Genomic DNA, 57349 nt, shown 5'->3' on the forward strand with positions numbered 1-57349 from the left:
GATCGCCGAGGCGTATCATCTTCTGCGCGAGATCGGCGGCTGCTCCTACGAGCGTCTGGCGGACATCTTCGCGGAGTGGAACGGCGGCGAGTTGGCCTCCTACCTGATGGAGATCACCACCGACATCCTGCGGACGAAGGACGGCGAGACCGGTGCTCCGATCCTTGAGGTCATCCGCGACGCCGCCGGCCAGAAGGGCACCGGCCATTGGGCGGCGACCACCGCGCTGGAGCTGGGCATGCCCGCCCCGACCATCGCCGAGGCGGTGCACGCCCGCTGCCTGTCCGCCCTGAAGGACGAGCGTGTGCGCGCCGCCGAGGCGCTGGCCATCCCGCACGTTCCCTCCACGGAGGATCTGGTCGCATCGGTCGGCGACGCGCTGCTCAGCGGGAGGATCGCCGTCTACGCCCAGGGCTTCGCGGTGATCGCGGCGGGCAGCCGGCAATTCGGCTGGGACGTCGATCTGGCGGCGGTGGCGCGCATCTGGCGCGGCGGCTGCATCATCCGCGCCCGCCTGCTCGACCGCATCCTGACCGCGCTGAACCGCGCTCCGGAACTGCCGAACCTGATGCTGGACCCCGACATCGCCGGCCTGATGACCCGCGGCGACGCCGGCTTCCGCCGCGTGGTGGCCGCCGCGACGCTGGCCGCGGTGCCGGTTCCGGCGATGGCCTCGGCGCTGTCCTACTGGGACGGCTACCGCAGCGGCCGGCTGTGGGCCAACATGATCCAGGCCCAGCGCGACTATTTCGGCGCCCACGGCTACGAGCGCACCGACCGTCCGGGCATGGTGCACACGGAGTGGAAGGTGGGGTGACACCCCGCACGGGCCCCCACCCTAACCCTCCCCCGCTGAGCGGGGGAGGGAATTAAGCTCCCTCCCCTGCGATAGCGGGGGAGGGCTGGGGTGGGGGCCCGACTCGCCCACTCACCCCTTCGGAAACACCGGCGCCCGCTTCTCGAAGAAGGCGGTCACGCCCTCCCCGGCCTCGTCGTTGAACAGCGATTCCACGAAGGCGTCGCGCTCGCGGTCGAGTTGGTCGGCCAGCCCGCCATAGGCGACTTCCAGCAGCCCCTTGGCGCGGCCCAGCGCGGCGGTCGGGCCGGCGGCCAGCCGCTCCGCCCAGGCGGTCGCCTCGGCCAGCGCACCGCCCGGGGCGGTCAGCCGGTTGATCATGCCAAGCTGCGCCAGACGCGGCGCCCCGACGCGCCCGCCCTCGAACAGGATCTCCGCGGCGAGCTGCGGCGGCAGCGCGCGGGCCAGCGACGCCGTGCCGCCGCCGTCGGAGGTCAGCGCGACCTTGATGTAGGACAGGGTGAACACCGCGTCCTCCGCCGCGACGATCAGGTCGCAGGCCAGCGCCAGCGGAAAGCCCGCCCCGCCCGCCGGTCCCTCGACCGCGGCGATCACCGGCTTGGGGCAGGCGCGCAGGCTGCGGATCATGGCGTGGAAGCTCTCCACCCCCACCCGCACCGACTCGCGGTCGCCGTTGCGCGCCTCCTTCAGCCATTTCAGATTGCCGCCGGAGCAGAAGGCCCCCTCGGCGCCGGTCAGCACCACCGCTCCGACGCTCGTGTCCACCGCCGCCGCGTCGAAGGCGGCGCGGGCCGCCTCCATCAGCGCCGGGCCGATGGAGTTGCGGGTGGCCGGGTCGTTGATGGTCAGGCGCAGGACACGGCCGTCCTGCGCGATGTCCAAACCAGTCTTCTTATCGTTCGTGTCGGTCATCGGGGCGTTCCCTCCGGATTTTCGCTTCCCGGAGCATACTTGAACATTCCCTCGGCGGACGCCAGCAGCGCGCCATCCTCCTTGCGCCGCACCTCGCCCCGGCAACCGACGATCTTGCGTCCGCCGCCCAGCAGCGTGCCGCGCGCCACCACCGTGCCCTCTGCCACCGCGCCCAGGAAGCTGGAGGACAGCGACAACGTGACCACCCGGCGCGAATGGCCGGGCACCGTGCAATGGGTCGCCGCGAACCCCATGACGGTGTCGAGCAGGGTCATCAGCGCGCCGCCGTGCAGGACGCCGCCCCGGTTGCGGTGCTGCGGAGCGATGGTCAGCTCCACCTCCGCCACGCCTTCCCCCCAGCGCACCAGCGTGTAGCCGAGCAGGGTCTGGAAGCCGGAGGCCGGTTCCCCCTTCATCAAGTCGTCCATAAAAGCGCTCTCCAACCCGTCTTCTTGGTTCTGGAGCGCCAGTGTCGCACAGAATCGCCGCACAGATGGGCGTGTCAGTGCCGCCGCGCCGCCTTCAAAAAGCGCTCGCGGTCGCTGGAGCCGACGCGCATGTCGAAGACGTCGCCCTCCCGCTCCATGGTCAGCGGCACGTCGACCCCGGCCGGGCCGAGATTCCACAGGGCGCGGTAGAAGTCGGCCAGCGAGCCCACCGGCTGCCCGGCCACCGCGCGCACCACGTCGCCGGCCCGCAGTTCCGCCCGCTGCGCCGGCCCGTCGCCGGCCAGACCGACCAGCACCACCCGCTCCCGCTCGTCCTGCGTGGCGTAGAGGCCGAGCCAGGGGCGCGGCGGGTCGCTGACCTTCCCGCGGGTCATCAGGTCGTCCAGGATCGGTTTCAGCAGGTCGATCGGCACGTTCATGTTCAGCGGCAGGACACGCTCCTCCGGCGCCCGGTACTGGAGCTGGAGCGAGCCGATGCCCAGCAACTCGCCCCCCGCCCCCAGCATCGCCGTGCCGCCCCAGTTGGGATGGGCCGGCAGGGTGAACAGGGCGTCGTCGATCATGTACTCCCAGTAGCCGGCGAACTCCTGGCGGGCGACCACCCGCGCGGTGATGGACCGCTCGCGCCCGCCGGCCCCGGCCACCACCACCGGGTCGCCCAACTGCACATGGCGCGACGAGCCGAGCATCAGCGCCGGCACGCCCAGCGGCGACAGCGCCTGCACCAGCCCGAATCCGCTGGTGTGGTCGTAGGCGACGACATGGGCCTGCACCGCCCGCCCGTCGTTGGTGGTCAGCCAGACTTCCTCGGCCTCCGCGATCAGATAGCCGATGGTCAGGACCAGCCCGTCCTCGCGGATGACGGCGCCCTGCCCGGCGCGCTCCGTGCCCAGAACGCCGGCGGTGTAGGCGTCTTCAGGAACGCTGGCCCGCAGCCCGACCACGGCGGACAGCGCCCGGTCCAGATCATAGGCCAGATCATCCGGGTCGGGCTGGTACTGCGGCGGAATCCGCCAGTCGTCGGACGGGTTCATCGGCGGCTCCTTTGCGCAGGGGACGGTGTGATCCTCTCCCCTTTCGGCGTGATTCTCTATGACGTTATTTGGGCTCCGTGGCCTTATTTGGGAAGTCGAACGCGCCTGCTAAGCCCGGCGTTCCTACCCCCCTCCTCCGCGCGTGAAACCAGCGAGCCGCAGCGATGTTGTTCGGGATCGCTTCACCATGGCGACCAACCGAGGGAGGACATGATGGGCCTGTTCGATTTCTTCCGCCGCGATCACGGCGAAAAGGTCGGTGCCGCGGACAACCCGACCGCCGACGAACTGAAATCCCACCTGACGCAGGTCGGCCTGCCGACCAACGGGCTGGACATCCAGGTCGCCGACGACACGGTGACCGTGCGCGGCAGCGCCGCCTCCCAGGAGGAGAAGGAGAAGATCGCGGTGGCGCTCGGCAACGTGAAGGGCGTGTCGCGGGTGGACGACCAGACCGCCGTCATCGCCAAGGACCAGAGCGCCGGCGGCCCGGACCAGCCGACCGTGCCGCCGACCGAGCAGCCGGCCAGCCAGACGCAGTTCCACACGGTGGAGAAGGGCGACACCCTGTCCGCCATCGCCAAGAAGGTCTATGGCGACCCCAACCGCTACAACGCCATCTTCGAGGCGAACAAGCCGATGCTGAAGGACCCGAACAAGATCTATCCCGGTCAGGTTCTGCGCATCCCGCCGCAGTAAGGGTACGCCATTCCGCGGCGGGAGGCTCCCGCCGCGGAATCGGTCCGCAAAGGTGCAGATCGCGCCGGACTCTCCCGTCATTCCGACCGATCTCGAATTGCTCCGCCCAAGCCGCTCCGGCAGGCTCCCCGCCACGAACCGGCAAGGAGGAGCAGGCCATGAAGATCATCGGATACCCGGACGACCTCATTCCGCGCGTCGCGTCGGCCAGCCTGGGGACGTACCGGACCCGGCAGGAATGCGCGGATCTGCTGGCTGGGATGGCCGACGCGGAGAAGGCGTTCGGCTCGATCACGTGGCACAAGGTGATGCTGCTCGCCCTCACCAAGCCGGAGCCGTTGGACGAGGACACCATCCACGTCTACGAGAGCGAGGTGGACAACGCCATCGCCCGCGTGTTCCGCAAGATGAAGATGCTCAACACGCTGGCCGCCGCAGCCTCCAAGGATCTCGGTGCCCTGGCGAAGGCGAATCCGAAGGACGCGGTGGCGAAGAAGGCTCTTGCCGCCACCAAGGCGGTGCCGGGCGTCACAGCCAAGCTGGTGAAGGTCCTTGAGGACGCCATCGACAAGGACCGCAAGGACATCAAGGCCCGCTTGGCGAAGGACGAGGCGACCCATGAAAAGCAGCGCAAGGCGGCTGCAAAGGCGGCGCAGCAAACCAATGGCGGCCAATTCGTGAACCCCTTCGAAGGCAAGGACATCGACGACATCCTGAAAAGCAGCAAGCTGACGCTTCTGCTGCACGCCTATGCCAAGACGGAGAAAACCGACGAGAACGTCGAGTTCCTGTCGATCACGCGCAAGGGCGTCGACCAGCGGGCCGCGCTGAAGCTCTACAACCTGTTCATCGACCCGAACGGCGCGAAAAGCCTGAACATCACGGGCCAGCAGCGCACCGATTTCTCCAATGGGATCGGCAACGGTGCCTATGTGGGCGTCCTGAAGGACATCCAGACCCATATTCGGATCGTCGTCAGTGGGAACACTCTGACGCGCGCGCAGGCACTCGATGAGCCCGCTCTGCGCAAGCTCGGCTACAAGTGAGGCCAACCGGCGCTGCCCCTTGGGTGACCTTCCTTCAAAGGGCCTCTTTCAGGCGGCGCCGGGCCGCCAGCGGGTCAGCCGCGCCGCCAGCCGGTCGAAGCCGGCGTCCAGCACCACCGCCAGGGCGGCCACGATCACCGCGCCCTGGATGACGTAGGCGGGGTTGGAGCCGTTCAGCCCGACGATGATCGGCAGGCCCAGCGTCTTCGCCCCGACCGTGGAGGCGATGGCCGCCGTGCCGAGATTGACGACCGCCGCCGTCCGCACCCCGGCCAGGATCACCGGGGCGGCCAGCGGCAGCTCCACCCGCCACAGCATGGCACCCGGCCCCATGCCCATGCCGCGCGCCGCCTCGCGCACCGGTTCCGGCACCGATTCCAGGCCGGCCACGGTGTTCTCCACGATGGGCAGCAGCCCATAGAGCGTCAGCGCGATCAGCGCCGGGGCCGGACCGAAGCCGAGGACAGGGACGGAGACGGCCAGCACCGCCACCGGCGGGAAGGTCTGGCCCATCGCCGCCACCGCGTCGAGGATGCCGCGGAACTCCCGGCCGAAGGGCCGGGTCACCGCGATGCCCGCCGCCCCGCCCAGCAGAACCGCGAGCAGGCTCGCCCCGCCGGCCAGGGCGAGATGGTCCAGCGTCAGGGCCAGGAAACCGTCCGCCTCGTACAAGGGCCGGTCGAGCGCCGGGAAGGCCGCGGCGAACAGCGGCTTCAGCGCCGGCATCCCCAAAACCAGCGCCGCCAGGACAAGCAGCCCGAGCGCCAGCCGGTCGGTCAGCAGACTCCGCAGGCGGCTCACGGCCGGTCCGGCCCGCGCAGCAGGTCGGCGAGATGGAGCGTGCCCGCCAAGCGTCCCTGCCCGTCCGCCACGGGAAGCCGGTCGGTGCCGCGCGCCACCATCGCGGCCAGCGCCTGACGCAGCGACGCCCCCGCCGCCAGGGGATCGCCCGGCGCCGTTTCGCCGGGGCGCAGCCGCTCCGCCACCGTCTCCACGGCCAGCCGCTTCAGCCCCCAATCCTCGCGCCCCACCAGATCGCGCACCCGGTCGTCGGCGGGATCGGTCAGGATGTCGAGCGGCGTGCCGGTCTGCACCAGCCGCCCGCGGTCCAGCACGGCGATCCGGCTGGCCAGCGCCAGCGCCTCGTCCATGTCGTGGGTGACGAAGACGATGGTGGTCCCGGTCGCCTTGTGGATCGTCGCCATCTCCGCCTGCAAGGCGCCGCGGGTGATCGGGTCGAGCGCGCTGAACGGCTCGTCCATCAGCAGGATGTGCGGCTCCGCCGCCAGCGCGCGGGCGACGCCGACGCGCTGCTGCTGACCGCCGGACAGCTCGTGCGGATAGGCGCCGCGGTAGCGCTCAGGGTCGAGATTCAGCAGGGTCAGCAGTTCCGTCACCCGGTCGCGCACCCGCGCCCTGGGCCAGCCGAGCAGGTCCGGCACGGCGGCGATGTTGCGCTCCACCGTCCAGTGCGGAAACAGCCCGATGTTCTGGATCACGTAACCCATGCGGCGGCGCAGCGTTTCCGGCTTCAGGCGGGCGATGTCCTCGCCCTCCACCCGGATGGTCCCGGCGTCGGGGGCGATCAGCCGGTTCATCATCCGCAGCACCGTGGATTTGCCGGAGCCGGACGGGCCGATCAGCACGCGGAACTCCCCGGCCGCCACGGTCAGGGACAGGTCGTCCACAGCGGTCCAGGCGCCGAACCGCTTGGTCACTCCTTCAAAGGCGATCACGCCGCCGTCCTCCCGAGTCTCGACAGCGCCAGCGCCGAGGCCAGCTTCAGCGCCGCATCGGCGGCGACGGCCAGCAGGATCACCGGCACCGCCCCCAGCAGCACGAGGTCCAGCGCGTTGGCGAACAGCCCCTGGAACATGATCGCCCCCAGCCCTCCGGCGCCGATCAGCGCCGCCACCGCGGCCAGCCCGACCGCCTGGACCAGGGTAATGCGCAGCCCGGCCAGGAACACCGGCAGGGCCAGCGGCGCCTCGACCCGCCAGAAGATCTGGCGCGGCGTCATGCCGATGCCGCGCGCCGCCTCCCGCACCGGCTCCGGCACGCCGGCCAGCCCGGCGGCGGTGTTGCGCGCGATGGGCAGCAGCGAATAGAGCGTCAGGGCGATCACCGCCGGCACCGGCCCCACCCCGCCGATCCCCAGCCCCGGAAAAGCGGCGGCCAGCGCCGACAGCGGGGCCAGCAGCAGCCCGAACAGAGCAATGGACGGAATCGTCTGCACCACGTTCAGCACCGGAAAGACCAGCCGCCCCACGGCGGGGGAGCGCTGCGCGGCGATGCCCAGCGGCACGCCGATCAGCAGGGTCGGCACCAGGGCCGCCGCGACCAGCGCGGCGTGGCGCAGCACGGCCCCGGCGAAGACGTCCCGCTGGTTGGCGTATTCCTTCATGATCGAGAGCTGGTCGAGATGCCCGGCGGCGAACTGCCCGCCGATCAGCGCCGCCACCAACACCCCCACGGCGACCCGTCCGGCGACACCCAGCCCCAGCCGCCTCACCCCGTCGAGCACGGCGAGAAGCGCCGCCGCCTCCATCACCCAGAAGCCCGCCCCGAGGGAGGTCCGCGCCGCCGGACTGGCCGTCGCGGCGAGCAAGGCGGCGTGCTGCCCGGCCAGCCAGACCAGCCCCGCCGCCGTCAGCACGCCCGCTCCGACATAGAGGGCATTCACCGCCCGGCCCTGCCGCAGGAACGGCACGGCCAGCAGCAGGGCGACCGGCAGCAGTGCCGCCCCGCTCCACCCGGCGCCCGCCACCGCGCTCAGCGCGATGGCCTTTCCCGACAGCAGCCGGTTGGGCGCGAAGCCAAGGAACGGCAGAGCCAGAGCCGCCGCCACGGTCATGGCGGCAAGCAGCAGGGCGACACGGTTGTGGATCGGACGGACGCCGGTCATCCCGTCAGTTCAGAAATCCCTTGGATTTCAGGTAGGTCGTGGCGACCGTCCGCGGGTCCTGTCCCTCCACGGAAATCTTGGCGTTCAGCCCGCGCAGGGTTTCGGTGTCCAAGGACTTGAAGACCGGGTCCAGCAGGTCGCGGATCTTGGGATGGGCGTCCAGCACGCCGTCGCGGATGGTCGGGGCCGGGGCGTAGACCATCTGCGCGCTCTTGGTGTCCTTCATCACCACGAGGTCCAGCGCAGCGATGGCGCCGTCCGTGCCGTAGACCATGGCGGTGTTCACGCCGGACGTGCCCTCCGCCGCCGCGCGGATGGTCGCCGCCGTGTCGCCGCCGGCCAGCACCAGGATCTGGTCGGGCTTCAGCGTGAAGCCGTAGGATTTCTGGAAGGAGGGCAGCGCCGCCGGGCTTTCCACGAACTCCGCCGAGGCGGCGAGCTTCGCCGTGCCGCCTGCACCGACCCAGCGGGAGAAATCCTCCATGGTGGCGAGGTTGTTGGGCGCCGCCACGTCGCGGCGCAGCGCGATGGCCCAGGTGTTGTTCGCCGGGGCCGGGGTCAGCCAGACGATGTTGTGTTTGTCCCGGTCGAGCTGCTTCACCGTCTCATAGCCGGCGGCGGCGTTCTTCCAGGCCGGATCGCTGTCGATGTTGAAGAAGAAAGCGCCGTTGCCGGTGTATTCCGGATAGACGTCGATCTCGCCAGCCAGCAGGGCGCCGCGCACGATCCGGGTGGGGCCGAGCTGGATCTTGTTCTCCACCGGAATCCCGTTGGCCTCCAGCACCTGCAGGATCATGGTGCCGAGCAGGCCGCTTTCGGCGTCCAGCTTCGATCCGACACGGACCTTGTCCGCCGCCGCGGCGCTTCCGGCCGTCAGCAGCGCTCCCAGCGCCAGGGCGGCCACCGCCCGAACCACACGCCGCATCGCCCGCATCCTCCCAACCATCGTCCAATCTGTCCGTCCGCCAGCATGGGGAAGCCGGGCCGCCGCGGCAACCCACCCTTTCCGCCTGTGCGGCCCTCCATTTTGGAGAAGGGGGTCACGCCGTGACGTGGTCCTCCGCATCGCGCGCCGTCCGCACCCCGGGGCCCTCCACCCAGCCTCCCAACTCGCGCTCGACGAGGTCGGACAGGAAGATGACATGGTCGGGATGGTCGTTCAGGCAAGGAATGTAGGTGAAGCGCTCCCCGCCCGCCGCCATGAAGGCGTCCTTCACCTGGAACTGGATCTCTTCCAGCGTCTCCACGCAGTCGGCGGAGAAGCCTGGTGCGATCACCGCGATCTTGGTCTTGCCGGCGCGGGCCAGCTCCTCGACCGTCTTGTCGGTGTAGGGCTTCAGCCACTCCGCCTTGCCGAAGCGCGACTGGAAGCTGTACTGCACGCGCCCCGGCTCCCAGCCCAGCCGCTCGGCCAGCAGGCGCGCGGTCTTCACGCAGAAGCAGTGGTAGGGATCGCCGCGGTCGAGATAGACCTTGGGCAGGCCGTGGAAGCTCGCCAGCAGGACGTCCGGCGTGTGGTCCAGCGCCGCGATGTGCCGCACCACTGAGCGGGCCAGCGCCTCGATGTAGCCCGGCTCGTCGTGGTAGGCGGGAACGGTGCGCACCGCCGGCTGCCAGCGCATGGTCATCAGCTGGCGGAAGGCTTGGTCGTTGGCCGTGGCCGTCGTCGTCGCCGAATATTGCGGGTAGAGCGGGAACAGCAGGATGCGGTCGCAGCCCTGCTCCTTCAGCCGCTGGATCGCCGGGCCGACCGCCGGCTGGCCGTAGCGCATGGCCCAGTCGACCACCACCGCTTCGCCGTGCCGCGCCGCCAGCGCCGCCGCGACGCCCTCCGCCTGGGCACGGGTGACGGTCTTCAGCGGGCTTTCGTTGCGCTCCTCGTTCCAGATGCTTTTGTAGGCATGACCGCTCTTGCCCGGACGCACGGTCAGGATGATGCCGTTCAGCACAGGCCACCACACCGCCTTCGGCACCTCGATCACGCGGGGGTCCGACAGGAATTCCTTCAGATAGCGACGCATCGACCAGTAGTCGGTCGCCTCCGGCGTTCCGAGATTCATCAGAAGCACACCGACGCGGCGCGCGGGAACCGGCGGATGGTCGGCGGGCTTGGAAATGGGCTGCATGATGTCGGTCACCTCGGATGTCGCGGCGGGCAGCATAATAGCGAGCCGAACCCATCGGAAGCAGCCCTTTGTCCCTATGCGGTCGATAGGGCCGGGCTATCCTCCGGCCGTTCGGACAGGCTCTTACGTCCGGTCCGCCGGCCGATCCGCGAAAACGGATTTCAAATCGACCGCGCCGTCCGACCGCACGTCGAGGTCGAGCTGCCGCTCCACCTCGTCGAGATGCTCCATCATCAGTCGCATCGCCGCACCGGGCGGGCCGGACTCCAGCGCCTCGACGAAGCGCCGGTGCTCGGTGGCGGAACAGGAGTGCGAGGACCGCCGCTCGAACGCCGCGATGGCGAGGCTGGAGCGGTCGATCAGGTCCGCCAGGATGCCGGCCAGCGTGGCGTTCCCGGCGAAGTCGGCCAGCAGTTGGTGGAACTGACCCGACAGGCGGATCAGCGCCATGCGGTCGCCGGCCCGGTCGGCCTCCTCCTCCCGCGCCAGATGGGCGCGCAGCTTCGCCGACGTCTCGTCCGGCAGCGGACGGGAGTTGCGCTCCAGCGCCTCGACCACGGCACGCTCGATCACGCGGCGGGCCTCGAACACCTCGCGCGCCTCCCGCGCGGTGGGCTTGGCGACGAAGGCGCCGCGGTTGGGGATCAGCGTCACCACGCGCCGTTGCGCCAGCAGCAGCAGCACCTTGCGCACCCGCTCGCGGCTGACGCCGAACACCTCGGCCAAACTCTCCTCCGCCAGCTTGGTGCCGGGCGGCAGCCGGCGGTCGGCGATGGCCTCGCCGATGCTGCGGACGATGCGGGCCTCCGCCCCCTCCCCCCGCCCGCGGACGGCGCGGCGGGGGGCGCTCAGGACAGTTTTCATGATGGCACGCGCGCTGTTCAATGTGTTGCCGCGGATTGTGCACAAAATGGACCAGCTGACAAACGCGGCTCCCGCGCTCTGCCTATGCATCGGGCACAGCCCACCTATGCACAATTTCGCGCCACAGCGCTGAAATCCTGACCAATCGCTGATTTTTGCCGCCGGAAAGCCGCGGAAATCCGCCATTCACACGCTGGCATGGAACTTGCGGACATATTGGACAGCCGCAGCGGGACCTGCGGATTGTGCACAAAATCGGAGAGGGCCATGACCGACAGAACGACCGCAGCCGGTTCGCCCGCCACCGGATCAACCGTCGAGTTGGTGAAGCTGCGCAAGTTCTACGGCTCCACCGTCGCGGTGGACGGCATCGACCTGCGCATCGCCGCCGGCGCCTATTGCTGCCTGCTCGGCCCCAGCGGCTGCGGCAAGACCTCCACGCTGCGCATGATCGCCGGGCATGAGGACATCTCCGACGGCGACCTGCTGATCGGCGACACGGTGGTCAACGGAGAGCCGCCGGCCCGCCGCGGCACCGCCATGATGTTCCAGAGCTACGCCCTGTTCCCGCACCTGGACTGCACCGACAACGTCGCCTTCAGCCTGAAGATGAAGGGTGTCGCGAAGGAGGAACGGCGCCGCCGCGCGCGGGAGATGCTGGACCTCGTCCACATGTCCCAGTACGCGGACCGGCTGCCCGCCCAGCTCTCCGGCGGCCAGCAGCAGCGCGTGGCGCTCGCCCGCGCGCTGATCACCCGGCCGGGCGTACTCCTGCTCGACGAGCCGCTGTCGGCGCTCGACCCCTTCCTGCGCATCCGCATGCGCGAGGAGCTGAAGCGTCTGCACACCGAGCTTGGCATCACCTTCGTCCACGTCACCCATAGCCAAACCGAGGCGATGGCGCTGGCCGACCTCGTGGTGGTGATGAACCAGGGGCGGATCGAGCAGGCCGGCCCGCCGCGCGAGGTCTTCAACCAGCCGCGCACCGCCTTCGTCGCTCGCTTCATCGGCGGCCACAACGTGGTGGAGGACGCCGCCGGCCGCCGGGCCGTGCGCGCCGACCGAATCCTGCTGGGCCAGCCCGAGCATTCCGACCACCAGTTGGAAGGCACCGTCCGCGCGCTGGAGTATCACGGCGCGTCGGTCCACCTGACGCTCGACGTGCCGGGTGCCGAGGACTTCGCCGTGGTGCTGGACGAATCCCGTTTCTACGACGCCCCGCTTGCCATCGGCGACCGCGTGACCGCGGGCTGGAAGGCGCGCGACGTCCACCCCCTGGTTGCCTGACTTTCCGATCCAACCCCCAAGAACCGACCGACCATACTGGAGGCACAGAGCATGACCGAGACGCGCACCGGCTCGCCCCTTTCCGCCGGGACCACCACGGGCGTCAGCCGCCGCACGCTGCTGAAGGGCACCGCCGCCGCCGCGGGTGTCGCCATCGGGTCGGGGGCGATCACCGGCTTCCCCACCATCTGGGCGCAGAACATCAAGAACGTCACGCTGCGCCAGTTCGGCACCGGCGTGTCGAACCTGAACGCCGTCGCCGACAAGGTGAAGGAGGACCTGGGCTTCACGCTGCAGATGACCGCGCTCGACAGTGACGCGGTGGCCCAGCGCGCGGTGACCCAGCCGAAGTCCTACGACATCGCCGACATCGAATACTGGATCTGCAAGAAGGTCTTCCCGGCCGGCGTGATGCAGCCGATGGACGTCTCCAAGATCAAGAACTTCGACAAGATCGTCCCGATCTTCGTCAACGGCAAGCTGACCCCGGAGAGCGCCGTCGCCCAGGGCACCGCGCCGCACACCGTCGGCTTCGTCGAAGGCAAGGACAGCATCAAGTTCGCCAAATCGGCCACCCAGTGGATGACGCTGATCCCGACCATCTACAACGCCGACACGCTGGGCATCCGCCCCGATCTGGTCGGCCGCCCGATCAGCAGCTGGAAGGACTTGCTGGACCCGGCCTTCAAGGGCAAGGCGTCGATCCTGAACATCCCCTCCATCGGCATCATGGACGCCGCCATGGTCTGCGAGGCCATGGGCGAGGTGAAGTACGGCGACAAGGGCAACATGACCAAGGAGGAGATCGACAAGACCCTCAAGATCATGACCGACGCCAAGAAGGCCGGGCAGTTCCGCGCCTTCTGGAAGACCTTCGACGAGAGCGTCAACCTGATGTCCTCGGGCGAGGTCATCATCCAGTCGATGTGGTCGCCGGCCGTGGCCGCCGTGCGCGCCAAGGGCATCCAGTGCGTCTACCAGCCGCTGAAGGAAGGCTACCGCGCCTGGGGCGGCGGCCTCGGCATTGCCAAGCATCTGAGCGGGCTGGAGCTTGAGGCGGCCTACGAGTACATCAACTGGTACCTGTCGGGCTGGATCGGCGCCTATCTGAACCGCCAGGGCTATTACTCCGCCGTGCTCGACACCGCGAAGGAGCACATGTCGCCGGACGAGTGGGCCTTCTGGATGGAGGGCCAGCCGGCCAAGACCGACATCCTCAGCCCCGAAGGCAAGGTGATGGAGAAGGCCGGCGCGGTGCGCGACGGCGGGTCGTTCCAGGACCGCATGGGCCGCGTCGCCTGCTGGAACGCGGTGATGGACGAGGACCGCTACATGGTCCGCAAGTGGAACGAGTTCGTCGCGGCGTAAGGCGCGTCAGCGTTTGCCCCCACCCTTCCCATGCTCCGCATCAAGACTCTCCCACACCAACACTCCCCCACGGCACCGGACCCCTCCGCCATGACCGTCTCCGCCGCCCCATCCGAAGCGTCCAGCGCGTCCGCGGCACCGCGGAGCAGCGGGGTGCGCCGTTCCGTGCTGCGTCGGGTCGCCCCCTACCTCCAGGCCGGGCCGCTGGCGCTGACGCTGCTGGTCTTCCTGCTGATCCCCATCCTGACCATCGTCGCGGTCAGCTTCTGGGACTATGACAGCATCCGCATCTACCCGGATTTCGTGCTGACCAATTACGAGGAGCTGCTGACCTCGCCGGTAACCTGGAAGACCTACCTGAACACCGTGAAGTTCGCGGCGCTGACCTGGGTCATCACGCTGCTGATCGGCTTCACGGTGGCCTATTTCCTGGCCTTCCACGTCCAGTCCACGACGTGGCAGATGGTGCTGTTCCTAGTCTGCACGATCCCCTTCTGGACCTCCAACATCATCCGCATGATCTCGTGGATTCCCTTCCTCGGGCGCAACGGGCTGCTGAATTCCGGGCTGATCTCCGCCGGGCTGATCGACCAGCCGCTGGAGTTCCTGCTGTTCTCGGACTTCGCGGTGGTGCTGGCCTTCGTGCACCTCTACGCGCTGTTCATGGTGGTGCCGATCTTCAATTCGATGATGCGCATCGACCGCGCCCTGGTCGAGGCGGCGCGCGACGGCGGCGCCAGCGCGGCGCAGGTGGTGTGGAACGTCATCCTGCCGCTGGCCAAGCCGGGCATCGCCATCGGCTCCATCTTCGTGGTCACGCTGGTGATGGGCGACTTCATCACCGTGCGCCTGATGAGCGGCGGGCAGAGCGCCTCCATCGGGCTGATGATCGCCAACGAGATTTCGCTGCTCCAGTACCCCGCCGCCGCCGCGAACGCGGTCGTGCTGCTGGCCGTCGTCCTCATCATGGTCGTGGCGATGCTGCGCATCGTCGACATCCGCAAGGAGCTGTAAGCGATGACCGGCACCGGCACCCGGCGCAGCCTGTCCTTCTACCTGCTCGCCGCCTTCTTCGGGCTGTTCGTCCTGTTCCTCTACGGGCCGATCGCCACCATCACCATCCTGTCCTTCCAGGGGCCGGAGGGCGGGTTGACCTTCCCGATGAACGGCGTCTCCATCCACTGGTTCAAGAACCTGTTCGAGCAGCAGGCGGTCGGCGATTTCGGCGGCTCCTTCCGCCGCTCCATCGCGCTGGGGCTGACGGTGATGGTGCTGACGGTGCTGTTCTCGCTGCTCGCCGGCTTCGCCTTCCGCCGCCGTTTCCTGGGCAGCGGGGCGCTGTTCTATCTGGCGGTGGCGAGCCTGATCGTGCCGTCGATCCTGGTCAGCCTGGGCATCGGCCTGCTCTTCAACATCCTGGGGATCGAGCCGACCTGGTACGGCTCGGCGCTCGGCGCGCATCTGACCTGGACGCTGCCCTTCGGCCTGCTGATCGTCTTCGCCATCTTCAACCGCTTCAACCCGGCCTACGAGGAGGCGGCGCGCGACCTCGGCGCCACGCCCTGGCAGACGGTGCGGCATGTGGTGCTGCCCATCCTGCTGCCCAGCCTGATCGGCGTCGGGCTGTTCGGCTTCACCCTGTCCTACGACGAGTTCGCGCGCACGCTGATGACCGCGGGGTCCTTCAACACCCTGCCGCTGGAGATCTACGGCATGACCACCAACGTCACGACGCCGGTGCTCTACGCGCTGGGCACGCTGACGACGCTGTTCTCCTTCACGGTGATCGGCCTGTTCCTCGCCGGGGTGATGATCCTGCGCCGCCGCCGGCTGCGGCGGACCGGCGCCGCTTGAGACACAAAGAGCCAACCATGCGCATCCTGGTCGTCAACCCGAACACCACCGCCTCGATGACCGAGAAGGCCGGAGACGCCGCCCGCGCCGTCGCGGCGCCGGGGACGCACATCGTCGCCGCCAACCCGGCCATGGGGCCCGCCAGCATCGAGGGTTATTACGACGAAGCGCTGGCCGTTCCCGGCCTGCTGGAGGTGATCGCCGCCCACGGGCGCGCCGCACCGGGCATCGACGGCGTGGTGATCGCCTGCTTCGACGACGTCGGGCTGGACGCCGCGCGCTGCCTGTCCACCGTCCCGGTAATTGGCATCTGCGAGGCGGCGATGAAGACCGCCACCCTGCTCGGCGGGCGGTTCAGCGTGGTCACCACCATGCCGCGCTCCGTCCCGGCGCTGGAGCATCTGGCGGAACGCTACGGTGTGGCCGGGCGCTGCCGGGTGCGCGCCGCCGGCGTGCCGGTGCTGGCGCTGGAGGACCCGACGTCGGGCGCCGTGGAGCGGGTGCGCGACACCATCCGCCACGCCATCGCGGAGGACGGGGCGGAGAGCGTCGTTCTGGGCTGCGCCGGCATGGCCGATCTGGCGCGCGCCCTGACCGCGGAGATGGGCGTGCCGGTGGTGGACGGCGTGACGGCGGCGGTGAAGCTGGTGGAGGGGCTGGCCGTGCTGGGCTTGCGCACCGGCAAGACTGGCGGTTACGCTTTCCCCCTGCCCAAACCCTACACCGGGGACATGGCGCGCTTCGCCCCCGCCCCGCAGCCCTGAACCGGAGGAACGCCATGGACGGCTACCGCTTGCGCGTGATGAGCCGGGCCGAGCTGGATCTGGCCGTCGACTGGGCGCGGGCGGAGGGCTGGAACCCCGGCCTGCACGACGCCGGGGCCTTCCACGCCGTGGACCCCGAAGGCTTTCTGATCGGGGAACTGGACGGCGAGCCGGCGGCCTGCCTCTCCGTCGTCCGCTATCCCGACAACTTCGGCTTCCTCGGCTTCTACATTGTGCGGCCCGAAATGCGCGGGCGCGGCCTCGGCTGGGACCTCTGGCAAGCCGGGCTGAGGCATCTGGAGGGCTGCACCGTCGGGCTGGACGGGGTGGTGGCGCAGCAGGACAATTACCGCAAGTCCGGCTTCGCGCTGGCCTACCGCAACATCCGCTACGGCGGCGCGCCGCCCGCCGGAACCTCCTCCGCCGCGGCGCTGGTGGACGCCCGGACGGTGCCCTTCGACCGGCTGCTGGCGTGGGACCGCGCGCTGTTCCCGGCGCCGCGCGCCGGCTTCCTGTCCAACTGGATCACGCTGCCCGGCGCCTCCGCGCTGGCCGCCGTGGTCGACGGGGCGTTGCGCGGCTTCGGGGTGATCCGTCCCTGCCACAGCGGCAGCAAGATCGGCCCGCTCTACGCCGCCGACCGCGGCACGGCGCGCGATCTGGCGCTGGCGCTCGCCGCCACGGCGGGGGACGGCCCGATTTTCCTCGACGTTCCAGAGGTCAACCGCGACGCCGTGCTGCTGGCGGAGGAGCTGGGCCTGACCCCGCAGTTCGAAACCGCCCGCATGTATCTGGGCCCCGCCCCAACCATCGACACGGCGCGCCTGTTTGGCGTGACGACCTTCGAACTGGGCTGAAGACGGGCAAGCGTTACCGTAACAGTCCGTTACCAAACAGGGGGCCGCCGGACACACGCCGGCAACAAGGCGCGCGCAGCATCGGGGCATCGGGATCACGATCCCGGCCTGACGAGAAGAGGGACACCCCCATGTCGCGCACCCTGATCGCCGCCATGACCACCGCCTTGACCGCCGCCACCCTGCTGGTCGGCCTGGGCACCCAGGACGCCTCCGCCGCCGGCTGGGGACCGGATCATCGCGAACCGCCGCGGATGGAGCGGGACCACCGCGGCCCCAATGCGCACCGCCCGGAAGCCCATCGCCCGCCTCCGCCGGTCCACCGCACGGCACGATACTGGAAACCCGGCGACCGCCTGCCCACCGCCTACGCGTCGCGGCGCTACGTCATCGCCACGCCCGCCGCTTATCACCTGCACCGGCCGCCGCGCGGCCATCACTGGGTCCGCGCCGGGTCGGACGCCGTTCTGGTGGCGTCCCGCTCGGGAGTCATGGTCCGGATCGTCCCCGGCCTGTTCCGCTGAGACCATCGCCTTCCCTCATGGACGTGACATGGCCGGGCGGTCTACTCTCCCCGGAGTTGCACCGCCCTCCCCCGCGATGCCCGCTCCTCACGATGGACGCTTCATGACGGACAGCCGCCGCACCCGGTCCTCGCTCACCGATGCCCTGACCCTGCACAACGATGGCCGTGGCGACGAGGCGGAGCGGGCGTACCGCCAGATCCTGAAGCGCGAGCCGCGGAACCCCGACGCTTGGCACCTGCTGGGCGTGCTGCAGTCCGAGCGGGGCGATCACGACGCCGGAATCGCCAGCATCCGCACCGCCCTGTCCATCCGGGACGCGCTGGAGTACCACCTGAATCTCGGCTCCGCCCTGCTCGATGCGGGCCGCGTGGACGAGGCCCTGGACGCCCTGATGGCGGCGCTGCGCCTCGGCCCGGACCGGGCGGACATCCATTTCCGGCTGGGCAACCTGTTTCGCGTTCAGCGCCGCCCCAACGAAAGCGTCGCCGCCTACCGTCAGGCCATCGCGCTCCAGCCTGGCTTCGTGGAGGCGTTGAACAACCTCGGCTCCCTGTTCCTGGAGGTCGGGCAGACCGACGCCGCCATCGCCGCCTTCACCGACGCCATCCAGGCGGCGCCCGCCAACGCCGAGTCCCATGGCAACCTCGGTTACGCGCTGGACCTGCAGGACCGGCTGGGCGAGGCGGCGGCGGCCCACCGCGTCGCCCTGACCTTCCGGCCCGAATTCGCCCTGGGCTGGTCCAACCTCGGCAACGTCCTGAAAGGACAGGGGCATCTGGACCAGGCCATGGCCGCCTACCGCTCGGCGCTGACGCACCGCCCGGGTTTCCCGATGGCGCACAGCAACATCCTGATGGCCCAGCATTACCTGCCGGAGTGCGGAAACGCCGACTTCCTCGCCGCCGCCCGCGACTGGGCCGGACGAAACGACGGCGGGCTCCCGGTGGCCGCTCCGGTGGTGCGGGACGACGGTCACCGCCCGCTGCGCATCGGCTACGTCTCCAGCGATTTCAACAGCCATCCGGTCGGCTATTTCCTGGAAAGCGTGTTGAGGGCGCACGACCGCAAGGCGGTCACCGCCTTCGGCTATGCCAACAACGGCCGGACCGACGACGTGACGGAGAGCCTTCGCGCCGCCGCCGACGGATGGCGTCCGATCGTCGGCATGGACGACGCAGCGGTGGCCGAGCTGATCCGCCGGGACGGCATCGACATCCTCGTCGATCTCTCCGGCCATACGGGAAACAACCGTCTGCCCCTGTTCGCCCGGCGGCCCGCGCCCGTCCAGGCGAGCTGGCTCGGTTACTTCGGGACGACCGGCCTGCCGGCCATGGACTGGATCATCGCCGACCGCCATGTCCTGCCGCCGGGCGAGGAGCGCTTCTTCACCGAGAAGGTCTGGCGCCTGCCCGACAGCTATCTGTGCTTCACCCCGCCGGCGGAGGAAGTGCCGGTCGGGCCGCTTCCCATGCTCGGCGGCGGGCCGGTCACGCTCGGCGCCTTCCACAACCGGGCCAAGATCACCCGGCCGACCGTCGCGCTGTGGGCGCAGGTCCTGACCGCGCTGCCGCAGGCCCGCCTGCTCCTGAAATCGCGGGAGTTCGGCGATTACGGCGTGCGGCAGGCGTTGCGCGACCAGTTCGCCGCCCACGGCATCGCGCCGAACCGCCTGCGCATGGAAGGGAGAACGCCCCGGGCGGACTATCTCAACAGCCACAACCGCATCGACCTCGCGCTGTCTCCCACCCCTTTCGGCGGCGGCACGACGACGGCCGAGAGCCTGTGGATGGGCGTGCCGGTGGTGACCCTGCGCGGCGACCGCTGGGCAGGGCGGATCGGGGTCAGCTTCCTAGAAACGCTGGGCCTCGCCGACCGGTTGGTGGCGGACAGCCCGGAGGATTACATCGCCAAGACCGCCGCGCTGGTCGGCGACCTTGGGGGGCTGGCCGCCCTGCGCGCCGGGCTGCGGGAGCGCGTGCGCCAATCATCTTTGTGCGACGCGCCGGCCTTCGCCCGGTCGCTGGAGGAAGCCTATTGGTCGATGTGGCGCGAACCGTAAGGGGGCCGCGGGCGAGCCAAAGGAAGTCCTTCCGATACGCCCTGGCACAACGGCGCCGAACATGCGTTGAAAGGACCGACGACGCAGCGGAAGCGAGGCCGAGACGCCGATGATGAAGGATCCCAAACAGATCGCGCGGGTTGCCCTGCAATCGGCGCGCGTCAATGTCGAGGTCTACGAGGCCTGCGGCCTGATCGACACGCCGTCGGCCCACGGCCTGCGCTACAAGATCGCCGTGCAGGCCAGCGACGTGAACGGCGACGAGTGCCGCTTTCCCTCCTGCGCCTGTCCCTGGCCGGACTGCTCCCGTCAGGCGGAGGCGGGAGCGGAAGGCGATCAGCCCAGCGGACCGACCGTCTCCACGTAACGCTCCATGGCGGCGACGCCCTCTTCGGTCAGTTCGATGAAGACGCGGCGTCCGTCCTTGTCGTCGGCGATGCGCCGGACCAGCCCGCGGTCGTGCAGGTCGGTGATGCGGCGCAGCGCCGTGGTCTGGGCGACGCCCGACGCGATGCACAGCGACGACACGGAGATCCGCCGCCCCTGGAGATGATTGATCATCAGGTCGAGCAGCATGTCCCAGCAGGGGTCCTCGAACAGGCCCTTGGGAAAGAACTTCTCACGCGCGGCGCGCTTGCGCCGGATCGCCGTCAGGATTCCCAGGCTGTCCGACGCACCGCCCTCGGCCACCGCCTCGCAAGCGGACTGAGGCGCAGTGGCGATGGCCGCCGGGGAGGCCACGGGCACCGCCGCCATACCCCCGGTTGCCATGCGATTGGCTGCGACGAAAGGCATCACGCGGGCCGCCTCGGCCACGCCGCGCAAGGCGCGCACCGTCTCGACGAGCGCCAGACCGTGGAGATAGGCCTGCTCCAGCGCGTCGCCGTGGCCGTCCTTCAACGCCGGCGAACCATTCGGGGCCGGTGACGCGATCCCCTGCCCGCCGTTGAGGACACGGGCCAGCGCGCGTTCGACCTGGGCCTCGTCCTCCGGATCGGTCACCACGTCGGCGGCCTCCAGGCGCAGGGCGCGCACCACGTCGTCCGCCTCCGGATTGCGGGCGAAGAGGATGCAGGCGAGGCCGCGGTGGGTGCGGTGCAGCCGCTCCATCAGCGCCAGACCGTCGAACCAGGGCGAACCGCCATCCACGAACACGACGCCGACGCTGCGGTCCGCGTCGAGCAGGCCCAGCGCCGAGATCACGTCGCGCGTGTCCTGCACCCGGTGGCCGAGCCGCAGGGCGCAATCGCGAATGCCGACGATGGCCGCGCTGTCGTTGCCGATGATCAGAATGGAAGGCGCCGCCGCTGCGTACGCCACCGCCGTTTGGCTGGCCGCCGTTTGACCGGCCGCCATGTGACCAGTCAGCGTGAGACGCTCCGCCGAACGCGGAGCCAGGGACCGTTGCATGCCGCTCTCACCCGCATCAGATCGCGCGCCGGTTGACCGGCGGCTGTGTCAGGCCCGGCGCGGCAACCCGTTGCGGCGGAACGCTCCGCCACCCCCAGGTACCCGCTTGGAACCGTCAATCATTCGTTGGGTGATGTATAGCATTACCTCGTTCGAACGCGTATCAACGGCCGTTGATACTTTTCGATCGGAGTAACATGCGGTTTATTATTGCATATTAATCATTATCGTCAAGATTCGTCAGATTCCAATGCATAGCCGATCCCACGGACGGTAATGATCGGCGAGGGTGCGCCGTCGTCCAGCCGCATCTTGCGGCGCAGCCGGGTGATCAGCGTGTCCACCGTGTGCTCGCTGATGGAACGCGGGTCGCGGTTGCTGATGACGTCCAGCAGATACTCGCGGCTGACCGGGTTGGGCCGCATCGCCGCCAGCGCCGCCAGGATGTTGAATTCCCCCGTCGTCAAAGCGAGGTAGGAACCATCGGGACGGAACAGCGCCCGGCGCACCAGATCGAGACGCCATCCCCGGAAGGTCAGCGGCGCGTCGGGCGCCGCCGCTCCCTCCGCCGATGCGGGAGGAGCAGCGGACGCTCCGGAGCGGCGCAGCAGGTTGCGGATGCGGATCAGCAATTCCAGCAAATCGACCGGCTTGGTCACATAGTCGCCGCCGTGGGACAGGCCGGCGATGCGGTCGGTCGGGCTGTCGCGGCCGGTCACGAAGATCAGGGGAACGGTTTCCCCCAGCCGCAACCGCTCGGCCAGGGCCAGCCCGTCGCAATCCGGCAGATTGATGTCCAGCAACACCAGATCGGGCCGGTCCTGCGCAATGCGCGCGGTCAGTTCCGCACCGTTCGCGGCCCGCAGCACCCGCAGCCCCTGATGCTCCAGATAGGTCGCGATCAGATCCTGCGTTTCCGGGGAGTCCTCGACCACCAGCACGGTCCGCCCGACCAGTTCCGATCCGACGCTCATGATGCCCTGCCCGCCGCCGTTCCCGCCGCAACAACCCCCGTTGCAAAAACCCCTATCGCCATCATGTCAGACCCGCCTCCCCCTTTTCGATGGCGCGCAGGGCGGCGTGAAGCCGGTCCCGCAGCGCCGCCGCGTCCCCTTGCATGGAAGCGGTCCCCCCGCCCCCGCTTTCGACGGCCTGCGCCGTCCGCTCCAGTGCCCGCGCCGCGGCGCTCACCTCCGGAAAGCCATAGGTGCCGCCGCTGCCCTTCATGCGGTGGGCCGCATCGACCACGCGCCGGGCCGGCGAATCCGCGTCATCGAGGACCGCCAGAACCTCCCGGCAGGCCTGGGCGAAGCGGTCCATCAGCCGGGCCCGATCGGCGCTGGACAGCCCGCCGGCGACCGGCCCCACCGTGAGCGGCGCACTCTGGACCGCCGAGGACGGAGCGGGCGCGCAGGAGCCGGACGGCGCGTGCCGGGCGAGCGCGTCCTGAAGCGCGTCGGGGTCCACCGGCTTCGCCACCACCTCGTCCACGCCGGCCTCCAGATAGTCCGCCCGATCCTCCGGAGAGCTGTTGGCGGTCACCGCGATCACCGGCACCAGCGCGCGCTCCGCATCCGGCAACGCGCGGATGCGCCGTGTCACCTCCACGCCATCGATGCCCGGCAGCCGCATGTCGAGCAGGACGACGTCCACGGTCCTGGTCGCCAGAACCGCCAGGGCCGCCTCGCCGCTCTCCACATAGACGGCGCGATGGCCGCCCGGCGCCAGATACTCGCGCAGGATGGCCTGGTTCTCCGGCGCGTCCTCCACCACCAGGATGTCCAGGCTTCCCGGCATGGGCATGGGAGCGGCGCGGTCCGGTGACGGATCGGCGACCGGAAGCGGGCGGGTCGGCAGCGAGACCGTGAAAAGGGAGCCGCCACCCGGCCGCCCCTCCAGACAGACGGTGCCGCCCATCAGCCGGACGAGCCCGTCGACGATGGCGAGGCCCAGCCCGGCACCCTCCCGTCGGTTGCCCTCCAGCCGGCTCCCCTCCAAACGATGGAAGGGCTCGAAAATGATGGCCTGCGCCGCCCGCGGCACGCCGGGGCCGCTGTCCGCCACGGTCAGGCACAGGACGACCGTCCCGCTGGCCGCATCCGGCGGCGCCGGCCTGGCGGTCAGCGTCACCTCCACCCCGCCGCGTTCGGTGAATTTCACGGCGTTGCTCAGCAGGTTGAGAACGATCTGGCGCAGGCGCAATGGATCGATCCAAAAGCGCGCCGCCCCCAGCCCGCTGACCGTCAGGGACAGGGCGAGCCCCTTCTCCTCGGCGCCCGCGCGCATCAGCGCCACGGCGTCCTCGACCAGCGCCACCACGTCGGTGGGCTGAGGATGAAGCTCCATCCGGCCCGCCTCCAGCCGCGACAGATCGAGGATGGTGTCGAGCATCGAGACGAGATGCCGTCCCGCCCCGTCCGCGACGCGCAGCCGCTCGTCCATCTGGACGGTCGGTCCCTCGCGGCGGATCACCCGCACCATGCCGAGAATGGCGTTCAGCGGGGTCCGGACCTCGTGGCTGAGGTTGGCGAGGAAGCGTTCCAGCGTCGCCGACTTGTCCGACAGGGCGCGGGTGCGCTCGGCGATCTGGCGCTCCAGCCCCTCGTTGAGGGCGACCAGTTCCTGCGACAGCCGGCGCTCGTTGAGGAAGGCCGTCTCCACCCGCCGCCCCAGCACCAGCGCGTGGCTGAACAGGAACAGCAGCGCGCCGTAGGGGACGAGGTCGATGCTCTCGAAGAGATGCGCGTACATCAGCGCGTCGTGCACCACCGACCCCAGGAAGGCCAGCGCCCCCGCCCCCAGCAGGAGCGCGCCGGAATGGCGGCGCAGGGCGGCCACGGCGAGGCGCCACGCGAAATACAGGGCCGACAGCACGAGCAGCAGGCTCGCCACGTCGCGCAACCGGGTGAATTGCGCCGGCTCGGTCACCAGCACCAGGAACATGCCGGGCACGGCGACCGCCATCATGGCGCGCCCCACCCCACGGTGCAGGCATCCGGGAAACAGCTCGCGCAGCAAGTGGAAGTAGATCGGGTAGAACAGGTAGATCGGCAGATATTCCAGCCGGTAGGCCCACACCTCCGACACGCCGGGGAAGAAGACGCGCAGCAGTTCGCTGGTGCAGATCAGCCGCATGGCGCAGGCGGCCAGCAGCATGACCAGGAACAGCGGGGCCGCCGACAGGCGCCGGCGCAGGAAGGCGCCGATGAACAGCGCCATCAGGGACAACGACATCAACGCCCCGGCGTTGGTCATCAACTGCCGCTGCCACAGCCGCGACAGCCCGCCGTTGGCGTCGAGATAGATCGTGCGCCCGATTCCGCCCTCGAAATGGAAGTGGTTGGAGACCTCCACCGCCAGTTCGATCACCCGCTCGCCGCCATGCATTGTGACGAAACGGGAAACGGAGGACGACTGCTCCTGCGCCGCGGCCAGGGCCGGAACCCCCGCGGCGGCGACCGAGCGGCCGTCCACCCACACCCGCATGGCCGAGTTGACCGGCGGAACCTTCAGCGTCAGCGGCGGCATGCCCGGCGGCAACAGGATCTTCAGGCGGAAGGTGGCGGCGCCAAACCCGTCCATCTTCCGGCCGTCCGGGCGCTCGGCGCCGTTCCAGATCGCCGGCAGGGCGAAGGGGGTCCAGAGCGCCCCATCCGGCTCCGGCAAGGGATTCAGGGTTTCCTCGCCGGCCAGACGGTCCCAGGACACCAGCCATTCGCCGTCCAGCGACACCGGCCCGTCGAGGTCGGCGTACCAGCCGCGCAGGTCGAGCACGCCGCGTTCCGCCTGCGGCAGGGCGGTGGCCAGGGCCGGAACGCTGCCCGGAGCGGTGCAAAGAAAAGCGAGGAGCAGAACCGCGCCCAGCCGTCGGGCGGCACAAGCAAAAATGGCGGTTACGGACGGCATGACGGCAGGCGGCAGTGGCACCGGGGCACAGTTCCTTCGACAGGCGCATGGTACAGGCCGCGGCCCGACCCGCAGGTCGAATGGCGCCCAGCCAATCCCATCATGAGAGGTATCGCAAAACGGCCGTTGCTGAAATACCGATGCACCCAGGCATTTAAAGCCGAAACCCCATGAAACCGAAACCGGCCACGCTGCGAAGTATAATCGGCCATCGGCGCAACAACGACTCAGAAATTCGCAACAAGCTTCATCAATCGTAAATCCTATAGAAAATGTGGCTTTAACCTCTCAATCGAGGATATAGCCCATACTTGGCGCAGACCACCGAACGTGGCGATTTCAACAGAGATCGCTAATAGGCAGAGCGCCCGGAACCGCCCGATCACAGGCGAATTTCCGGACGCTTCCAACCCTTGCAGCCGATGGCACCCGATGGGCCGTGGCGCTGAACGCGGTCAGGCCATCGCCTTCATCTGCTTGTCCATGCGGGCGAGCACGGCCATCACCTCCTTGCAGCGGCTCTTCACGTCCTCGTCGGTCTCCGGGATGCCATCCTGGGAGGAGATGTTGCGCCAATCCTTCAGGAAAGCCTTGAGTTCCGGCATCTTCGGCAGCTGGGTGCCGACGCCGCGGATGTCCTCCTTCCACAGATCCTGGTAATCGCTCACCGTCTTCGCCGTCTTCAGCTTCTTCGCCAGCGACAGCATGTACTTCTCCAGGATCTCCCGACCCTTGGCGCGCACCTTGTCAGCCTTCTCGATGGCGTCCTTCATGCCCTCGTAGTCATCGACGATCTTGTCGCCGAGCGAGGACTGGTTGAAGGCGACGAAGAGCTGATCGGCGGTCTTGGCCACCTTCTCCGCGTGGGCGGCGGAGTCCTTCGGGATCAGCTTGTTCGACTTGAACCTCTTCGCCGTCGCCTCGGCCAGATCGCGGAGCTTCTGGAGCTGGGTGCGCAGCGGCTCGACCGAACGCTTGTACTCCGCCCGCGCCTCGTCCAGCAGCGAGTCGAGGTCGTCCAGCGTGGCGTTGCTGGGGGCGTTCACCGACACGCTCAGCGTCTTCCAATTGATGGCGCCGTGCGCCTTGTCCACCGCCTTCATCGCATCGCCGACGCCGGTCTTGCCGGCGATCTTGGCGATGGCGCCCTTCTTCTTGTCCCAGTCCTTCTGGGTCAGGATGTCCGGGATGTCGATGCGCTTCAGGGGACCACCCATGTCTCAGCTCCTCCGCTTAACCAAACATTCACCCTATCGGTCTGCATGGTAGGAGGCGGGCGCGCCCCTCGGAATCGGCGATTGCTCCTCTCCCACCACTACCGGAACCGAATGGGTCCAAAACGGCGGCTTCGCTCCCCGCCTCGTTTCAGCGGCCGCCCACCAGCTGCACCACGCCCTTGCAGACGGTGGCGAACTCCTTGATGAGGTCGGTGATCTGACGGGCGGTGTAGTCGGGCGGCACGCGCATCGGCGGCCCGTCGCCGCCCTGCCCGGCCCAGGGGGCGAGCTTCCGGCGGTAGAAGTCCGGATCGGCGCGCAGCCCGTCCAGCGCCTTCGCCGCGGCGAGCTGGGTGGCGAGATCGCGGGCCAGCGCCGGGAACAGCTCGTTGTAGGTGTCCGGCGTCGGCTTGGCGCGCACCTTGGCGACCCCGGCGGCGGCGCGGGCCAGCGCGCCGTTGATGTTCGCCTCCCACCGCTTCTGCGCGCGCTCCGACGAGGCGGCGTCCTTCTCGGCTTGGCCGGCTTGCGCCTTGAAGCGGTCGGCGTCCGCGCCGATGTCCGCCTCCAACTCGGCGAGGTCCTTGGCGAGCGCCTTCATCGCCCGCTCGCAGGCCGCCGCCGCGGCCTTGTCGCCACGGCTTGCCGCATCTTCGTCCAGGGCCTTGTCGAGCGCGGCCAGATAGGCCTTGCGCGCCTTCACGGCGTCCTTCCCCGCGGCGGCAAGATCCTTCGCGGCCTCGTCACCGACCGTGCCGGCGCGGTGGACGGCGTCGCCGGCCTTCAGCGCCTTGACCAGCGCGGCATCGCCGTTCAACGCGGCGGCGACCGCCTTGGCGTCCTTCGGCCGATGCTTCGCCGTTGCGGCCTCGAAGCGCTTGCGGGCCGCGGCCCAGCGCTGCTCGTAAGGGACATGCGCCATCGCCGCCCGCCCGCTCCGACGCTACGCGACGGTCGGCTGGAGGCGGTCCTCCAGGGAGCGGATGGCGGCCCAATCGCGCTCGAAGACGGCGCGGTCCGGATGCGCAAGATAGATTTTCGCCAGCACCTGCGTCAGATCGAGCGTCGGCACCACCTCGTCCCCGACCCGCGGCACGAGGCCGTAGCCGCGCACACTCGCCATCCCATCCAGAATGGAGAAATCCGGCAGCGCCTCCACCCGGCCCGACACCAGCACCGGCAGATAGAGGACCATCGCGTCGGCCTGGAACCGGTAATGGCCATCGAGCAGCGGCCCGACCGCCGCCGCCCCGTCGAAGGCGTCGACCAGCAGATCCACCTGATCGTGCCCGGTGCCCGCCGCGATGCCGGTGGTGGAGCCGGCCGGCCCCATGGCGCGCGCCGCGATCTCCACCAGCGCCGGTCCGCGCGCGGTCATCCGCACCTCGGCATGGCCGGCGCCGTCGGTGATCTCCAGCGCGTCGAGGACCCGGCGGATGTAGGCCATCAGCGCCTGCGCCACCGGCTCCTCCGGCGGCAGAAGCCGGTAGTAGTCGTAGACGAAGGGCGACCCGTTCAACGCCCGCTTGGCCGACAGCAGCACGTCGCAGACATAGTGGCGCCCGCCGCGGCTGACCGTGTTGACGACGTATTCGAGACCGTCCAGGTAGGTCTGCACCAGCACCCGCTCGTTGGCCGAGCCGCAGAAGTCGCGGCTGCCCAGGATGGCGTCCACGGCGGCGCGCAGCTGCGCGGGGGTGTCGCAGAAATAGACATGGTCGGTGGAGGCGCTGGCCATCGGCTTCGCCACCACCGGCCAGCCCGCCTGCGCCGCCCACTCCACCGCCTCCGCGGCGCCGGTCGCCATGGTCTGGCGGGCGGTCAGCAGGCCGGCGGCGGCCAGTCGCTCGATCATCATGAACTTGTTGCGGCGCGCGGCGGTCAGCTTCGGGCTGTTGCCCGGCGTGCCCAAGACGGCGCCCAGCGCGTCGGTCAGCTCCACCGCGGACTCGTTGCCCGGCAGGATGAAGGCCGGGGCCAGCGGGCGCAACCGCTCGGCCAGAGCGTCGAGATCGCCGTCATGGAAGATGTGCGCCGCGAAGTCGTCGGGCTGGTAACTGCGCAGCAACGACGGGGCGAGGTCCGGGCGGCTCTGCACCGCGATCACCTCGTAGCCCCGCGCGCGCAGGCGTGGCGCCAGAAGGATGCCGGTGGAATAGGGATCGACGACGACCGCCGTCTTGCGGGAAGCGCTCACGGCGTGACCTCCAGCGCGGCATCCTGCGGCACGACGCCCTGAAACGGAGCCGGCACCGCCTCCACCGGGCGCGCGTAGGTGACCAGCGGCACGGGGCCGTCCAGCTCCACCGAACGCCCGATCCAGCCGGCCTCGATCACCGCCCTCTGCTCCTCCAACTCCGGCACGGCGAAGACGCGCTCGCTGCCCGGCACCCAGGCGGGCGGCGCCGCGCCCAGGTCGCGGTGCAGCAGATAGCGCAACCGGCCGCTGGCGTGCATGACCAGCACCCGCCGCACCAGGAAGCCGCCGGCCAGCAGATTCGACAGGCTGCGCGGGTTGGACAGGGCGACGCGCGAGAACAGATGCGGGCGCCCGGCCCCCAGCGCGTGGAGGGTGCGCAGAGTCACCAGCAGCCGTTGCAGCCCGTTGCCGCGGAAGTCCGGATGGACCATGCAACTCGCCATGTGGGCGGTGGCGGTGACGGCGGGGCGCGTGCCCGGCAGATCGTCCACGAAGGCCGGCATGCCCGGCTGCGGCAGGCCCAGGATGGCGCAGCCGATCAGCCGCCCCTCGGCCTCCAGCCCCAGCGTCACGCCGCGCTCGCCCAGATGCAGACCGGCGAACTCCGGCGTTTCGGGGAAATAGGCGTCGATGTCCGGCAACTGCCCGAAGATGTAGCCGCGGAACGCCTCCAGCGCCGGCAGGTCGGCGGGGCCGAGGAAACGGATGCGGTAGGGAACGCAGACCGGCTCGCCGCGCCGGACGCGCAGCATGCCCGTGTGGACCGTCTGTTCGGGGGATAAGAGGACCGTCATGTCAGGCGTCCTGCACGATTTCGGCGATGTTGAGCAGGCGCATCGGCGGGTAGAGGTCCAGTTGCTTGGCCGCCCCGATGCGCAGCAGCAGGGAGAAGCGGTTCAGCGTCTCCACCGGAATGCCGTCGGCGGGCTTGGCCCCGGTCAGGATCTCCACCGCCTTCAGCCCGGCGAAGCGCCCGACGTTGACCGCCGGGCTGACCAGCCCCATCAGCAGGTTGGCCCGGCGGATCGGCAGCTCGGTGGAGCAGAAGGTGGCCAGCCGGTGGGCCAGCGCCTGCTCCGCCACGACCGCGTTGTTGTTGGAGGCGACCAACGTGTCCGGCCCGATGTAGACCAGCTCCGCCCCGGCGCGCGCCGCGTCGGCGATCAGGTCGGGGATGGCGGCGGCGACCGGCGCGCCGGAGGCGTCGCGCGGCAGCGCGGCGTCGTGGATCTCCACTCCCTGGCGGGCGGCCTCCTCCTTCAGATCGCGCACGGCGACGACCATGTTGTCCTCCGCCGGGTTGTAGACCGCGGCGATCTTCTTCCAGCGCCGGTAGGACAGCATCGTCTTCATCTGCACCGCGGCTGGCGCGATGTGCCGCGTGCCGGTGACCGCGCGCCCCGGACGGTCGAGCGCGCGCACGACGCGCGACGCCACCGGGTCGGTAACCGAGGTGAAGACCACCGGCACATCGGTCAGGAAGCGCGACGGGTCCGGATCGTCGTAGCGTCCGACCGCTCCCAGCGTCAGCGGCGTGAAGACCGTCACCACCAGATCGGGCTTGGACGCCCGGATCTCCGGCAGCAGCGCCGGCATGGCGGAAGCCTGCGGCACCTCGCGCACCTCCACCGTGGCGGACAGGCCGCTCGACGCGATGAAATCGCGCAGGCCCAGCACGTCGCCCACATCCTTGCGCGGGGTCAGCACGACGATGCGCGCCGGCTTGGCGGCGGTGAAGGTCCTGGCCGCCGGACCGAAGGATGGCTGCGCGAAGGATGGTGCGGCCCCGGCCAGCAGAGTTCCGGCGCTCAGGGCTCCCGTCAGGACGGTGCGGCGGGACAGGCTCATGCGGGGGTCCTCTGCGGGAAATCGGCGGGCGGGCGCGGGCGGAACAGGGCGCTCAGCAGAAGCTGCACGGCGACGCAGGCCGCCAGCACCGCGCCGATGCCCTTCAGCGCCCCGGCGTAGCCGTAATGGGCCAGGAACAGCCCGGCCAGGAAGGGCGCGACGACGGAGCCCAGCCGCTCGATCAGGCGGAACATGCCGATCACCGTGGTCTCGCCCAGCGCCGCCCGCTCCTTGACGCAGACGTCGGCGAGCATGGCGAGCTGCGGCGCGCCGAGCATGGCGTGCGCCACCCCCAGCAGGGCGACCCCGGCCAGCGCCGTGCCGAGCGACCCCGGCATCGACAGCACCCAGGCCGCCCCGGCGGCGACCAGCCCGCCCGCCACCAGGAAGCCGATGCGCTGGCCCGAGCGGTCGGACAGCTTCGCGGCCATCGGCGACACCACGATCATCAGCAGCCAGTAGAGCAGCAGTACGCGCCCGATCCAGGATTGGCTGACCCCCTGGTCGTCCAGCGCCAGCGGCAGCAGGAAGAACAGAAGCGCCGTCAGCCCCAGCTTGGCCGGGACCGCGCTGAAGACGGCCAGCCCGACGAAGCGCGGGTTGCGCAGGCACAGCACGGCGTCGGCCAGACGCAGGCCGCGGCTGGATTTGGCCTGGGCCGCGCGCACCCGCGGCAGCACCTGCCACGCCATGAAGGCGGCCAGCAGCGCCAGCCCGGCGGAGATCAGGAAGGTCGTGCGGAAGCCCACCTGCCCGGCGATCACGCCGCCGATGGCCGGGCCGCAGACGCCGGCGCTAAGGATGCCGCCGGCGTACATGGCGATGGCCTGGGCGCGCTGCTTGGGGTCGGTGGCGTCGATGACGAAGCCCTGAGCGGCGATGAAGACGCTGGCGTAGCCGATGGCGGTCAGGCAGCGCGCGACGATGAGCTGGATGAGGTCGGTGGCGAGGCCGGAGCCGACGAGGCCGACGAAGGAAAGCAGCGCCCCGCCGAGGAACACGGTCCGCCGCCCGCGCCGTTCCGACACGCTGCCCGCGATCGGCTGGCTGACCGCCCAGAGCAGCATGAACAGGGCGATGGGCGCGCCGATGACCATCTCCATCGACAGGCCGGGCACCGGTTCGAACAGCTGCTTGATGTAGACGGACAGGAAGGTGCGGGTCAGTTCCTCCGCCAGGGAGAAGATGAAGATGGCGAAGCGCAGCTCGACCACCCGCTGCATCATGCCGATCTTGGTCATCGCCTGCTCGGAGGCGGTCATGTCGGCCTTGTGCTGCACGCTGTCCAGCGCCCAGTCGACGGCGCGCGACAGCTCGCCCACCTCGTCGCGGTTGCGCAGGGCGACCCGCACGCCGAGATGCCCGTCGGCGGCCTGCTTCATCACCGCCGTCACCCGGCGCAGCGGCGCCGCGACGGAGGAGCCGACGACCAGCAGAAGAATCTCGATGTTGAGCAGGATGGCGACGATCAGCACGGAGCCGAGGTCGAACACCACCTCGTTCATGGCCGAGCGGACATAGCCGGAATCGACGCCGACATGCAGCCGCGCCGCCTCGTTGCCCTCCAGCGGCAGGACGGTGTCGAGGAATTGCGGGGACTCGCCCTCCGGCGGGGCGTCGGCGACGGTCAGGCGGTTGCCGGACCGCGCCTCCTCGGTCCCGGAGAAGGCGTGGAGGCGCCCGCCGATCTCCAGCGCCAGATACTTGACGTCCGGGTTGGCGGCCAGCGCGTCGGACAGCAGCTCGTCCACCCCCACCAGCTTGTCCAGTTCGAAGCCGAGCGCCACCGCGCGGTCGATCTGCGCCACCACGTAGGACCCGACGACCTCGGCCTTGCGGGCCAGCTCCGGCTCGATCAGCGGGCGGAACAGCGTGTTGACGTGGTTGGTCTGGACGGCGAGGCTGACCAGCATCAGGACGGACACGACGCCCGTCAGCATCCAGTTCAGGCGGCGGATGAAGGACAGCTTCATGGCGTGACTCCCGCCGGACGCGCGGCTTCCGCCGCCGGACCGGCGGGCTGGGGATGCCCCTCCTCCGCGCCGTGCTGCTGCTGTTCCAGGATGCGGTCGGCGAAATCCTTCAGGCCGGGGGCGAAGGCCACCAGCTCCGGGGTCAGGTTGGGCGGCTCGCCCATGCCCAGTTGGTTGATGCTGGCGGTCATCTCGCGCAGCCGGCGCTGGATCGGGCGCAGCAGCAGCCAGACCGCGACCATGGTGACGAGAAGCCCGGTCACCAGATTGATGCCGCCGGACAGCAGCAGGTCCGGAATGGTGCCGCGGATGCCCGCCTGCACCTCGCCCAGCGAATAGGTCAGGGCGACGCCGCCGGCCACGCCGCCGAAGGCGTTGCGGATGCCAAGCAAAAGCGCTTGGCTGTCGCCATCGGCGACGGCCGCCACCCGGTCGGACTTGCCGTCGCGGGCGAAGGCCGCCTTCCAGCCGGCGGGGATCGCGCCCACCGGCCCGCCGCGGCCCGCCGCGGCCAGCACCTCGCCGGTGTCGGTGAACAGGACCAAGCCGGTGATGCGGTCGTCCCGCGCCATTGCGCGCTGGATCAGCGCGTCGAGATTGCGCAGGGCGGTGATGGACACGCCGAGGCTGACGGCGCCTTCGACCTCCCCCGCCAGCCCGCGCAGGGCGACGGTGAAGCGGGACGCCACGGTGTCCTCCACCATGCGCTCCATCTTCAGATAGGAGAGCGCCGCGGTGGAGAGCAGCGCGAAGCAGAGCGCCACCTGCAGCAGCAAAATGATCTTGGTCGTCAGGGTCAGGCGCATGGGTCCGGTGCCGGCAAGGGGTGCGGCCACCTTACGCGCATCGCCCGCACCGCCGTTTCCGAGACGGGTCCAGTCTGGAGAAGACCCCGGCGACATGGCTCCGCTCCGGCCCGACCCCTCCCGACGCGCACCTTTGCCCACCGTACCGCAACCGGAAAGGGCAATCCGTTGAATTTGACTTATCAAATCAAGAATAGTCGACGGCGCGCTTCCGCGGTTTTATGCCGTTCCGCCTAATCCATCGAATTTTTACGGAATTTTGAGACATTTATCGATCGCTCTATTTTGGACCATGATTGCATCCATGATGGTTTGCTTTGCGTGGTAATCCTTAAGCACAGCATTCCATGCACCCAACGGGGGAAGGGCTTCGATGCGGATCGAGTTGGAGCGACCCTTGGCGTGGCCGGTGCGTCCGGTCCAGACCAGCGCCGGCCTTCATGTTTCGGCGACGTCCATCCTGATCGCCTGCGCGGATCGCGCGCTGGGCATCGGCATGCACGACGCCTTCGAACGCAACGGCCACCGCATCCACGTCACCCACGACCCCATCGCGGCGCTCGACACGCTGGAGGCGGACGGCAGCATCGGCATCGTGGCGGTGGAGCTGGCCCTCCCCCATTTCGACGGGCTGGCACTGGTCGAGCGGATGCGCAAAAGCGTGCAGCGGCATCTCCAGGTCATCGTCGTGGCACCCGACGCCACGGCGGCGGACGTCGTTCGCGCCATGCATCTGCGCGCGGCGGATTTCGTCAGCGACCCGCAGGACGGCAGCCAGCTCCACGGCGCCCTCGCCCGCGCGTTGGCCGCCCATCAGGCGGCGGCCCCGCTGCCCGCCCCGCCCGCCCCGCCCCCGCACGCCGGCAACGGCGAGTTGCAGGGCGCGCTGGAGAACGCCTACCGCCACGGCCTCGCCCTCATCGAAGCGGTGAAGGCCCTGCGGGAAAACCAGCCGGAGGCTGCCGCTCCGGCTCCGGTCACCGCACAGGCCGTCCCGTCGCCGATCCCCGCCGCGGCGGGGGAGAACCGTCGGCTGGCGGTGTTGAGGACGCTCCAGCAATCCCGCGTCGCCCGCGACAAGTATTTTCCGAAGGGGCTGTTCGAGGACCCCTGCTGGGACATGCTGCTGGACCTGATGGCCAACCATCTGCGCGGGCGGCGGATTTCCGTGTCGTCGCTGTGCATGGCCTCGGGCGTTGCCCAGACCACGGCGCTGCGGCGGATCACCGAACTGCACGACCGCGGGCTGGTGCGCCGGATCGCCGACGAGAAGGACGGCCGCCGCGTCTTCATCGAACTGACCGAGCAGGGGATCGCTGCCCTGTCCGGCTATGTCGAGCACATCCAGGAACTGACCTGACCGGGCCGGACCGGCGCGAATTGGCCCGGTCCGGCGGGTTTCCCGCCCAGACTGCTTCAACCGGGACCCGTCCCGGATCGACAGCGCCCCCCGAACGCGGCCAACATCGCGGTCAGGAACGCCCTGCGCGCAGGACGGCGGAGACCCGATGGCCGACCAGAAACTGAAGGATGTGATCGTCGTCGCGACCCCCACCGAGGGGATCGGCCCGACATCCTCCCTGCCCACGCGCCCGGCGACGCCCAGCGAGGAGCCGGACCGCCAGCGCATGGCCGAGCGGCTGCGCGCCCAGGGCTGGAGCTACCGCCGCATCGCGGAGGAGCTGCAAGTCTCCTACATCCTGGTGTCGCGCTGGCTGGGGGGTGACGGCGCCACCCCCGGCGGTCCGCGCCCGCCGCCCGCTGCCGCCGCGCCCTCCCCGCCGCCACCGGCACCCGGCGGGACGCGGACGGCCAAGACGACCAAAGCCGCGAAGGCGGCCGCCAGCGCGGCGGCTGCCAGCGCCGACGAGGACGTTCTGGCGCTCCAGTTCCGCGCCTTCGAGCAGTATGTGCGCGAGGTCATCGACGCGATGGAGACGCGGCACGAGTCGCTTCTCCAGCGTCAGGAGGAACTGATCCAGGCGCTCGACACAGAACGCGCCGCCGCCCGCGTGCGGGAGGAGGAACTGCTCGCCACCCTCGACCAGGAGCGCCAGCGCTGGAGCGAGGCCGAGGACCGCTTCCGCGAGGAGCTTGAGCGCTTCAAGGCGGAGATGCGCCGCGGCCAGGGCGCGGCGAGCGCGGTCGCCGTTGCCGCCACGGCCCTCGGCGGTGGTGGCGACGACGAAGAGGAAGAATCCTCGGATTTCTCCGCCTTCAGCTTCGACGACGATGAAAACGAAGCCAAGGACGACGATGCGGGCGGCGGTGACGCCAACGCCTTCAACTTCGATGATGACGAGGACGAGGACGGCGGCAATCCCTTCAGCTTCGATACCGACGACGCCGAGGAGAAGTCCGAAGACGAAGCGACCGACTCGGCCGACAGCGCCGACGACGACGGCGACCCCTTCAGCTTCGATGATGACGAAACGGAGGAAACGGCCGAGGTCGCCCCCGCCAAGACGGATGCGGAACCGGACGAGGACCCGTTCTCCTTCGATACCGACGATAATCCGGACGAGCCCAAAGCCGAAGCCGAGCCGGCCGGAACCGCAAAAGCCGACGCCGAGGACGATCCTTTCTCCTTCGACGACGAGCCAGAGCCGGAGCCCGAACCGGAGGCTCCGCCGAAGAAGAAGGGGCTCTTCGGCTTCTGGCGCAAATGACCGCCCTGCCGAGTCCCTGAGAAGAGCGCGGGCGCACACGTTTGCGTGTTGATCGCGCCCCAATGGCGGTTGTATGAATGGGCGCATGACTCAACCGCGCCGCACCCTGTCCGCCGCCGAGCGGTTCGACTGGCTCCGACTCATCCGAACCGAGAATGTCGGGCCGATCACCTTCCACCGCCTGCTGGAGCGGTTCGGCAGCGCCGGCGCCGCACTGGAGGCGCTGCCCGACCTCGCCAAACGCGGCGGGCGGACCAAACCGCTGCGCATCGCGCCGAAGGCGGACATAGACCGCGAACTGGCCGCCAACGACCGCATCGGCGCCCGCCTGATCTGCTCCTGCGAGCCCGACTATCCGGAACCGATGGCGGCGCTGGACGACGCGCCCCCGGCGGTGTCGGTCCTCGGCCATCCGCATCTGCTGCAACGGCGCGCCGTGGCTCTGGTCGGGGCGCGCAACGCCTCGATGAACGGCAAGAAATTCGCCGAACGGCTGGCGCGGGAGCTGGGCGAGGCCGGCCTGCTGGTCGTCTCCGGGCTGGCGCGCGGGATCGACACGGCGGCCCACGCCGGGGCGCTCGGCAGCGGAACCGCGGCGGTGGTGGCGGGCGGCGCCGACGTCGTCTATCCGCCGGAGAACGAAAAACTCTACCGCGACATAGTGCAGCAGGGCGTGATCGTGGCGGAAAGCCCGGTCGGTACCACGCCGCAGGCCCGCCATTTCCCGCGCCGCAACCGGCTGATCTCCGGTCTGTCGCTGGGGGTGCTGGTGGTGGAGGCGGCGCTGCGCTCCGGCTCCCTCATCACCGCGCGCATGGCGCTGGAACAGGGGCGGGAGGTGATGGCCGTCCCCGGCTCTCCGCTCGATCCGCGTTGCCAGGGCACCAACAATCTGCTGCGTCAAGGGGCGGCCTTGGTGGAGGGGGTGGACGACGTGCTGCGGGCGCTGGACAACCTGTCGCCGCCGACCCTGCGGGAGCGCCAGGGCGACCTGTTCGCCCAATCCCGCCCCGCCGTTCCGTCCGAGGCGGATCTTGAATCGGCGCGCGCCGTCATCCTGGAAAACCTCGGCCATACGCCGGTTGCCATTGACGAACTCGTCCGCGGGTGCCAATTGTCCGCTCCGGTGGTGTTGACCGTGGTGCTGGAACTTGAGCTTGCGGGCCGTGTCCAGCGCCAGCCTGGGAATCAGGTGAACCTGATCTGATCCCGATCCGCACCGCCGGTGTATGGGATAGGCACTTTCAGGGGCGCGGACTCTTGCCGGGCAGCAACGTCGTCATCGTCGAATCGCCGGCCAAGGCGAAAACCATCAACAAATACCTTGGCTCGGACTACACCGTGGTCGCCAGCTTCGGCCATGTCCGCGACCTTCCGGCGCGCGACGGGTCGGTGCGTCCGGACGAAGACTTCGCCATGGACTGGGAGCTGGGCGACCGCTCCAAGCGCCACATCGACGAGATCGCCAAGGCGGTCAAAGGGGCCGAACGCGTCTATCTCGCAACCGACCCGGATCGCGAAGGGGAAGCCATCGCCTGGCATTTGTCGGAGCTGCTGCGCGAAAAGCGGCTGATCGACGACTCCAAGGTCCAGCGCATCACCTTCAACGAAATTACCAAGACCGCCGTCCAGGCCGCGCTGGAGGCCCCGCGCGACGTCTCGCGGGAGCTGGTGGACGCCTATCTGGCCCGCCGCGCCCTCGACTATCTGGTCGGCTTCACCCTGTCGCCGGTGCTGTGGCGCAAGCTGCCCGGCTCCCGCTCGGCGGGCCGCGTGCAGTCGGTGGCGCTGCGCCTGATCTGCGAGCGCGAGTCGGAGATCGAAGTCTTCAAGCCGCAGGAGTACTGGACCATCGAGGTGGGCTTCGCCACGCCGGGTGGCGCCTCCTTCACGGCCCAGCTCACCCAGCTCGACGGCAAGCGGCTCGACAAGTTCGCCCTGCCCGCCCGCGAGGCGGCGGAGGCCGCGGTGGCGCGCATCAGCCCGCAGTCCTTCTCGGTCGCGACGGTGGAGCGCAAGCAGAGCCGCCGCAACCCCTCTCCGCCCTTCACCACCTCGACCCTGCAGCAGGAAGCCTCGCGCAAGCTGGGCTTCGGCGCCACCCGCACCATGCGGACCGCGCAGCGGCTGTACGAGGGCGTGGACATCGGCGGCGAGACGGTCGGCCTGATCACCTACATGCGAACCGACGGCGTCAGCCTGTCGCAGGAGGCCATCGAGGGCGCCCGCAACCTGATCGGCTCCCATTGGGGCGAGCGCTACGTCCCGGCCCAGCCGCGCGTCTACAAGACCGCCGCCAAGAACGCCCAGGAAGCGCACGAGGCCATCCGCCCGACCGACCTGTTCCGCCGCCCGGAGGAGGTCGCCACCTACCTGGAAGGCGACGAGCTGCGTCTGTACGAGCTGATCTGGAAGCGCACGCTGGCCAGCCAGATGGAAAGCGCGGTGCTGGATCAGGTGGCGGTGGACATCGCCTCGCCGTCCAAGGACGTCGTGCTGCGCGCCACCGGCTCGGTCGTCGTGTTCGACGGCTTCCTCAAGGTCTATCAGGAGGACCGCGACGACGGCGCCGCCGATGACGACCAGGAGCGCCGCCTGCCCGCCATGGAGCAGGGCGACGCCCTCGCCCGCGGCGACATCAGCCCGGAACAGCATTTCACGCAGCCGCCGCCCCGCTACACCGAGGCGAGCCTGGTCAAGAAGCTGGAGGAGCTGGGCATCGGCCGCCCGTCCACCTACGCCTCCATCCTCCAGGTTCTCCAGGACCGCAACTACGTCCGGCTGGACAAGCGCCGCTTCATCCCGGAGGACCGCGGCCGTCTGGTCACCGCCTTCCTGAAGAACTTCTTCAACCGCTACGTCGAGTACAACTTCACTGCCGACCTGGAGAACAAGCTCGACGAGATCTCCGACGGCCGGATCGACTGGAAGACCGTGCTGCGCGACTTCTGGCGCGCCTTCCACGTCGCGGTGGACGGGACCAAGGACCTGACCATCACCCAGGTGCTGACCACGCTGGACGAGGAGTTGGGGCCGCACTTCTTCCCGACCAACGCCAACAGCGACACGCCGGGCCACGACCCGCGCGTCTGCCCGGTGTGCAGCCAGGGCCGGCTCGGCCTGAAGCTCGGCAAGATGGGCGCCTTCATCGGCTGCTCGCGCTACCCGGAATGCCGCTACACCCGCCCGCTCGCCGTCGCCAACGACGAGAACGGCGAGGCGCAGGAAGGCCCGCGCGAGCTGGGCAACGATCCCGAAACCGGCCTGCCGGTGACCGTGCGGCGCGGTCCCTACGGCGCCTACATCCAGCTCGGCCCGCCCCCGGTGGTCGCCGCGCCGGCTGAGGCGGTGGTCGAGGAAGCCCCCGCCGACGGCAAGAAAACCAAGGGCAAGAAGAAGGTCAAGGTCGAGGCGCCGAAGCCCAAGCGCGTCTCCCTGCCCAAGGGCGTGGCCGCCGCCGACGTGGACCTCGATACGGCGCTGAAGCTGCTGGCCCTGCCGCGCAGCATCGGCAACCACCCGGAGACGGGCGAGGACATCAGCGCCGGCATCGGCCGCTTCGGCCCCTACCTGAAGCACGGCAGCGTCTACAAGTCGCTGACGCCCGACGACGACGTGCTGACCATCGGCATCAACCGCGCCGTCGACCTGCTGGCCGGCGCCGCCAAGAAGGCGTCGGCCCCGGCCAAGACGCTGGGCGACCATCCGAAGACCGGCAAGCCGGTCACCACCGGGTCCGGCCGCTTCGGTCCCTACGTCAAGCACGGCTCCGTCTACGCCTCCATCCCCAAGGGCACGGAAGCGGACAGCGTGACGCTGGAGCAGGCGCTGGAGCTTCTGGAGGCCAAGGCCGCCAAGGACGCCGCCAAGAAGGGCAAGGCTCCGAAGGACGCCGAGCCGGCGGCGGCCGACGGTGCCGAGGTGCCCGCCAAGGCCGAGAAGGCGACCAAGGCCAAGGCGACCGCCACCAAGAAGGAGCCGGCCAAGAAGGATGCGGCGAAGAAGGCCGCTCCGAAAAAGGCGGCCGCCAAGAAGGAAGACGCAGGGGACGAGGAAAAGCCTGCGGCCCGCAAGCGGGCGTGACGCCTTACTTCATAAACATCGACAACGCCATCTTAACCCTCTCCCCTCCGGGGAGAGGGTGGCCCACAGGGCCGGTGAGGGGGTTGCGCGTGTCACTGCGTCCGGCACAAGCGCAACCCCCTCACCCTAACCCTCTCCCCGGAGGGGAGAGGGGATAACTGCCGCTCTTGACTCCCTACCGCACCCAACGCATGACGCCGCTCTCGAACGGCGTCCAGGCGCCCATGGTCACTCCGGCGGCGCGCAGGGCCTTGCCGGTCCATTCGTTGCAGGTCTCGACCGGGCTGTAATGGCCGACCGCCTCGTAGAAGAGGTCGGTCGCGCCATAGCCGCTGCCCGGCAGGGGCAACGCCCGCCCCTCCCCGTCGCGGCGGAAGCTGCCGCGCACGAAGGCAGCCAGGGCGCCGTATTGCCCCTCGTCCAGCACCACCACCCCGCAATCCGGGCTCCCCGCCGGGCTGTGCAACGCGTAGACATGCATCACCGACGGCCCTCGGCCGAACAGGGCGGACAGCGCCGTGGCAAGCCGCAGGTCCGACCATTGGCGGGTTTCCAGATAAAAGGCGCGATCGCCCCAGCCAAAGGAGCGATGGCTCGCCCGGCGGCCGGCGCCGGGAAAGTCGCCGTCCGGCAGGTCGATGGTCCAGTCCACGGTGTCCGTGACGGCGGGAAGCACCAGATCGGTGTGGATGCCGTTGGTGCAGACAAAGACCTCCACACCTTCCCGCGCCGCCGGCCGCCCCTCCACCGCGAGACGGGACAGCACCGCAGCGGCCAGCAGGTAGGCTCCGGCCGCAATCGCCGGAACGGCCAACGCCAGCGCCACCCCGTTCCGTACCACCCTCATGGATGCGCTCCCGCCACGCCCGGCACGGTTCTGGCGCGTCTTTGTGGCGGAGCCATGGCGCGGCGGTTGGATTCGCCACGCCCAGGGCTTACTTAAGCGGTCCACTCTCCACGGCACGGATTCCCTTGACCGACACCTCCCGCCGCTCCGGCAGCTTTCCCGATAAGGACACCGTCCTCTCCTTCATCCGCGACAGCGCGACTCCGGTCGGCAAGCGCGAGATCGCGCGCGCTTTCAAGCTGTCGGGCAGCGACGACCGCGAGAGGCTGAAGGCGCTGCTGAAGGAGTTGGAGGCCGACGGCGCCGTGGAACGCGGGCGCAACAAGCGCGTCGCCCCGCCGCAGTCGCTGCCGGAGGTCGCCGTGCTGGAGGTGACCGGCACCGATGCGGACGGCGAGGTCACCGCACGCCCGGTCACCTGGACCGGCGAGGGCAACCCGCCGCGCATCTTCCTGATGCCGGAGAGGAAGGGCCACCCCACGCTGGGGACCGGCGACCGGGTGCTGGCGAAGCTCAGCCGCATCAACGACCGGCTGTACGAGGCCCGCACCATCCGCCGGCTCGACGGCACAGTGGGGCGCGTCCTCGGCGTCTATTACCCCGCGGCGGACGGCGGGCGCATCGTCCCCACCGACAAGCGCAACAAGACCGAACTGCTGGTCCTGCCGGCCAACCGCAACGACGCCGAGCCGGGCGAGTTGGTGCTGGCCGACCTGCTGCCGGCCTCCCGGATGGGCCTGCCGCAGGCCCGCGTCGCCGAGCGGCTGGGCCATACGGCGGAGCCGCGCGCCGTCAGCCTGATCGCCGTCCACACCCATGGGCTGCCCACCGACTTCCCGCCCGCCGCCCTGCGCGAGGCGTCGCACGCCGCCGTGCCCTCCCTGACCGGACGGACCGACCTGCGCGACCTGCCGCTGGTGACCATCGACGGCGCCGACGCCCGCGATTTCGACGACGCGGTGTGGGCGGAGCCGGACCCCGACCCGGCGAACGAAGGCGGCTGGCACCTGTTGGTCGCCATCGCCGACGTGGCCTTCTACGTCCGCCCCAATTCGGCGCTGGACCGGGCGGCATACGAGCGCGGCAACTCCGTCTATTTCCCCGACCGCGTCGTGCCGATGCTGCCGGAGGCGCTGTCCAACGACCTCTGCTCGCTCCGCCCCCATGAGGACCGCGCCTGCGTCGCGGCGCATCTGTGGATCGACCGCCACGGCGCGCTGCTGCGGCACCGCTTCGTGCGCGGACTGATGCGCTCCGCCGCGCGCCTGACCTACGAGCAGGTGCAGGCGGCCCGCGACGGCGCCCCGGACGAGGCGACGGCACCGCTGCTAGAGACGGTCATCGCCCCGCTCTACGGCGCCTACGCCCGCCTGTGGGCGGCCCGGCAGCGCCGCGGCACGCTGGAGCTGGAGCTGCCGGAACGGCGCGTGCGGCTGGACGAGCGCGGGCGGGTGGCGGAGATCGCGCCGCGCGAGCGCCTCGACAGCCACCGGCTGATCGAAGAATTCATGATCTGCGCCAACGTCGCGGCAGCGGACAGCCTGGAGCGGGCGGGCATGCCCGGCCTGTTCCGCGTGCACGACCAGCCATCGCTCGACAAGCAGGAGACACTGCGCGAGTTCCTGACCGGTATCGGCTACACGCTGCCGCGGGTGCCCCGGCTGAAACCGGCCCATTTCACCGCAATCCTCGACCGCGCCGCCGGAACGGCGGACTCGCAGCTGGTCAGCGAGGTCATCCTGCGCAGCCAGTCGCAGGCGGAATACAGCCCGGAGAACATCGGCCATTTCGGCCTGTCGCTGGACCGCTACGCCCACTTCACCTCGCCGATCCGCCGCTACGCCGACCTGATCGTCCATCGGGCGCTGATCCGCGTGCACGGGCTGGGGCCGGGCGGGCTGGACGACGCGGCCATGGCCGGACTGACCGACATCGGCGAGCACATTTCGATGACCGAACGCCGCGCCGCCACGGCCGAGCGCGATGCCATCGACCGTTTCACCGCCGCCTTCCTGGCCGACCGCGTGGGTGCCCTGTTCACCGGACGGATTTCCGGGGTCACCCGCTTCGGCCTGTTCATCCGGCTGGACGAGAACGGCGCCGACGGGCTGATCCCCGCCAGCACCCTGCCCGACGATCAGTACGAGCATGACGAGCGCGCCCACGCCCTGGTCGGCCAGCGCACCGGCCGCCGCTACCGGCTGGGCGCCGCGGTGACGGTGGTGCTGATGGAGGCCGACCCGCTGACCGGCAGCACCCTGTTCGCCCTGCCCCGCGCCGAGGGTGACTTGACCGGAATTTCTGTTGGCGGAACCGATCATCCGTTGCAATCCGGCAACCCCGATCGCCCCACGGGAAACGCCCGTTTCGCGGGCCACGCAACCCAGAAGCAACGGAAGCGTGGCCGCTGAGTCACAGTGGTGGACATTCCACGACAAAGAGTCTTGCCCCCGTCTTTTGTCCCGCCAGCCCTCATTTCTGAAGTGCTATTCCTTATCCGTTCGAACCCGGCGGGCAACCGTCCGGGTCCGCCTGTGGGAAAGGAGGCCGCGTACGGCGCGCCATGGGCATACGGAAACGAGGATTTTCGCCGCGCGGGCGGCTGTCGGTCCCGCTCGCGGCCGCCATGCTCGCTGTCGGCCTCGGAAGCCTCGGCGGGGCGCTGCCCCGTCCGGCCGCAGCCGCGAGCGAAGCCGCTTTCGTCAGCGAGCAGGTCTTCGCCGTTGCGTACGGCAAGATCGCCGAAGTGTATCTCCAACAGGTTGATTTCGGCCGCCTCGGGCTGGACGGGCTGAAGGGTCTCGCGACCATCGACCCGACCGCCCGCGCCGAGCGCCAGGGCAACACCGTACGCCTGTACGTTTCCGGAAGCCTGATCGGCGAGTACGCCGCCCCGTCGCTGTCCGACGCCGCCGGCTGGGCCGCCCTGACCACCAAGGCGGTGGAACGCGCCCGCCTTTACTCCCCCACCCTCTATCAGGCGGTGCCGGAGCGGGTCTATCAGGTGGTCCTCGATTCCGTGATGTCGGACCTCGACGGCTACTCCCGCTACACCGGCACCCAGCGTGCCACCAGCGAACGCGCCCAGCGCGAGGGCTACGGCGGGATCGGCCTGTCGCTGGAGACGGCGAACGGGCGCACCCTGATCCGCAACGTGCTGCCGCGCAGCCCGGCCGACCGCGCCGGCATCCGCAGCGGCGACCAGCTTCTGGCCATCGACGGCGACCTGACCGCGCGCCTGAACGAGTCGGACATGCGCGACCGGCTGCGCGGCCCGACCGGGACCATGGTCCTGTTGACCGTGGCGCGCGACAACAACCCGCCCCGCCGCGCCCCTCTCCGGCGGGAGCGCGTGGTTCCCAACACGGTGAACGCCAGCGTGTCCGAGCAGGTCGGCGTGCTGAAGGTGGACCGCTTCAACGCCGCCACCGCCTCCAACCTGCGCGACGCCGTGCTGTCGACGCGGCAGAGCATGGGCAAGGGCCTGCGCGGCTTCGTGCTCGACCTGCGCGGCAACCCCGGCGGCCTGCTCGATCAGGCGGTCGCGGTGGCCGACCTGTTCATCGCCCAAGGCAAGATCATCACGACCGAGGGCCGCCACCCCGACAGCCGCCAGCGCTTCGAGGCCGGCCCCGACGACATCGCCGAAGGCCTGCCGCTGGTCGTTCTGGTCGACGGGCGGTCCGCCTCCTCCGCCGAGGTGGTGGCGGCGGCGCTCCAGGACTCGGGGCGCGCGGTGGTGGTCGGCGCCTCCTCCTACGGCAAGGGCAGCGTCCAGACGGTGACCCGCCTGCCCAACGACGGCGAGCTGTTCCTGACCTGGAGCCGCATCTACACGCCCGCCGGCTACACCCTGCACCGCCAGGGCGTGCAGCCGACGGTCTGCACCAGCCGCGCCGGCCAGGATGATCCCATCGCCCTGCTGTCCGACCTGCGCGACGGCCGGGCGCGCCCGATGACCCAGTTCGCCGGCTGGCGCGCCCGCGCCGCCGACGACGAGGAGGCGCTGGCCCGCCTGCGCGAGGCCTGCCCGTGGAAGGAGCACGAACCGGAACTGGACGTGAAGGTGGCGCTGCGCCTTCTCGCCGAACCGGCGCTCTACCAGCGCGCGGTCGCCCTGTCCTCCACCAACACGGTGGCCGAGCGCTGAGTCGTTTTCCGCCCCGGATTGCGGGCGAAAAAAGGACTCCGACCGGCCCTTCCGGCCACTTTACAAAGGCTTGACATCGCGGCTGTAGCGGGTATCTTCCCCCGCTACGACGCCGCCCCGCCGGGCTGGCGGGTCACGGATTTTTAGTCGGGATTGAGATCATGGCGAAGCAGAACACCGTCCTCATCAAGCTGGTGAGCACGGCCGACACCGGCTTCTTCTACGTGAAGAAGAAGAACCCGAAGAAGACCACCGAGAAGCTGTCGTTCCGCAAGTACGACCCGGTGGCTCGCAAGCACGTCGAGTTCAAGGAAGCCAAGATCAAGTAAGGTTTCCCCGGGACCACCGGAATCAGAAAGGCCGCCTTTCGGCGGCCTTTTGCTTGTCCGGAGGGTCACAGGTTCCGTCAGGAGCCGGCCCGGCGCCCGTCAGGGAGCCAGCAGGGCGTCGGCGCGAGGGTCGGCGATGGTGCGGTTGCGCCCGGCGCGCTTGGCCTCGTAGAGCGCTTCGTCGGCCCGGCGGATCAGCCCTTCGGCGGTGTCGCCCAGCCGGCCGCCGACCGTGACGCCGATGGACACGGTGACCGGGATCTCACCCACGTCGGCGGTCACCTTGAACAGGGTGTCGGCGATGCGGGTGCGCAGACGCTCCGCCACCGTCAGCGCCGCTTCGGCGTCGGTGTCCGGCAGGATCACCACGAACTCCTCGCCGCCGAGCCGCGCCACCAGATCGAAGGTGCGCAGGTTGCGGCTGGCGCGGCTGGACACCTCCTTCAGCACCTCGTCGCCCACGGTGTGGCCGTAGCTGTCGTTGACGACCTTGAAATGGTCGATGTCGAACAGCAGGATCGCCACCGGCTTGTGGTTGTCGATCGCCCGCTCCAGCAGCCGCGGCAGGTGGGCGTTGATGTAGCGGCGGTTGAAGACGCCCGTCAGGCTGTCGGTCAGCGCCATGGACAGGCTCTGCTCGTAGTTCGCGCGCAGCCGCTCCTGGTAGCGCTTGCGCCGGATCTGGGTGCGGGCGCGGGCCAGCAGCTCGTTCCGGTCGATCGGCTTGATGACGTAATCGTTGGCGCCCAGCTCCAGCCCCTTGGCGACGCGGTTGAGGTCGCCCTCATCCACCACCAGCAGGATCGGCACCTGCCGCGTGCGTTCGTGCGAGCGCAGCTGGGAACACAAACGCAGCCCATCCTCGTTCATCAGGGTCAGGCTGATCACCACGAGATCCAGATCGTCGCCCAGCGCGCGCTCCAGAGCCGTGGCGCAGGTGCCGGCGGACATGATGTGGCCATGGTCGCGCTGCAACGTTTCGGCGATCTTGGCCAGATCGAGCAGCGAATCCTCCAGCACCAGGATGCGGGCCCCCTCGAAGGACTCGCTGTGCAGCGTGCCGGTCGGCTCCAGAACCCCGAACTGGCCGGAGGTGGTCTCGCGCAGCCGCCATTCGTCCATCATCATCTTCAGGCGGACGAGCGAGCGCACCCGCGCGAACAGGGCGATGTCGTTGACGGGCTTGGTCAGGAAGTCGTCGGCCCCGGCCTCCAGCCCACGCACGCGGTCGGCGCCATCGGACAGGGCGGTGACCATCACCACCGGAATGTGCATGGTCGCGGGGTCGGAGCGGATCTTCTCGCACACCTCGAACCCGTCCATGCCCGGCATCATGACGTCGAGCAGAACGATGTCCGGAGCCTCACGCCGGATCACCTCCAGCGCCTCGGGGCCATTGCTGGCGGTGATGACGTTGAAATACTCGCGCGTCAGCTTCGCCGCGAGCAGCTTCACGTTCGGAAGGACATCATCGACGACGAGGACGCGAGCGGACATGGAACGTGCGACCGATCCCGTAAAAGGTTAACGAAGGAACTTCTGAACGGCTTGCAGGAACTTCGTCACCGAGATCGGCTTGGCGATGTAGTCCTCGCAGCCGCCCTCCCGGATCTTCTCCTCGTCCCCCTTCATCGCGAAGGCGGTCACCGCGATGATCGGAATGCCCGCCAGTTCCGGATCGTCCTTGATCCAGCGCGTGACCTCCAGGCCCGACACCTCGGGCAGTTGGATGTCCATCAGGATCAGGTCCGGCCGGTGCTCCCGCGCGATGGCCAGGGCATCCATCCCGTTGCGGGTCTGAAGCGTCGCGTAGCCGTGCGCCTCCAACAGATCGTGGAAGAGCTTCATGTTCAGCTCGTTGTCCTCGACGATCAGGACACGCTTCACGGTTCGGTCGTCCATCGGCGCCTTCTTGGGGCTGTTCGGTTCCGCGAGCATTGTGCCACCCGCGCTTCTGCTTGCAGCGACCACACCCGGAAAGACCGGTATATCCCGTTCACTGTCCCGCCGCGACGGTTAAATTGTCGTTAGCGATGTCCTTCGCGGCCCGCGGCCGACCGATAAGTCCTGCGGATTCCACGGCTTCCATCATGCGATGACCCGCTCCGGCGGGAAATGCAGGTCAATCCGCGTGCCCTGCCCCGGGCCGCCGGACAGGGTCAGCCTCCCGCCGTGGGCCTCGACCAGGGACCGCACGATGGGCAGCCCCAACCCGGTCCCGGTGCCGCCGCGAATGCGCTCCCCCGGCACCTGCCGGAAGGGCTCCAGGACGATGGGACGGTGCTCCTCCGGAATGCCGACCCCGGTGTCGATCACGGCGATGCGCAGCCCGGTCCCGGTCCGCTCCTCCGTGCGCGCCACGTCGATGGTGACGCGCCCTCCGGCCGGGGTGAACTTGACGGCGTTGGACAGCAGGTTGAGCAGGATCTGGCGCAGCGACCGCCGGTCCGCGCGCAGGCGCGGCAGCGGACGGGGAAACAGCGCGTCGAAGGTCAGCCCGGCGGACGCCAGCGTCAATTCCTGAAGGGCGTAGACCTCGCCCACCATGACCGCGACGTCCACGTCCTCGTCGTTCAGGTCGAGGTGGCCGGCTTCGATCTTCGACAGGTCCAGAACATCGTTGATGAGTTCGAGAAGATGCGTGCCGGAAGCGCGGATGTTGCCGATGCAGTCGCGCTGCCGGTCGGTCAGCGGACCGGTCCCCGGATGCAGCAGAAAGTCCGAATAGCCGATGATGACATTGAGCGGGGTGCGCAGCTCGTGGCTCATCCCGGTCAGGAAGTCGGACTTGACCCGGTTCAGCTCCGCCTGCCGCGTGGCGTGGGCGGTCCGGCGCTCCCGCTCCAGGACGCGTTCGGCGGAGTCCAGCATCAGGCCGAACGCGTCGGCGGCCATGGCGGTCAGCATCCGGACGGACGGCGGCACTCCCTGGGGCTGGCGGCGGTGGCCGGAAATCACCCCCCACGGCTTGCCGCCCTGGAAAATCGGTACGGTCAGGGCCGCCCCGGCTCCCATGCGCCTCAGGAAGTCCCGGCGGGCCGGAGCCGGGCTGCGCAGATGGGCGTGGGCGAGATCGGGCGGCGGAAGCGCCCTGTCGGCGCGCAGGAGGGGAACCGGCGCCGCCGCATGGTCGAGGACCACGCGCAGGCGCGGGCTGCCGTCCGGACCGCGGTCGAAGGCGCTTGCCGGCAGGGCCTCGCCGGGCCGGAGTTCGGGAAGGGCGTGCGCCCAATCCGGCGCCTCGTCCCCTGCCACCACCTCCCCGTTGCCGAAATCGTCAAAACGGCAGACGATGACGCGGTCCATCCCGGTGAGACGGCGGACGGTTTTGGCGGTGTGCGCCGCCATGGCCTCCAGGCCTGCGACCCCGCGCAGGGCCGCGACGCCCGGCATGAAGCCGGACGGCGGGGTGGTGGCGGGCCAATGCTCCGCCCCGGCGGGCAGCCTTTCCACCTCGATGATCACCCGGCCGTCATGCTCGTGCAGAAAGGCCGGCAGCGGCCGGCTTCCCGGCGGCGTCACGGACGCGTGCAAACCCAGCGCCCGCAGGTCCGGCGGCAGGGCGCGCAGCCCCGTCAACAAACCCGCAAGCTCGGGAAGTTCGAGAACCCCGACGTCACGACCCAGCAGCCGGTCCGGCACCAGGCCGAGGAATTCCGCGGTGTTCGCGCTGCAGGCCAGGATCGTCTTTCCATCGCTGTGCAACGCCACCAGGGCGCCGTGCGGCTGTATCCCATCGGCCGCGCCTTCGGCGGCCCAACCGGTTGATTGGCCAGCCCGGAATGGCGAAGAAGGAGGATTCGGACTATCCGAAAACGTGTTCAGGACGGGCACCTCTGCGACGGAAAGGTGCCGATGCTGCGGCTGGAACGACCGCCCGGTCAAGCGCGGTCTGGGGGGTGCGACAGGCTGCCCGATCCCGCTGTCCGGCGGCGACCTCCGGGCCGGAGTCGAACGGTGTCAGGCGGTGGTCCGCGGGTTCGCCGCGCGATGACCGGACGGGCGTTCGGCCTTGCGTCCCGCGGGGCGCGGGCGGCGCCCGGCCTTGTTGCTGTACATCCGGGAATCGGCGAGGCGGATCACCTCCTCCTCCCGGTCGTCGGCCCCATAGGATTGCACCCCGAAGGAGAAGCGGACCGGCAGGTCGGCGTTGTTCCAACGCACGCAGTGTCGGCCCGCCGCCGCGGCGATCTGCCGGGCACGGACGTCGCCGCAGACCGCGTCGGTTTTGGTCAGCAGAAGCGCGAACTCGTCCCCGCCCAGCCGGGCCACCACATCCTCCTCACGGACCGATCCGACCAGCATCCGCGCGACCTGCCGGAGATAGGCATCGCCGGCCATGTGCCCATGGGTGTCGTTGATCCGCTTGAAGCCGTCCAGATCGATGATGACCAACACCCCGCCGCCCGTTCCATTTCCCTTGGCGCCGTTTCCTTTGGTCCCCTGCCGCCGCGCGGCGGCGATCTCGCGCCGGAAATGGCTGAAGAAGCCGCGGCGGTTCAGCAGGCCGGTCAGCTCGTCCGTCATGGACAGGCTTTCCAGATAGGCGATCCGGTCACGCTGTTCGGCGATGGTCGCGCGGGCCTCGGCAAGCTGGCGCTCCAGGGCCGACGCCTCGACGGTCACGGCGACCACCGGATGGGCGATGCGGGAGCTTCGCAAGGGGGGCATCCGCAACAGCCGGTCGTGGGTCCCGCGGTCGAAAGGCAGTCCGTCGTGATGGTCGGCGGAAATGGCGTCCGGGTCCTGGGTGTTCACGACGGCGCTCATGGGCTTTCTCCACATGATCGGCACTGGCTGCGCCGAATTCAAAGCAATCGCCGTGCCATATGAGGAAATCCAGAAGACTAGGCCTTTCGTCCCGGCAACTTCTGCCGGGCAAGGCCGCCCCCAGGCAGAATTTGCCTGGAGAACAGCCGGTTACGGAAAATTTTATCTATTTTTGATTTATTTTCTCTTTTGAACGGCTTTCGAACAAAACGTCTGTCGGGCTCCCGACAGGCGCGCACGCGGCGCCGTCACACCACGCGGTCCGGCGCCGCCGCCCCGGCAAAGACGGCGTCCAGATTGTCGAGCGCCCTGAAGCCCATGGCGTTGCGGGTTTCCACCGTGGCGCTCCCCAGATGCGGCAGCAGGAAGGCGTTCTCCAGCCCCCGGTAGCCGGCGTGCAGGTTCGGCTCGTTCTCGAACACGTCCAGCCCCGCGGCGGCCAGCCGTCCGGAGGCCAGGGCGGCGATCAGGGCCTCGTCGTCGACGACGGAGCCGCGGGCGGAGTTGACCACGATGGCGCCCGGCGGCAGACGCTCGATCCGCTCCGCGTTCAGCCAGTGGGTGGTTTCCGGAGTCGCCGGGAAATGCAGGGACAGCACGTCGCAGACCGCCAGCATCGCCTCGGGATCGGCGTGATAGACGGCCCCTGCCTCCTGCTCGGCGGGCAGGCGCCGCCGGTTGGAGTAGTGGATGGTCATGCCGAAGGCCCGCGCCCGCTGGGCCACCGCCTGCCCGATTCGGCCCATGCCGATGATGCCCAACCGCTTTCCGCCCAGATGGGTGCCGAGAAGCTGGGTCGGCGTCCAGCCGCTCCACGCTCCGGCGCGGATCATCCGCTCACCCTCCGAGGCGCGCCGCGCCGCGCCGAGCATCAGCAGCAGGGCAATGTCGGCGGTCGCGTCGGTCAGCACGTCCGGGGTGTTGGTGACGATCAGGCCGCGGGCCTTGGCCGCGTTCAGGTCGATGTGGTCGGTGCCGACGGAGAAGGTGGCGACGATCCTCACCCCCTCGGGCAGCGCCGCGATGGCCGTGGCGTCCAGCCGGTCCCCGGCGGTGCAGAGGATGCCCTCGGCACCGGTCTGCGCCGCCAGGGCGGCGATGTCGGCGCCGGACAGCGCGCGGTCCTGCGGGTTCAGCCGGGCGTCGAAATCGCGCGCCGCACGGGCCTCCACCGCCTCGGGCAGGCGCCGGGTCACCAGGAGGACGGGGCGTGATGCGGGGGTGTCGCTGCGCATGTTTCTGTCCTCAGCCTTCCGTTTATTCGGGGGGTCGGGCCTTCCGCTCCGACGCCGAAACACCCATAATCCATCCGACGCTGCCAATCACCTGTGGATGTCGCTTTGCAGAACCGCCGCTCCGCCGCCCGCCTCGCCCTTTGCGCGACCTTCGGCGCGTTCCTGGTGTCCCTGACCACTCTTCCCGCAGCCGGCCCGGTCCAGGCGGCACCCGCCAACGCGGCGGGCGCGGCGGTGGGGGCGGCCGCCGGCGCCGCGGCGAACATCCTGCCCCACCGCGCCGTCTACAAGATGTCGCTGCTGTCCGCCCGCAACAGCTCCAAGGTCAGCGACGTGCGGGGTCGCATGCTCTTCGAATGGGCCGACGCCTGCGACGGCTGGACGACGGAGCAGCGCTTTCAGCTCCGCTTCGTCTACGCCGAGGGCGACGAGATGGCGATGACCACCAACTACACGACGTGGGAGGCCAAGGACGGGCAGCGCTACCGCTTCAACGTCCGCAAGCTGATCAACGGCGAGGAGGATGAGGAGGTGCGCGGCGACGCCCGGCTGGCCAAGGACGGCACCGGCACCGCCGCCTTCTCCAAGCCGGAGCCCCAGGACATGGAACTGCCCCCCAACACCATGTTCCCCACCGCCCACACCCTGGCGGTGCTCGACCACGCCGGGGCCGGCGAGACCTTCTTCAACCGGGTCGTCTTCGACGGCGCCGATTCCGAAGGGGCGACCGAGGTTTCCACGGTCATTGGCGCAGCCATCCAGGCCAAGGAGGACGGCGCCGACCCGCTGCTCAAGGGCAAGAAGGCGTGGCCGGTGCGCATGGCCTTCTTCCCGCTGAAGAGCGATTCCGCCCAGCCCGAGTACGAGATGAGCCTGCGCCTGCTGCAGAACGGCGTGGCCGAATCCATGCAGATCGACTACGGCGATTTCACCGTGAACGCCATCCTGGAAAAGGTGGAGGCTCTGCCGAAGTCGGGTTGCTGACCGCCGGGCGCAAAGGTCACAGCCTTTGGCGCAAATCGTTACAATTCAATTTGCCATATTATGACGAAACTGGCCTAAGCTGTGCATGGTGTATCCACGCCTCCATGGAGTCATGGTGTGCACCGACAGCAGGATGAGGGTTTCCCTATGGCCAAGAAGCAGGTTTTGGTGGGACAGGTGTTCCAGACTGTTGGCGCGACCAACGGGCGGTCCTGGCGCGTGCGGGAGACCGTGACCCTGTTCGGCATCCCGCATGCCCGCGTGGTCAGCACGGAGGACGAGGGCGACGCCAAGACGCTGAGCTGCTTCGTCCTGGTCGACTCCAACTATTACCGCATGATCGGATCGGCCCCAGCCGGCAACGTCGCGGCCTGAAGCCTTCCGTTTTCGCCTTTCCGTTCCCAACAAGAAAGCCCGCCGTCCGCGCGGGGCGGTCGTTCGTTGTCGCCGTCGCCGTCCCGAACGAACCGCCCCGCCGTCGGCGGACGGGGCTTTCTTGTTGGCCGCCCTGCCCTCCCCGCCGAAGCGGGAAGGGAAAGGAAAACTCAAGCCGTCAGGTGGCGGCCTTCGGCGCCTCGGCGGCGACCTTCGGCTTCGGCAGGTCCAGCTTCAGGTGCAATTCGCGCAGGCGCGCCTGATCCACCGGGGCCGGGGCCTGCATCAGCAGGTCTTCCGCGCGCTGGTTCAGCGGGAAGGCGATGACCTCGCGGATGTTCGGCTCGTCGGCCAGCAGCATCACGATGCGGTCGATACCCGGGGCCGAGCCGCCGTGCGGCGGTGCGCCCAGCTTGAAGGCGCTGAGCATGCCGCCGAAGCGGGCTTCCAGCTCCTCCGGCGGGTAGCCGGCGATCTCGAACGCCTTGTACATCAGCTCCGGCAGATGGTTCCGGATGGCGCCCGACGACAGCTCCACGCCGTTGCAGACGATGTCGTACTGGTACGCCTTGATGTCCAGCGGGTTCATCGTGTTCAGCGCCTCCAGGCCGCCCTGCGGCATGGAGAAGGGGTTGTGGCTGAAGATGACCTTGTTGGTCTCCTCGTCCAGCTCGTACATCGGGAAGTCGACGATCCAGCAGAAGCGGAAGGCGTTCTTCTCGATCAGGTCCAGCTCCTCGCCGATCTTCGTGCGGGCGAAGCCGGCCAGCTTGGCCGCCGGGCCGGGCTGGTCGCAGACGAAGAAGACCGCATCGCCGTCCTCCACGCCCGCCGCCGTGCGCAGTTCCGCCTGGGCGGCCTCCGGCACGAACTTGGCGATCGGGCCCTTGCCGCCCGCCGCCTCGAAGATGATGTAGCCAAGGCCCGGAGCGCCGAGGCCGCGCGCCCAGTCGTTCAGCTTGTCGAAGAAGCTGCGCGGCTTGTCGGACACCTTCGGGGCGCGGATGGCGCGGACCACGCCGCCCTTCTCCAGCGTCTGCTTGAAGGCGCGGAACTCCACGTCGTCGCGCTTGAAGACGGCGGTGACGTCGGTGATTTCCAGCGGGTTGCGCAGGTCCGGCTTGTCGTTGCCGTACTTCAGCATCGACTCTGCGAAGGAGATGCGGCGGAAGGGCGGCTTGTCGATGGCCGGCGGCGTCTCGCGGCGGAAGCCGCCGAACTCGTCGAAGATGCCGTGCAGCACCGGCTCGATGGCGGCGAACACGTCCTCCTGGGTGACGAAGGACATCTCGAAGTCGAGCTGGTAGAACTCGCCCGGGCTGCGGTCGGCGCGAGCGTCCTCATCGCGGAAGCAGGGGGCGATCTGGAAGTAGCGGTCGAACCCGGCGACCATCAGCAGCTGCTTGAACTGCTGCGGCGCCTGGGGCAGCGCGTAGAACTTGCCCGGATGGTTGCGGCTCGGCACCAGATAATCGCGGGCGCCCTCCGGCGAGGAGGCGGTCAGGATCGGCGTCTGGAACTCGGTGAAGCCCTGGTCGATCATGCGGCGGCGCGCCGACGCGATGACGCGCGAGCGCAGCAGGATGTTCTCGTGGATGCGCTCGCGGCGCAGGTCGAGGAAGCGATAGCGCAGGCGCACGTCCTCGCCGGCGTCGGTGTCCTGGTTGACCTGCAGCGGGATCTGCTCCGCCTCGCCCTGCACCGTCAGCTCGGCGATCTGCACCTCGATGCGGCCGGTCGGCAGGCGGTCGTTGATGGTCTCCGCCGTGCGCTTGACCACCTTGCCGGTCACGGTGATGACCGATTCCAGCTTCAGCCGCTCCGCCGCCTGGAAGGCCGGGTTGGAGGTGTCGACCACGCACTGCGTCAGGCCGTAATGGTCGCGCAGGTCGATGAACAGGAGCTGTCCATGGTCGCGCTTGCGGTTGATCCAGCCCGACAGGCGGACAATCTGACCGGCGTTCTCTTCGCGAAGCTGGCCGCAGGTGTGCGTGCGGTAGGGGTGCATGGGTCGAAACACCTTGGAAAAGGTCGGAATCCTGCGCGGAAAGGCGGCCCGACACACCACACCGACAGCGCGGGAATGTCAAGTCGCCATCCGCGTCCGCTGCACGCTGGGAGAGTTGCCGAAGGGCGAGCTTTCGCGCGGTCGCGCGCTCGTGTATGAAGCCCGCATGACACTCATCACGACCACCGAAGACCTTGACGCCTTCTGCCGCTCGCTGGCCGGGGTGGACTACATCACCGTCGACACCGAATTCCTGCGCGAGAAGACCTATTGGCCGCAGCTCTGCCTCGTGCAGGTCGGCGGGCCGAACGGCGCGGTCGCCATCGACCCGCTGGCCGAAGGCATCGACCTTGCGCCGCTGTTCCGCGTGATGGTGGACCCGGCCATCCTCAAGGTGTTCCACGCCGCCCGGCAGGACGTGGAGATCTTCTGGCACCTGTCCGGCCAGATCCCCCACCCACTGTTCGACACGCAGGTCGCCGCCATGGTCTGCGGCTTCGGCGAGAGCGTGGGGTACGAGACGCTGGTCACCAAGCTGGCCGGGGCGCGCATCGACAAGTCCAGTCGCTTCACCGACTGGTCGCACCGCCCGCTGACCGAGCGGCAGCTGACCTACGCCCTGTCCGACGTGATCCACCTGCGCCCGGCCTACGAGAAGCTGAAGCGCCGCCTCGTCCGCTCCGGCCGCGCCCACTGGCTGGAGGAGGAGATGGCCGTCCTGACCGACCCGGCCACCTATCAGACGGACCCGGACAGCTCCTGGCTGCGGCTGAAGGTGCGCACCAACAAGCCGCGCTTCATGGCCGTGCTGAAGGAACTGGCGGCGTGGCGGGAGCGCGAGGCGCAGCGCCGCGACCTGCCCCGCTCCCGCGTGCTGCGGGACGAGGCGCTGCTGGAGATCGCCGCCCACGCCCCGACCAGCGTGGACGACCTCGCCCGCACCCGCGGCATGGGCCGCGGCTTCGCGGAAGGGCGCCAGGGCGCCGAGGTGCTGGCCTGCGTCCAGAAGGGGCTGGACCTGCCGGACTCCGAACTGCCGCGCATCGAGCCGCGCGAGGAGCCGCCGCCCGGACTGCAACCGATCGTTGAGTTGCTGCGCGTGCTTCTGAAGATGAAGTGCGAAGAGAACAACGTGGCGTCCAAGCTGATCGCCTCCGCCGCCGATCTGGAGGCCATCGCCGCGGACGATGCGGCCGAGGTGCCCGCGATGCAGGGCTGGCGCCGGGAGTTGTTCGGCGAAGACGCGCTGGCGCTGAAGCATGGCCGCATCGGGCTGGCGGTGCTCGACCGTCGCGTCCGCATCGTTCCAGCCGGCAATGGAGAGGGGTCGTAAGCGGCCCCATCCAGAATCATTCCAGAATGGCGCAAGAGTCGGCTTGGCCCGTTACAGGTTCAGTCAGCGTCGCGACGTTTAGCCAAAATTATGAAACAATTCATCGCAATTAACAGCGCTTTAAGGCATTGTTAAAAAAGGTCAGGGCTAATAAGTCACGGGCTCCGTATCCATGCCGTGTATCGGCCCGGTGTGGCTCGCGGATGGAATTCTCGCCTATAAGGTGCGCACACGCCCTATGCGCACACCCGGGGGATTTCGCGTATGAGCAGGTTCGGCGGCAAACCACCCATGGGACGCGACCGCGTCCGCCTCTCCACGACGGAGAAGCAGGCTGCCGTCGCCGCCGCGAAGGACCAGAAGCCCGAATTTGACAACGACAAACTGCTGAATCTGCTCCGCTCCGCGAAGTCCGAACTGCAGGGCATGCGGCTGATTCACATGCACCTGTCGCTGCTGCGGGACAAGGACCCGTCCAGCCAGATGATCGTCCGCACGATCATCCAGGAACTGGCGAGCAAGGCCTCCTACCTCCAGTCCTTCAACATCTCCAACGGCGACGTCATCATCCTCTACAAGGGGCTGAAGCTGACCGGCGTCACCGACGTCTGCCAGAAGGTGGAGCAGATCTTTCTGGCCAAGACGACCCTGACCGGCGCCAACCCCTACAAGGAATTCTCGCTCTACTCGATCATGGAACTGGCGTTGAACTTCATCAACGTCATCCGCTTCATCGAGGAATTGCAGGCCAACGAGACCGGCGATCATTCCAACGAGACGAAGCCGCCGATCACGCTGGAGGAGATGGCGAAGCTCGAACGCTCCATGCAGATGTTCGACCTGTCGCCCTTCCTGTTCAACCAGGCCATCGCCAACATCGGCCGCAACGCCGAAGAGGACATGGCCTATTTCGAACTCTACATCTCGATCAAGCTGCTTCAGGAACGGCTCTGCCCGGACTACGACATCACGGCCAACAAGTGGTTGTTCAACTATTTCACGGCCAACCTCGACCAGTCGGTGCTGCGCGCGCTGAACCACGGGCTCAGCTTCATGCGGGGCCGGCGCATCGGCATCAACATCAATCTGTCCACGGTCATTTCCACCGGCTTCGTGAAGTTCGACGAACGGCTTCCCCTCGATTTCCGCGGGCAGGTGGTGCTGGAAATCTCCAAGGGCGACCTGATCGAGAACCTGTCGCTGTTCAACGAGGTCGTGGAATTCGCCCAGGACCGCCGCTACCAGATTGCGGTGGACGGGCTGAACCCCTTCTGGGTGACGAACTTCGATCTGGAGTATCTGAACGCCGACTACGCGAAGATTTTCTGGTCCAACGACATGCTGGAGATGGACCCGACCTTCGAGAAGTACTTCATGGAGCGCATCCAGGAGCAGGACCGCTGCAAGTTCATCCTGGCGCGCTGCGACAGCGTGTCGAGCCTCGTCTACGCCCACAAGGTCGGCATCACGATGGTGCAGGGCCGCGCCGTGGACAACATCCTGCGCAAGGGCGTGAGCGTCCGCGAAGCCATCGCCCACGCCAAGGTGGCGTGAGGGTTCTTCCAGTTTGATCCCCTCTCCCGCCCCGGGAGAGGGGTAAAAAACCTCTACTCCGCCGCTTGCGGCCTAGCCGGCGGC

Annotated in this window: 51 protein-coding genes (2 of these 51 only partly in view); 24 read left to right on the forward strand and 27 right to left on the reverse strand. The window is 69.2% G+C overall.

Translation table 11 applies throughout. The features are described from left to right. Window positions 1–817 carry the 3' portion of an NADP-dependent phosphogluconate dehydrogenase gene (gnd, locus tag ABAZ39_RS18885; protein ID WP_051658253.1) on the forward strand. The gene continues 626 nt to the left of window position 1, outside the view, so the window shows 817 of its 1443 coding nt (coding positions 627–1443); its start codon lies off the left edge, out of view; it ends in the stop codon at window positions 815–817. Between the two features lie 111 nt (window positions 818–928). Here the strand turns inward: gnd and ABAZ39_RS18890 are convergent, their stop codons facing one another. The 3 genes from ABAZ39_RS18890 to ABAZ39_RS18900 all read right to left on the reverse strand — a co-directional run bounded on the left by ABAZ39_RS18890 (window position 929) and on the right by ABAZ39_RS18900 (window position 3212). Continuing rightward, window positions 929–1729 (reverse strand): oxepin-CoA hydrolase, alternative type, encoded by an 801-nt coding sequence (locus ABAZ39_RS18890; protein WP_040134365.1) that lies wholly within the window; start codon window positions 1727–1729, stop codon window positions 929–931. Then, complete coding sequence (locus ABAZ39_RS18895) at window positions 1726–2157, reverse strand: PaaI family thioesterase (protein ID WP_040134366.1); 432 nt, start codon at window positions 2155–2157, stop codon at window positions 1726–1728. The genes ABAZ39_RS18890 and ABAZ39_RS18895 overlap by 4 nt, the downstream gene beginning before the upstream one ends. A 74-nt stretch (window positions 2158–2231) precedes the next feature. Continuing rightward, on the reverse strand, window positions 2232–3212 hold the full coding sequence (locus ABAZ39_RS18900) for a S1C family serine protease (RefSeq protein ID WP_014197350.1): 981 nt from the start codon (window positions 3210–3212) through the stop codon (window positions 2232–2234). Between the two features lie 213 nt (window positions 3213–3425). Here ABAZ39_RS18900 and lysM point away from each other — a divergent pair, with 213 nt between their 5' ends. Continuing rightward, window positions 3426–3911: a peptidoglycan-binding protein LysM gene (lysM, locus tag ABAZ39_RS18905; RefSeq protein ID WP_014197351.1), complete on the forward strand. Its 486-nt coding sequence runs from the start codon at window positions 3426–3428 to the stop codon at window positions 3909–3911. Window positions 3912–4069: 158 nt separating this feature from the next. Beyond that, a complete protein-coding gene (locus ABAZ39_RS18910; RefSeq protein WP_040134367.1) occupies window positions 4070–4957 on the forward strand; it encodes a regulator of G-protein signaling domain-containing protein in 888 nt (295 codons plus the stop codon). A gap of 48 nt (window positions 4958–5005) precedes the next feature. Here the strand turns inward: ABAZ39_RS18910 and ABAZ39_RS18915 are convergent, their stop codons facing one another. The 6 genes from ABAZ39_RS18915 to ABAZ39_RS18940 all read right to left on the reverse strand — a co-directional run bounded on the left by ABAZ39_RS18915 (window position 5006) and on the right by ABAZ39_RS18940 (window position 10852). Then, window positions 5006–5758, reverse strand: a complete 753-nt coding sequence (locus ABAZ39_RS18915; RefSeq protein ID WP_040134368.1) for an ABC transporter permease — start codon at window positions 5756–5758, stop codon at window positions 5006–5008. After that, window positions 5755–6693 (reverse strand): ABC transporter ATP-binding protein, encoded by a 939-nt coding sequence (locus ABAZ39_RS18920; RefSeq protein ID WP_040134369.1) that lies wholly within the window; start codon window positions 6691–6693, stop codon window positions 5755–5757. Before ABAZ39_RS18920 ends, ABAZ39_RS18915 begins: the two co-directional genes overlap by 4 nt. After that, the gene (locus ABAZ39_RS18925; RefSeq protein WP_040134370.1) at window positions 6690–7862 is read right to left on the reverse strand and encodes an ABC transporter permease; all 1173 of its coding nucleotides are present in this window, start codon (window positions 7860–7862) and stop codon (window positions 6690–6692) included. Before ABAZ39_RS18925 ends, ABAZ39_RS18920 begins: the two co-directional genes overlap by 4 nt. A 4-nt stretch (window positions 7863–7866) precedes the next feature. Beyond that, window positions 7867–8787 carry a glycine betaine ABC transporter substrate-binding protein OsmF gene (gene osmF, locus ABAZ39_RS18930; protein ID WP_040134371.1) on the reverse strand — a complete coding sequence of 307 codons (921 nt, stop codon included), beginning with the start codon at window positions 8785–8787 and terminating at the stop codon, window positions 7867–7869. Window positions 8788–8902: 115 nt separating this feature from the next. Then, window positions 8903–9988, reverse strand: coding sequence for a ferrochelatase (gene hemH, locus ABAZ39_RS18935; protein ID WP_200776817.1), 1086 nt, complete (start codon window positions 9986–9988; stop codon window positions 8903–8905). Window positions 9989–10111: 123 nt separating this feature from the next. Next, the gene (locus ABAZ39_RS18940; protein WP_247875173.1) at window positions 10112–10852 is read right to left on the reverse strand and encodes a GntR family transcriptional regulator; all 741 of its coding nucleotides are present in this window, start codon (window positions 10850–10852) and stop codon (window positions 10112–10114) included. A 267-nt stretch (window positions 10853–11119) separates the two neighbouring features. On the opposite strand from ABAZ39_RS18940, the gene ABAZ39_RS18945 reads away from it, so the two are divergent. The 9 genes from ABAZ39_RS18945 to ABAZ39_RS18985 all read left to right on the forward strand — a co-directional run bounded on the left by ABAZ39_RS18945 (window position 11120) and on the right by ABAZ39_RS18985 (window position 19935). Then, window positions 11120–12139, forward strand: coding sequence for an ABC transporter ATP-binding protein (locus ABAZ39_RS18945; RefSeq protein ID WP_051658255.1), 1020 nt, complete (start codon window positions 11120–11122; stop codon window positions 12137–12139). A gap of 51 nt (window positions 12140–12190) precedes the next feature. Next, window positions 12191–13507, forward strand: a complete 1317-nt coding sequence (locus tag ABAZ39_RS18950; RefSeq protein WP_040134373.1) for an ABC transporter substrate-binding protein — start codon at window positions 12191–12193, stop codon at window positions 13505–13507. A 90-nt stretch (window positions 13508–13597) separates the two neighbouring features. Then, the gene (locus ABAZ39_RS18955) at window positions 13598–14521 is read left to right on the forward strand and encodes an ABC transporter permease (protein WP_040134374.1); all 924 of its coding nucleotides are present in this window, start codon (window positions 13598–13600) and stop codon (window positions 14519–14521) included. 3 nt (window positions 14522–14524) lie between these two features. Further along, window positions 14525–15361: an ABC transporter permease gene (locus tag ABAZ39_RS18960; RefSeq protein ID WP_040134375.1), complete on the forward strand. Its 837-nt coding sequence runs from the start codon at window positions 14525–14527 to the stop codon at window positions 15359–15361. Window positions 15362–15378: 17 nt separating this feature from the next. Beyond that, window positions 15379–16125 carry an aspartate/glutamate racemase family protein gene (locus ABAZ39_RS18965; protein ID WP_040134376.1) on the forward strand — a complete coding sequence of 249 codons (747 nt, stop codon included), beginning with the start codon at window positions 15379–15381 and terminating at the stop codon, window positions 16123–16125. Between the two features lie 14 nt (window positions 16126–16139). Then, on the forward strand, window positions 16140–16982 hold the full coding sequence (locus ABAZ39_RS18970; RefSeq protein ID WP_040134377.1) for a GNAT family N-acetyltransferase: 843 nt from the start codon (window positions 16140–16142) through the stop codon (window positions 16980–16982). A 131-nt stretch (window positions 16983–17113) separates the two neighbouring features. Further along, a complete protein-coding gene (locus ABAZ39_RS18975) occupies window positions 17114–17506 on the forward strand; it encodes an RcnB family protein (protein ID WP_051658256.1) in 393 nt (130 codons plus the stop codon). A gap of 103 nt (window positions 17507–17609) precedes the next feature. Continuing rightward, entirely contained in the window at window positions 17610–19568 is a 1959-nt protein-coding gene (locus ABAZ39_RS18980) for an O-linked N-acetylglucosamine transferase, SPINDLY family protein (protein ID WP_040134378.1), read from the forward strand. A 109-nt stretch (window positions 19569–19677) separates the two neighbouring features. Then, window positions 19678–19935: a hypothetical protein gene (locus ABAZ39_RS18985; protein ID WP_035676379.1), complete on the forward strand. Its 258-nt coding sequence runs from the start codon at window positions 19678–19680 to the stop codon at window positions 19933–19935. Here ABAZ39_RS18985 and ABAZ39_RS33160 read toward each other — a convergent pair. From ABAZ39_RS33160 to ABAZ39_RS19035, 10 genes are all read right to left on the reverse strand, one after another. Further along, window positions 19905–20924 (reverse strand): response regulator, encoded by a 1020-nt coding sequence (locus ABAZ39_RS33160; RefSeq protein WP_051658257.1) that lies wholly within the window; start codon window positions 20922–20924, stop codon window positions 19905–19907. The two genes, ABAZ39_RS18985 and ABAZ39_RS33160, sit on opposite strands and share 31 nt — an antisense overlap. Window positions 20925–21208: 284 nt before the next feature. After that, window positions 21209–21952 carry a response regulator transcription factor gene (locus tag ABAZ39_RS18995; RefSeq protein WP_040134379.1) on the reverse strand — a complete coding sequence of 248 codons (744 nt, stop codon included), beginning with the start codon at window positions 21950–21952 and terminating at the stop codon, window positions 21209–21211. A 61-nt stretch (window positions 21953–22013) separates the two neighbouring features. After that, a complete protein-coding gene (locus ABAZ39_RS33165) occupies window positions 22014–24905 on the reverse strand; it encodes a response regulator (RefSeq protein ID WP_081863162.1) in 2892 nt (963 codons plus the stop codon). 434 nt (window positions 24906–25339) lie between these two features. Further along, entirely contained in the window at window positions 25340–26101 is a 762-nt protein-coding gene (locus ABAZ39_RS19005; RefSeq protein WP_040134380.1) for a hypothetical protein, read from the reverse strand. 148 nt (window positions 26102–26249) lie between these two features. After that, the gene (locus ABAZ39_RS19010) at window positions 26250–27023 is read right to left on the reverse strand and encodes a hypothetical protein (protein WP_040134381.1); all 774 of its coding nucleotides are present in this window, start codon (window positions 27021–27023) and stop codon (window positions 26250–26252) included. Between the two features lie 21 nt (window positions 27024–27044). After that, window positions 27045–28298: an ATP-grasp domain-containing protein gene (locus ABAZ39_RS19015; RefSeq protein ID WP_051658259.1), complete on the reverse strand. Its 1254-nt coding sequence runs from the start codon at window positions 28296–28298 to the stop codon at window positions 27045–27047. Further along, entirely contained in the window at window positions 28295–29095 is an 801-nt protein-coding gene (locus ABAZ39_RS33170; protein ID WP_051658260.1) for a GNAT family N-acetyltransferase, read from the reverse strand. The genes ABAZ39_RS19015 and ABAZ39_RS33170 overlap by 4 nt, the downstream gene beginning before the upstream one ends. Window position 29096: 1 nt before the next feature. Beyond that, window positions 29097–30149, reverse strand: a complete 1053-nt coding sequence (locus tag ABAZ39_RS19025) for an ABC transporter substrate binding protein (RefSeq protein ID WP_040134382.1) — start codon at window positions 30147–30149, stop codon at window positions 29097–29099. Beyond that, window positions 30146–32122 carry an MFS transporter gene (locus tag ABAZ39_RS19030; RefSeq protein ID WP_040134383.1) on the reverse strand — a complete coding sequence of 659 codons (1977 nt, stop codon included), beginning with the start codon at window positions 32120–32122 and terminating at the stop codon, window positions 30146–30148. Before ABAZ39_RS19030 ends, ABAZ39_RS19025 begins: the two co-directional genes overlap by 4 nt. After that, window positions 32119–32958, reverse strand: coding sequence for a hypothetical protein (locus ABAZ39_RS19035; protein WP_247881657.1), 840 nt, complete (start codon window positions 32956–32958; stop codon window positions 32119–32121). The genes ABAZ39_RS19030 and ABAZ39_RS19035 overlap by 4 nt, the downstream gene beginning before the upstream one ends. Window positions 32959–33301: 343 nt before the next feature. Between ABAZ39_RS19035 and ABAZ39_RS19040 the strand changes: the two genes are divergently transcribed. The 4 genes from ABAZ39_RS19040 (at window position 33302) to topA (ending at window position 39680) form a co-directional block, all read left to right on the forward strand. After that, window positions 33302–34288, forward strand: a complete 987-nt coding sequence (locus ABAZ39_RS19040) for a response regulator transcription factor (RefSeq protein WP_040134385.1) — start codon at window positions 33302–33304, stop codon at window positions 34286–34288. A 148-nt stretch (window positions 34289–34436) separates the two neighbouring features. Beyond that, window positions 34437–35597 (forward strand): helix-turn-helix domain-containing protein, encoded by a 1161-nt coding sequence (locus ABAZ39_RS19045; protein WP_040134386.1) that lies wholly within the window; start codon window positions 34437–34439, stop codon window positions 35595–35597. Between the two features lie 85 nt (window positions 35598–35682). Further along, window positions 35683–36804, forward strand: a complete 1122-nt coding sequence (dprA, locus tag ABAZ39_RS19050; protein WP_040134387.1) for a DNA-processing protein DprA — start codon at window positions 35683–35685, stop codon at window positions 36802–36804. A 53-nt stretch (window positions 36805–36857) separates the two neighbouring features. After that, window positions 36858–39680 (forward strand): type I DNA topoisomerase, encoded by a 2823-nt coding sequence (gene topA / locus ABAZ39_RS19055; RefSeq protein ID WP_040134388.1) that lies wholly within the window; start codon window positions 36858–36860, stop codon window positions 39678–39680. Between the two features lie 175 nt (window positions 39681–39855). Here the strand turns inward: topA and ABAZ39_RS19060 are convergent, their stop codons facing one another. Continuing rightward, the gene (locus ABAZ39_RS19060; RefSeq protein ID WP_040134389.1) at window positions 39856–40527 is read right to left on the reverse strand and encodes a TIGR02117 family protein; all 672 of its coding nucleotides are present in this window, start codon (window positions 40525–40527) and stop codon (window positions 39856–39858) included. Window positions 40528–40652: 125 nt separating this feature from the next. Here ABAZ39_RS19060 and rnr point away from each other — a divergent pair, with 125 nt between their 5' ends. From rnr to rpmG, 3 genes are all read left to right on the forward strand, one after another. Continuing rightward, window positions 40653–42938, forward strand: coding sequence for a ribonuclease R (gene rnr / locus ABAZ39_RS19065; protein ID WP_040134390.1), 2286 nt, complete (start codon window positions 40653–40655; stop codon window positions 42936–42938). Window positions 42939–43153: 215 nt separating this feature from the next. Continuing rightward, complete coding sequence (locus ABAZ39_RS19070) at window positions 43154–44677, forward strand: S41 family peptidase (RefSeq protein WP_040135573.1); 1524 nt, start codon at window positions 43154–43156, stop codon at window positions 44675–44677. 161 nt (window positions 44678–44838) lie between these two features. After that, window positions 44839–45006, forward strand: coding sequence for a 50S ribosomal protein L33 (rpmG, locus tag ABAZ39_RS19075; protein ID WP_012974790.1), 168 nt, complete (start codon window positions 44839–44841; stop codon window positions 45004–45006). 99 nt (window positions 45007–45105) lie between these two features. Here the strand turns inward: rpmG and ABAZ39_RS19080 are convergent, their stop codons facing one another. The 4 genes from ABAZ39_RS19080 to ABAZ39_RS19095 all read right to left on the reverse strand — a co-directional run bounded on the left by ABAZ39_RS19080 (window position 45106) and on the right by ABAZ39_RS19095 (window position 49776). Continuing rightward, on the reverse strand, window positions 45106–46503 hold the full coding sequence (locus ABAZ39_RS19080; RefSeq protein ID WP_040134391.1) for a PleD family two-component system response regulator: 1398 nt from the start codon (window positions 46501–46503) through the stop codon (window positions 45106–45108). Between the two features lie 27 nt (window positions 46504–46530). Then, on the reverse strand, window positions 46531–46944 hold the full coding sequence (locus tag ABAZ39_RS19085) for a response regulator (protein WP_081863163.1): 414 nt from the start codon (window positions 46942–46944) through the stop codon (window positions 46531–46533). 150 nt (window positions 46945–47094) lie between these two features. Then, window positions 47095–48840, reverse strand: coding sequence for a sensor histidine kinase (locus ABAZ39_RS33175; RefSeq protein ID WP_282189938.1), 1746 nt, complete (start codon window positions 48838–48840; stop codon window positions 47095–47097). Window positions 48841–48966: 126 nt separating this feature from the next. Beyond that, window positions 48967–49776: a GGDEF domain-containing protein gene (locus ABAZ39_RS19095; protein ID WP_063922679.1), complete on the reverse strand. Its 810-nt coding sequence runs from the start codon at window positions 49774–49776 to the stop codon at window positions 48967–48969. Between ABAZ39_RS19095 and ABAZ39_RS36660 the strand changes: the two genes are divergently transcribed. Beyond that, the gene (locus ABAZ39_RS36660) at window positions 49775–49969 is read left to right on the forward strand and encodes a hypothetical protein (RefSeq protein ID WP_198129069.1); all 195 of its coding nucleotides are present in this window, start codon (window positions 49775–49777) and stop codon (window positions 49967–49969) included. The genes ABAZ39_RS19095 and ABAZ39_RS36660 overlap by 2 nt on opposite strands. Window positions 49970–50024: 55 nt before the next feature. On the opposite strand, the gene ABAZ39_RS19100 is transcribed toward ABAZ39_RS36660, so the two are convergent. After that, a complete protein-coding gene (locus ABAZ39_RS19100) occupies window positions 50025–51011 on the reverse strand; it encodes a 2-hydroxyacid dehydrogenase (RefSeq protein ID WP_040134392.1) in 987 nt (328 codons plus the stop codon). A gap of 105 nt (window positions 51012–51116) precedes the next feature. Here ABAZ39_RS19100 and ABAZ39_RS19105 point away from each other — a divergent pair, with 105 nt between their 5' ends. Together ABAZ39_RS19105 and ABAZ39_RS19110 are read left to right on the forward strand one after the other, a co-directional pair. Then, window positions 51117–51995 (forward strand): cell envelope integrity EipB family protein, encoded by an 879-nt coding sequence (locus ABAZ39_RS19105; protein WP_207197812.1) that lies wholly within the window; start codon window positions 51117–51119, stop codon window positions 51993–51995. Window positions 51996–52142: 147 nt separating this feature from the next. Beyond that, the gene (locus ABAZ39_RS19110; RefSeq protein ID WP_040134394.1) at window positions 52143–52370 is read left to right on the forward strand and encodes a hypothetical protein; all 228 of its coding nucleotides are present in this window, start codon (window positions 52143–52145) and stop codon (window positions 52368–52370) included. Window positions 52371–52548: 178 nt separating this feature from the next. Here the strand turns inward: ABAZ39_RS19110 and aspS are convergent, their stop codons facing one another. Beyond that, on the reverse strand, window positions 52549–54378 hold the full coding sequence (gene aspS, locus ABAZ39_RS19115) for an aspartate--tRNA ligase (RefSeq protein WP_040134395.1): 1830 nt from the start codon (window positions 54376–54378) through the stop codon (window positions 52549–52551). Window positions 54379–54544: 166 nt separating this feature from the next. On the opposite strand from aspS, the gene rnd reads away from it, so the two are divergent. Beyond that, window positions 54545–55711: a ribonuclease D gene (rnd, locus tag ABAZ39_RS19120; RefSeq protein WP_040135583.1), complete on the forward strand. Its 1167-nt coding sequence runs from the start codon at window positions 54545–54547 to the stop codon at window positions 55709–55711. A gap of 264 nt (window positions 55712–55975) precedes the next feature. After that, window positions 55976–57265, forward strand: coding sequence for a hypothetical protein (locus ABAZ39_RS19125; protein ID WP_040134396.1), 1290 nt, complete (start codon window positions 55976–55978; stop codon window positions 57263–57265). A 53-nt stretch (window positions 57266–57318) separates the two neighbouring features. On the opposite strand, the gene ABAZ39_RS19130 is transcribed toward ABAZ39_RS19125, so the two are convergent. Next, window positions 57319–57349: the 3' end of a Ppx/GppA family phosphatase gene (locus tag ABAZ39_RS19130; protein ID WP_081863165.1), read on the reverse strand. 1535 nt of this gene lie beyond the right edge of the window; 31 of the gene's 1566 nt are visible here — the last part of the coding sequence; the start codon falls outside the window, past its right edge — the gene reads right to left on this strand; its stop codon occupies window positions 57319–57321.

This window comes from Azospirillum argentinense (assembly GCF_000632475.1).
Lineage (GTDB): Bacteria > Pseudomonadota > Alphaproteobacteria > Azospirillales > Azospirillaceae > Azospirillum > Azospirillum baldaniorum.

Coding starts and splice junctions, on each gene's coding strand:
- ABAZ39_RS18890 (WP_040134365.1), bottom strand. CDS start 1,729: ATGACCGACACGAACGATAAGAAGACTGGTTTGGACATCGCGCAGGAC.
- ABAZ39_RS18895 (WP_040134366.1), bottom strand. CDS start 2,157: ATGGACGACTTGATGAAGGGGGAACCGGCCTCCGGCTTCCAGACCCTG.
- ABAZ39_RS18900 (WP_014197350.1), bottom strand. CDS start 3,212: ATGAACCCGTCCGACGACTGGCGGATTCCGCCGCAGTACCAGCCCGAC.
- lysM (WP_014197351.1), top strand. CDS start 3,426: ATGGGCCTGTTCGATTTCTTCCGCCGCGATCACGGCGAAAAGGTCGGT.
- ABAZ39_RS18910 (WP_040134367.1), top strand. CDS start 4,070: ATGAAGATCATCGGATACCCGGACGACCTCATTCCGCGCGTCGCGTCG.
- ABAZ39_RS18925 (WP_040134370.1), bottom strand. CDS start 7,862: ATGACCGGCGTCCGTCCGATCCACAACCGTGTCGCCCTGCTGCTTGCC.
- osmF (WP_040134371.1), bottom strand. CDS start 8,787: ATGCGGCGTGTGGTTCGGGCGGTGGCCGCCCTGGCGCTGGGAGCGCTG.
- hemH (WP_200776817.1), bottom strand. CDS start 9,988: ATGCAGCCCATTTCCAAGCCCGCCGACCATCCGCCGGTTCCCGCGCGC.
- ABAZ39_RS18940 (WP_247875173.1), bottom strand. CDS start 10,852: ATGAAAACTGTCCTGAGCGCCCCCCGCCGCGCCGTCCGCGGGCGGGGG.
- ABAZ39_RS18945 (WP_051658255.1), top strand. CDS start 11,120: ATGACCGACAGAACGACCGCAGCCGGTTCGCCCGCCACCGGATCAACC.
- ABAZ39_RS18950 (WP_040134373.1), top strand. CDS start 12,191: ATGACCGAGACGCGCACCGGCTCGCCCCTTTCCGCCGGGACCACCACG.
- ABAZ39_RS18955 (WP_040134374.1), top strand. CDS start 13,598: ATGACCGTCTCCGCCGCCCCATCCGAAGCGTCCAGCGCGTCCGCGGCA.
- ABAZ39_RS18960 (WP_040134375.1), top strand. CDS start 14,525: ATGACCGGCACCGGCACCCGGCGCAGCCTGTCCTTCTACCTGCTCGCC.
- ABAZ39_RS18965 (WP_040134376.1), top strand. CDS start 15,379: ATGCGCATCCTGGTCGTCAACCCGAACACCACCGCCTCGATGACCGAG.
- ABAZ39_RS18970 (WP_040134377.1), top strand. CDS start 16,140: ATGGACGGCTACCGCTTGCGCGTGATGAGCCGGGCCGAGCTGGATCTG.
- ABAZ39_RS18975 (WP_051658256.1), top strand. CDS start 17,114: ATGTCGCGCACCCTGATCGCCGCCATGACCACCGCCTTGACCGCCGCC.
- ABAZ39_RS18980 (WP_040134378.1), top strand. CDS start 17,610: ATGACGGACAGCCGCCGCACCCGGTCCTCGCTCACCGATGCCCTGACC.
- ABAZ39_RS18985 (WP_035676379.1), top strand. CDS start 19,678: ATGATGAAGGATCCCAAACAGATCGCGCGGGTTGCCCTGCAATCGGCG.
- ABAZ39_RS33160 (WP_051658257.1), bottom strand. CDS start 20,924: ATGGCGGCCGGTCAAACGGCGGCCAGCCAAACGGCGGTGGCGTACGCA.
- ABAZ39_RS18995 (WP_040134379.1), bottom strand. CDS start 21,952: ATGAGCGTCGGATCGGAACTGGTCGGGCGGACCGTGCTGGTGGTCGAG.
- ABAZ39_RS19005 (WP_040134380.1), bottom strand. CDS start 26,101: ATGGGTGGTCCCCTGAAGCGCATCGACATCCCGGACATCCTGACCCAG.
- ABAZ39_RS19010 (WP_040134381.1), bottom strand. CDS start 27,023: ATGGCGCATGTCCCTTACGAGCAGCGCTGGGCCGCGGCCCGCAAGCGC.
- ABAZ39_RS33170 (WP_051658260.1), bottom strand. CDS start 29,095: ATGACGGTCCTCTTATCCCCCGAACAGACGGTCCACACGGGCATGCTG.
- ABAZ39_RS19025 (WP_040134382.1), bottom strand. CDS start 30,149: ATGAGCCTGTCCCGCCGCACCGTCCTGACGGGAGCCCTGAGCGCCGGA.
- ABAZ39_RS19030 (WP_040134383.1), bottom strand. CDS start 32,122: ATGAAGCTGTCCTTCATCCGCCGCCTGAACTGGATGCTGACGGGCGTC.
- ABAZ39_RS19040 (WP_040134385.1), top strand. CDS start 33,302: ATGCGGATCGAGTTGGAGCGACCCTTGGCGTGGCCGGTGCGTCCGGTC.
- ABAZ39_RS19045 (WP_040134386.1), top strand. CDS start 34,437: ATGGCCGACCAGAAACTGAAGGATGTGATCGTCGTCGCGACCCCCACC.
- dprA (WP_040134387.1), top strand. CDS start 35,683: ATGACTCAACCGCGCCGCACCCTGTCCGCCGCCGAGCGGTTCGACTGG.
- ABAZ39_RS19060 (WP_040134389.1), bottom strand. CDS start 40,527: ATGAGGGTGGTACGGAACGGGGTGGCGCTGGCGTTGGCCGTTCCGGCG.
- ABAZ39_RS19070 (WP_040135573.1), top strand. CDS start 43,154: ATGCTCGCTGTCGGCCTCGGAAGCCTCGGCGGGGCGCTGCCCCGTCCG.
- rpmG (WP_012974790.1), top strand. CDS start 44,839: ATGGCGAAGCAGAACACCGTCCTCATCAAGCTGGTGAGCACGGCCGAC.
- ABAZ39_RS19080 (WP_040134391.1), bottom strand. CDS start 46,503: ATGTCCGCTCGCGTCCTCGTCGTCGATGATGTCCTTCCGAACGTGAAG.
- ABAZ39_RS19085 (WP_081863163.1), bottom strand. CDS start 46,944: ATGCTCGCGGAACCGAACAGCCCCAAGAAGGCGCCGATGGACGACCGA.
- ABAZ39_RS36660 (WP_198129069.1), top strand. CDS start 49,775: ATGGGCTTTCTCCACATGATCGGCACTGGCTGCGCCGAATTCAAAGCA.
- ABAZ39_RS19095 (WP_063922679.1), bottom strand. CDS start 49,776: ATGAGCGCCGTCGTGAACACCCAGGACCCGGACGCCATTTCCGCCGAC.
- ABAZ39_RS19100 (WP_040134392.1), bottom strand. CDS start 51,011: ATGCGCAGCGACACCCCCGCATCACGCCCCGTCCTCCTGGTGACCCGG.
- ABAZ39_RS19110 (WP_040134394.1), top strand. CDS start 52,143: ATGGCCAAGAAGCAGGTTTTGGTGGGACAGGTGTTCCAGACTGTTGGC.
- aspS (WP_040134395.1), bottom strand. CDS start 54,378: ATGCACCCCTACCGCACGCACACCTGCGGCCAGCTTCGCGAAGAGAAC.
- rnd (WP_040135583.1), top strand. CDS start 54,545: ATGACACTCATCACGACCACCGAAGACCTTGACGCCTTCTGCCGCTCG.
- ABAZ39_RS19125 (WP_040134396.1), top strand. CDS start 55,976: ATGAGCAGGTTCGGCGGCAAACCACCCATGGGACGCGACCGCGTCCGC.